This is a genomic window from Micromonospora sp. B9E7 (assembly GCF_039871815.1).
Lineage (GTDB): Bacteria > Actinomycetota > Actinomycetes > Mycobacteriales > Micromonosporaceae > Micromonospora.
In genome coordinates, this window is sequence record NZ_JBDPLX010000032.1 from 1 (window position 1) to 57452 (window position 57452).

Consider the following 57452-nt stretch of genomic DNA (forward strand, 5'->3'; position numbering starts at 1 on the left):
CCCGCACCCCGCACCCCGCACCCCGCACCCCGCACCCCGCACCCCGCACCAAAGATCCGCGCAAGTTCCCTGATGTTGCTGTCTCCGACACGCGGGAGGCAGCAACATCCCCGATGTTGCGCGGATCTTGCTCGCGGAACCCGCCGGCGCCGCAAGATCGCGCTCGATCCTGGATCGAGTGGCATCCGCGCGGCCGGAGGCCACTACTTCCATGTTCGAGCGTGATCATGCGACCGACGCGGCCGGGGCGGAGCCACCGACGCAGGGCGAGCCGCCGACGCAGGGCGAGCCACCGGAGCAGGGCGAGCCACCGACGCAGGGCGAGCCACCGACGCAGGGCGAGCCGCCGACGCAGGGCGAGCCGCCGGAGCCGCCGACGCAGGGCAGGGCGGGAAGGGGACGAGACGGGGCGGGGACGGGTCGGGCCCCGGAGCGAATGCTCCGGGGCCCGATGTCGCGGGGTCGGCCGTCAGGCGGCGGGGACCTCGGCGGTGGTGCGGATCCGGTCGAGCGTCGGCGCGGAGACCGGCGACTGGGCGGTCAGGTAGTCCACGAAGGCGTCCAGGTCGATCTGGCCGGTGACCTGGTTCGTCCCCCCGGTGAGGGCGCTGAACCCGTCGCCGCCGCCGGCCAGGAAGTTGTTCACCGTGACCCGGTACGTGGCGGTGGTGTCGACGGCGGTGCCGCCGATGGTGAGGCTGCCCCGGACCACGCGGGTGCCGGCGCACGGGTCGGCCGTGGGGGCGGTGGTGCCGTTCGGGTCGACCACGTAGCCCACCGTGGCCGACGGGTACAGCGTCCGGCCGGTGACGAACTGCTGCTCCAGCACGCAGTAGATCTGTGCGCCGGTCAGGTCCAGCGTCACGAGGTTGTTGGCGAACGGCTGCACCGTGAACGCCTCCTCGTAGGTGACCGGGCCCGCGTCGAGGTCGGCCCGGACCCCGCCCGGGTTCATGAACGCGGCGACCGCGCCCTCCTCGACGTCGGTGGCGGCGAGTTGCGCGTCGGCGATCAGGTTGCCCAACGGCGATTCGCCGAGACTCGTACCGAAGAGGGTCTCCTGGCTCCGGGTGATCGCCTCGCTGGTGACGCCGACCTGGCGGCCGGCGACCGGGCCGAGCACCGTCTTGTAGCGGTTGATCAGCGCGGTCTGCTTCGGGTCCTTGGTGACGTCCCGGGTGACCACGACGTTGTTCGCGGAGGCGGACAGGACGTCACCGCTACGACGGTCGATCTTGAGGTCGATGTCGGTGACGAGGCGACCGAACGAGCTGGCGCTGGTGACCAGTTTGTCGTTGATGTTGCAGTTGTACGCCTGGTGGGTGTGCCCGCTGACCACCACGTCGATCGACGGGTCCATCCGGTTGGCGATGTCCACGATGGGCCCGGTCATGCCGACGCAGTCGTTGATGCCGCCGGTCGTCGCCTGGGTGCCGCCCTCGTGCAGCAGGACGACGATCGCCTCGACGCCCTTGCGGCGCAGCTCACGGGCGTACCGGTTGGCGGTGTCGGCCTCGTCGGCGAAGCTGAGGCCGGCGACGCCCTCCTGGCTGACGATCTGCGGGGTGCCCTCCAGGGTCATCCCGATGAAACCGACCTTGACGCCCTGCACCTTGTGGATCGCGTAAGGGGCCATCAGGGGCTTGCCGGTCGCGGTCTTGAAGGCGTTCGCGGAGAGGTACTTGAAGCCGGCGCCCCGGTACGGGGTGCCGTCGGCGCAACCGTCGACCGGGTGGCAGCCACCGTTCTGGATCCGCAGCAACTCGGCCGCGCCCTCGTCGAACTCGTGGTTGCCGACGCTGGCGTAGTCCAGACCGGCCATGCTCAGCGCCTCGATGGTCGGCTCGTCGTGGAACGCGGCGGAGAGCAGCGGGGACGCGCCGATCAGGTCACCGGCGGCGACCGTGATGGTGTTCTTCTTCTTGGCGGCGGCGCGCAGCTCGGCCAGGTGGGTGGCCAGGTACTCGACGCCGCCCGCGGTCTGCCCGGCGATGGTGCCGCTGGACCCGCTCGGCGGTTCGAGGTTGCCGTGGAAGTCGTTGAGGGCCAGCAGGGTGACGTCGACCGGCTTCGGCCGCGCGTCGGCTTCCTCAGGGCTGGTGGCGACCGCGCCGAACGCGGCCACCGCGAGCGCGGTCAGACCGACAGCGGCCCGACGCATCCTGGTTATGGACATGGATCTCCTTGTGAGAATCGGCAGGTGCGGTGCCCGGCCTCTGGGTCGACCGGGCCGCCGACCCGACGCCGTCGGAAGGGTCGTGGTTGGCGGCGGTTGGGGATGGCCGCCCCGCATCGACAGCCTCTCATCCGGACGCCGACCGGGCGACCCAGGCAGCACGACGGAGCTGCGAGTCGGCCGGATTCGAGACCAGGCGGTCGCGCTGGTCCTGGTCGTCGCCATGACGGCGGTCACCGGCAGATCGACCGCCGGCTGGGCACGACGATCGCACCGCACCGGATGGCAGTCCGGGCACCTCCTTGGACGCCGCGCGGATGTCGCCGTTTGCCGCCGTCTGCCTGACAACGTCGGACCCGAGGTCTAGAAAGGACGTCAGGGTCGACACGGACGGAGACGGCATCGTGAGCGCAACGACACCGACGGTGGAGCAGGTGCGATCGGCGGACGGCACACCCATCGCGTTCGAACGGTCCGGGTCTGGGCCGTCGCTCGTCCTGGTCGGCGGCGCGTTCAACGACCGCAACACGACACGCGCGCTCGGGGCGGCGTTGGCACCGGACTTCACCGTGTTCGGCTACGACCGCCGGGGCCGTGGGCACAGTGGTGACACCGCTCCGTACGAGATCGGCCGGGAGATCGACGACCTGGCCGCGGTGATCGCGGCGGCCGGTGGTTCCGCAGCGCTCTACGGGATTTCCTCCGGCGCGATCCTGGCCGCCCTCGCGACCGCGCAGGGTCTGCCGGTGACCGGGTTGGTCCTGTTCGAGCCGCCGTTTCAGGTCGGCTCGCACGCGGGCGTCCGGAAGGACATCACCGCGCAGCTCATCGAGCTGATCGCCGCCGACGATCGGGATGGCGCGGTGGAGGTCTTCCTCACCGCGTCGGTGGGGTTGCCGGCCGAGGCGGTCGCCGGGATGCGGGCGCAACCGATGTGGGGCGCACTGACCGCGATCGCGCACACCCTGCCGTACGACGCGGTGATCACGGCGGGCGGGCGACTGCCCGCCGACCGCCTGGCGACGATCACCGCGCCGACCCTCGCGGTGGAAAGCACCGGGAGTCCACAGTGCCTGCGGGACGGCAGCCGGGCCGCGGCCGAGGCGGTTCCTGGCGGGCGGTCCGTCAGCCTCGACGGCGGCAACCACGAGGTGCCGCCGACGACGCTCGCCCCCGCGCTGCGTGAGTTCCTGCTCGGTTGACGGCCGGCGCGCCTGACCGCCGGGCCGGCTTGAGGGAACGCCCAGCGCTCGGGGCTGGCGTGACGAAGCGGCCCAGCGTCGGGGCCGGCCAGAGGGAGCGGGCCAGCGCCGGGGCCGGCGTGACAGAGCGGGCCGTCAGGGCTCGGCCAGGGCCTCGGTGACCAGGGCAGCGACGGCATCCGGCGGCCAGGCGTCCGCCACCCCGGGCCGGACTGCCAGATAGCCGGCGATTCGTTCGGCTGGCCAGCCGTGCGACTCGCGTAGGCCACGGGCGATCATGCCGAGGTAGGTCGGCGCGGGTGGCCGGCACCGCACACCGGACGCCCCCTCGGGTGCGGTGAAGGTGAGCATCGGGACGCCGCTGTGACTGCCCGGGCAGACCAGCGTCTCGTACCGTCCGGGGCCGAGCATCGCCCGCCCGTTGGCGATGGCGGCCTCGATGGCCGCACCGGTCGTCCGGGTCAGGTCGTCGGTCTCGCCCGCTGGGCGGTACATCTCCTGCGCCGCGATGTCGGTGAACTGCTCCAGGGTCACCAGGTAGGCGCGGGCGGCGGCTTCGCCCGGCAGGTGCGGGTCGTAGAAGGCCATTCCTCCGGTCCAGGCGCCGGACTCGCCGGCGAAGTAGACGCCTCCGGGCAGCGACACCGGCACCGACCGGCTCGGTGGGCGTCGGTCCCGGCACCCCGGGTACGTCCGCATTCCTCCGGGCGGGCAGCCGCCGCCGATGTACCAGCCCAGCCGGGCGGCGTGCATGTTCGAGCCGTACGCGACGTACCAGACCTGCACGACGGGTGCCCTCAGAAGCCGCAGGTCTGGCCAGCGGAGTGGCTCACCTGCACGGTGTGCGTCACGCAGCCGCCCGCCTCCACGACGTGCAGCAGGAAGGCGGTCGGCTCGTCGACCCAACCGATCTGCTCGTCGGCGCTCATGGTGAGCGTGCTCTGCTTCCAGGTGCTCGGTGCCACGGTGAGCACCGTGCCCGCGTACGCCGTGGTGACCGGGCGGTGCAGGTGCCCGGCGGCGACCCGGACGACGTGCCGGTGCCGGCCGACCACCTCGGCCAGCGCGTCACCGTCGGCGAGCCGGAGCGTGTCGGCCGCGGGGATACCGACCGCGACCGGCGGATGGTGCAGGCAGACGACGGCGGGCACCTCGGGTCGCCCGGCCAGCACCCCGTCGAGCCAGCCGAGCTGCTCCTCACCGAGCTGGCCGCCGCTGCTGCCGGGGACGAGTGAGTCGAGCACCACGACCGTCGCCGTGTCGTGGTCGACGTGGTAGTAGGCGGAGAATCCGCCGCCGAGCCAGGGGGTGCCCCCGAACGCGTCGAGCAGCGACTCCCGGTCGTCGTGGTTGCCGGGAACGAGGTGCACCGGCAACGGGAACCGGCCGATCAGCTCGCGCAGTGCCGCGTACTCGTCGGGTCGCCCGTGGTCGACCAGGTCGCCGGTGATCACCACGCAGTCCGGTCGGGGGCGCAGCGCGAGCACCCGACCGAGCGCGCGGTGCAGCCCTGCGGCCGGTGCGGCGGCGAGCAGGCCGGTGGTCAGGTGCGGGTCACTGAGCTGAGCGATGATCATGGATCGTCTCCTCGGCGCCGGGAGTCTCACGCTATCGCCGGGCACTGCGCCACGGGGCCCGGTGCCCACTGCCCACAGGCTGCGTCCACAGCCTGTGGATAGCACATATGTACGAATCGGGTCGCTTCGCGCAGTCGTGAGTACGCTTGATCGCGCGGCTCGGCGCCGGCCGGGCTCCTCCCCTACCTGGAACGACGGGTGCGAGTGGATCATCAGCGAGTCATCCGTGACGTCACCGTCCGCCTGCCGATGGCGTCGAGCACGCCGGAGGCCTGTCGGTGGACGGTCACCGCGCTGTCCCGCCACACCCCGGCGACCATCTCCGTGTTGCTCGCGGCACACGACCGTCTGCGCTGCGTCGCGGCGACCGGGGCCTGGCAGGTCTTCGCCACCGTGCCGGCGCGAACCGGCATCGTCGGCCGGGTGTACGCCACCGGCGCCCCCGCCGCCGTCCCGGACGTCACCGTCGATCCGGACTACCTTCCGGTACGCCCGGACGTGACAGCCGAGCTGTGCGTACCGGTGCTGGACCCGGCGGGTCGGGCGATCGGCGTCCTCGACCTGCAATGGAGTGCGCCGGTCGACCTGGAGCCGTGGCGGGAGACCGCGCAGCAGGTGGCCGACCGGCTCGGCGCGCGGATCGCCGCCCTCGGAGGTCCACCGGAGGAGAGCCGCAGCGAGAAACTACTCCGGCACGCGGCGGCACTCTCCGCCGCACCCACCGAGGCGGACGTGTTGAGCGTGGCGGCGTGCGCCGCGCGTGAGGTCTCCGCTCTCTCCACCGCGGTGCTGCTGATGGCGGGGCAGCTCGGCCCGACGCCGGCGACGCCGAGCGATCTGGAGATCCGCATTCGGGCCGAGTTGACCGAGTCGGGCCCGGCCGCGCTGGACCGGATGGTCGACCGGGCACACCGGTACGGAGCTGGGTACACGCTGGGCGAGGCGGGGCATCCCCCGACCGAGGACTATCGACCGCTGACCCGGGCCGGGGTGCGCACGCTGGTCGCCGTTCCGGTGGGGCCCCCGGAGGTCGGCGGGGTGCTGCTGGTCGCGGACGAACGCGCACTGCGCCCGGACCCGACCACGGTCAGCCTGATGGAACTGCTCGCCGGGCAGGCCTGGACGAGCCTGGACCGGCTGCGCACGCTGGCCCGACTGCGGGAACAGGCCAGCTCCGACCCGCTGACCGGGTTGCGGCACACCGGCCCGTTCGGGCAGCGGATCGCGGCGGCCACTCCGGGGCGTACGGCCCTGCTGGCGATCGACGTGGACGGCTTCAAGACCGTCAACGACACGTACGGCCACCAGGCCGGCGACCGGGTGCTGGTCGGGTTGGCCCGGGCGCTGGAGGGGGCGCTGCGCCACGGCGACGAGCTGTACCGGATCGGCGGCGACGAGTTCGTCGCGGTGATCGAGGTGAGCCGCCCCGAGGAGGCGGTCCGGATCGCTGAACGGTTGGCCGAGGCAGCCCGACGCATCGGCCGCACGATCAGTGTGGGCGTCGCGCTGCCCCGCCCCGGCGAAACCCCCGACCGCACCCTGCGAAGGGCCGACCAGGCCCTCTACGCGGTGAAGCGTCAAGGCCGAGACGGCGTACGCCTGTCCGCCGCCTAGCTGGTCTTCAGCTCCTTGGCGAGGAGTTCGGCGATCTGGGCCGTGTTGAGGGCCGCCCCCTTGCGGAGGTTGTCGCCGGTGACGAAGAAGTCGAGGGCGCGGGGGTCGTCCAGGGCGCGGCGGATCCGGCCGACCCAGGACGGGTCGGTGCCGACCGCGTCGATCGGCATCGGGAACTCTCCGGCCGCGGGATCGTCGACCAGGATCACTCCGGGTGCGTTGCGCAGCGCCTCGCGGGCGCCCTCGGCGTCCACCTCGCTGGCGAAGACGGCGTGCACGGCCACCGAGTGCGCGGTGACCACCGGCACCCGAACGCAGGTGGCGGACACCTTGAGGTCGGGCAGGCCGAGGATCTTCCGCGACTCGTTGCGGATCTTCATCTCCTCCGACGACCAGCCAGCGTCTGCCGGAGAGCCGGCCCAGGGCACCACGTTGAGCGCGAGCGGTGCCGGGAACGGGCCGAGGTCGTCGCCGACCGCCTGCCGGACGTCACCGGTGCGTGAGCCGAGTGCCCGATCACCGGCGACCTTGGTGAGCTGGTCGTGCAGGGTGTCGACGCCGGATTTGCCCGCCCCGGAAACCGCCTGGTAGGAGGCGAGCACCAACTCCCGTAGGCCGTACTCACGGTGCAGCGGCGCGACCGCGACGATCATCGCGAGGGTGGTGCAGTTGGCGTTGGCGATGATGCCCCGGGGCCGGTTGCGGACCTGCTCGGGGTTGATCTCCGGAACGACCAGCGGGACGTCCCGGTCCATCCGGAACGCGCCGGAGTTGTCGACCGCGATCGCGCCTCGGGAGACGGCGATCGGTGCCCACTCGGCGGAGACCTCGTCGGGCACGTCGAACATCGCCACGTCGACCCCGTCGAACGCCTCGGGGGTCAGCGCCTGGACGACCATCTCCTCGCCTCGGCAGCGCACCACGCGCCCGACCGAACGCTCGGAGGCGAGCAGTCGGATCTCACCCCAGACGTTGCGTCGTCCGGTGAGCAGCTCGCACATCACGGTGCCGACGGCACCTGTCGCTCCGACCACGGCGAGGGTGGGCAGCGCCGTCATCGGCGCTACCTACCCGTCCCCGCGTAGACCACGGCTTCGGTGTCGCCGCCCAGCTCGAACGCGTCGTGGATGGCGCGGACGGCGGCGTCGAGGTCGGTGTCCCGGCAGACCACGGAGACCCGGATCTCGGAGGTGGAGATCATCTCGATGTTGACGCCGGCCGCGCCGAGCGCGGCGAAGAAGCCGGCGGCGACACCGGGGTGCGAGCGCATGCCGGCACCGATCAGCGAGACCTTGCCGACGTGGTCGTCGTAGAGCAGGCCCTTGAACTTGACCGGCTCCTGGATCTTGCTGAGTGCCGCCATCGCGGTCGGGCCGTCGGCCTTGGGCAGGGTGAACGAGATGTCCGTCCGGCCGGTGCCCTCGGTGGAGACGTTCTGCACGATCATGTCGATGTTGATCTCGGCGCCGGCGACGGTGTCGAAGATCCGCGCGGCGGCGCCCGGCTCGTCGGGCACCCCGACGATCGTGATCTTGGCCTCGCTACGGTCGTGCGCGACCCCGGTGATCAGTGCCTGCTCCACGGAAAGGTCCTCCATCGATCCGGTGACCATCGTGCCGGTGTTGGTCGAGTATGACGAACGGACGTGGATCGGCAACCCCGCCCGCCGGGCGTATTCCACGCTACGCAGGTGCAGAACCTTCGCACCGCAGGCGGCCAGCTCCAGCGTCTCCTCGTAGGTGATGTGCTGGATGTGCCGGGCGTTGGGCACGATCCGGGGGTCTGCGGTGAAGATGCCGTCCACGTCGGTGTAGATCTCGCAGACGTCGGCGTGCAGGGCGGCGGCGAGCGCCACGGCGGTGGTGTCCGACCCGCCCCGGCCCAGGGTGGTGACGTCCTTGGTGTCCTGCGAAACGCCCTGGAAGCCGGCCACGATGACCACCGAACCCTCGTCGAGCGCGCCCTTGAGCCGCCCGGGGGTGACGTCGATGATCCGGGCGCGGCCGTGCACCGAGGTGGTGATGACGCCGGCCTGCGAGCCGGTGAACGAGCGTGCTTCGTACCCCAGGTTGTGGATCGCCATGGCGAGCAGCGCCATGGAGATCCGCTCGCCGGCGGTGAGCAGCATGTCCAGCTCGCGGCCCGGCGGCAGCGGGCTGACCTGGTTGGCCAGGTCGAGCAGCTCGTCGGTGGTGTCCCCCATCGCGGAGACCACCACCACCACGTCGTCGCCGGCCTTGCGGGCGGCGACGATGCGCTCGGCCACCCGCTTGATCCGCTCGGCGTTGGCGACGGACGACCCGCCGTACTTCTGCACCACGAGTGCCACGACGTGCACTCCCTCCCAGCGACCCTGAGCGTGCCGACGCCGCCGGAACCGGGGCCGGCGGCGCGTGTCAAACCCCTTGAGGGTATCCGGCGGGTAACGACGGCGGGTCAGGTGATCCCACCATCCGGCCCGCACGGTCGCCGCCGGACCGCTCCCACCAGGCCGGGAGGTACGCGGACACGAGCCCGTCCGACACGCCGGAGCGAGCCTGGTACGCGCCGGCACCCACCAACCCTTCGCAGCCACCAGAATGGGCCGGTGCCCGTCCTCATCCGCTCGGCCGGCCGTGTGCTCGGGCCGCTCGTGTTCGCCCTGCCGGCGCTCCTGGTCGCCTGCTCCAGCACGCAGCCACCGACCCCGACGCCCACCGATCCCGGGCCGGTCGCGGTGGACGCCGCACGGGACGAGCTGGCCGCCCTGGCCGCAGCCGCCCAGGACCGCCACCTGGTGGCGCAGTACGTGTACAGCCGGGCCGGCCAGCCGGACCGCACCATCGTGTTCACCAGCGCGAACGACGGCACCTGGCGGGTCGACGTGCCGGGGGGCGCGTTGGGCGGCAGCGTCGACGTCTCGATGGCCGCCACCGCCGACGGGCTGTTCCAGTGCGCTCTGCCGTCGGCCGTTCGACCGGAGCCGGCGACCTGCGTACGCGTCGGTGAGCGGGACGAGCCCCTTCCGCGCCGGCTGGACCCCCGGGTCCAGCACCCGCTGACCGACTGGTTGGACGTGCTCACCGACCGACGCGCGCCGTTGGCGGTGGCTCCGGCCGCCGCGCCCGAGGGCCTGACCGGCACCTGTTACTCGGTGGACTCCACCTCGGCGTCGCTCAACGCCCCGCTGGATGTGGGCATCTACTGCTATGACCGGGACGGCACGCCGACCGGCGTGCGGACCGGAGCTGGCACGCTGCGGCTGGCCGCGCCGCCCGGTCCACCCCCGGCCACCGTGCAGTTGGCCGGCCCGGTGACCGACGGCGATCCGCTCGGTACGGCGGCTCCGCCGACGCCGACTCCTGACCCGTCGGACAGCGCGAGCGCGGGAACGTCCTGATCTTCGTCCCGTTACGGGTGCCCTTGCCCACATTTGAGCGACCCCCACCCACCGAGCGAATCGCCCATACGGGACGATTGTCGCCATGGCCGAACTGACCCCACTGCTCGCCTACCGCTGGAGTCCCCTGGCGTTCGATCCCACCGAGGAGCTGAGCGCGGACGATTCTTCCTCTCTCCTGGAGGCGGCCCGTTGGGCACCGTCGTTGGGCAACCGCCAGCCCTGGCGGTTCACCCTCGGCCACCGCGACGACGAGACCTGGAAGCGGATCCTGGTCAACCTGCCCGAGCGTGAGCAGCGCTGGGCGCACCGCGCCGCCGCCCTGCTGCTCGCCGCGCACGTCGACTCCGACGCCGCGCCGGCCGACGGGATCGCCTACGACCTGGGTCAGGCCGTCGCCCACCTCACCGTGCAGGCCACCGCGCTCGGGCTGCACGTACGCCAGGTCCTCACCGTCGACCGCGCCGGACTCGCCGCGGACCTGCACCTTCCCGCCGACGTGCGGCCGTACGCGGTGCTCGCCGTCGGGCAGCTGGGCGACCCGCTCAGCCTCCCGGCCGACCTGATTGCCGAGGAGACCGGCCTACGTCGCCGCCGCCCCCTCGCCGACCTGCTGCTCGGCTGACCGGCCCTCGGACGACCCGCTCCGGCCCGCCGGGGCAGACCATGACGCCGGTCCCATAGTCCGGACCTGCCTTCCCACCGCCCCTGCCATCACGTAGGGTGACGTGGTCATGTGGCAGGCGCTTGTTCTCCTTAGCCGCCGCGACGAGGCCTGACCGGCCGGCACCTCGTCGCGGAGTTGCATCGCGCCGTCCAGCACATCCGATTTTCTTCTCGGCACCGCCGCGCACCGTTGCCCGGCATCTCGCCGACACCTTCCGATCTGCTGACGCCACATGTTCCAGGGAGCACTCTGAGATGGCTCAACCTGTCACCGACGCCGAAACCGATCCGTTCGCTCGGCAACGCCCGAGCCGGATGCCGTACCACCGCTACCAGCCCTACCGGGAGCAGTTCCGGGTCGAGCTGCCGGACCGCAGCTGGCCCACCCGCACTGTCGAGGCCGCCCCACGGTGGTGCGCGGTGGATCTCCGCGACGGCAACCAGGCACTGATCGACCCGATGTCGCCCGAGCGCAAGCGGCGGATGTTCCAGCTGCTCGTCCAGATGGGCTACAAGGAGATCGAGGTCGGCTTCCCGTCGGCCAGTCAGACCGACTTCGACTTCGTCCGGCAGCTCATCGAACAGGACATGATCCCGGACGACGTCACCATCCAGGTGCTCACCCAGTGCCGGGAGCACCTGATCGAGCGGACGTTCGAGTCGCTGCGCGGGGCCAAGCGGGCCATCGTGCACTTCTACAACTCGACCTCCACCCTCCAGCGCCGGGTGGTCTTCGGCCTGGACAAGGACGGCATCGCCGACATCGCCACCACCGGTGCGCGGCTCTGCCAGAAGTACGCGGAGATCCACACCCCGGACACCGACATCTTCTACGAGTACTCGCCGGAGTCGTACACGGGCACCGAGCTGGAGTACGCGCTGGAGGTCTGCTCCCGGGTCATCGACGTGATCGACCCGACGCCCGACCGCCCGCTGATCATCAACCTGCCGGCCACCGTCGAGATGGCCACGCCCAACGTGTACGCCGACTCGATCGAGTGGATGCACAGGCACCTGCCGCGTCGGGACAGCGTGGTGCTGAGCCTGCACCCGCACAACGACCGGGGCACCGGGGTCGCCGCCGCCGAGCTGGGCCTGCTCGCCGGTGCGGACCGCATCGAGGGCTGCCTGTTCGGCAACGGTGAGCGCACCGGCAACGTCGACCTGGTGACGCTGGGGCTCAACCTGTTCTCCCAGGGCATCGACCCGATGATCGACTTCTCGAACATCGACGAGATCCGCCGGGCTGTCGAATACTGCAACCAACTGCCGGTGCACGAGCGCCACCCGTACGCGGGCGACCTGGTCTACACCGCCTTCTCCGGCTCCCACCAGGACGCGATCAAGAAGGGCTTCGACGCCCTGGCCGCCGACGCGAAGGCTGCCGGCGTACCGGTGGACGAGCACACCTGGGCCGTTCCGTACCTGCCGATCGACCCGAAGGACCTGGGCCGCACCTACGAGGCGGTCATCCGGGTCAACTCGCAGTCCGGCAAGGGCGGCGTCGCGTACATCATGAAGAGCGAGCACCAACTGGACCTGCCCCGGCGGCTGCAGATCGAGTTCTCCGGGGTGGTGCAGCAGGTCACCGACCACGACGGCGGCGAGGTCGACCCGGGCGCCATGTGGGAGATCTTCGCGACGCACTACCTGCTCGACCACCAGCCCGACCCGGCGGTCCGGTTGGCCGGCTACACGATCGGCACGGCGGACGGCAAGGTCGAGATCGAGGCCCAGGTCGGCGTGGGCGCCGAGCAGCGCTCGCTCGCCGCGGTCGGCAACGGTCCGATCGACGCCTATGTCAACGCGCTGCACACGGTCGGCGTGGGTGTACGGGTGCTCGACTACCACGAGCACGCGCTCTCCTCCGGCGGGGACGCGCAGGCCGCCGCGTACGTCGAGTGCGAGGTCGACGGTCGGACGGTCTGGGGTGTCGGCACCGACGCCAACATCGTCACCGCCTCGATCAAGGCGGTCACCAGCGCCGTCAACCGCGCCCGCCGCTAGCTGCAAGGAAGGGCACCTTATTAACGCCCCGCGTTAATAAGGTGCCCTTCCTTACTTCGGGGGTGTCGCGGCGGGCATCGAGTGGCAGGGCTGAGACGGCGGGGCCGCCCGGGGCGGCCGGTGCACCAGCACGAGGGCCAGCACCGCGCCGGCCACGAGCAGGCCGGCGCACCACTCCATCGCGCCGCTGAACGCGTCGGTCAGTTCGCCCTTCTGCTCGTACCCGCCGCCGGAGAGGCCGACCAGCAGCGGCAGCGCCGCCACCGCGAGCAGGCCACCGGCCCGGGACGCGGCGTTGTTGAAGCCGCTGGCCACGCCGGAGAAGCGGTCCTGCACGGCGGCCAGCACCGACGCGGTCAGCGGTGCCACGACCAGGGTCAGCCCGATACCGAAGAGCAGCACCCCGGGCAGCACATCCGTCCAGTACGACGCGCCCGGTCCGACGCCGCGCAGCAGCAACAGGCCGACGGCGGCCACCACCGGGCCGATGGTCAACGGCAGCCGGGGGCCGATCCGCGCCGACAACGCTCCCGAGCGGGCCGACCCGACCAACAGCAGCAGGGTCATCGGCAGTAGTGCGATGCCGGTACGGAAGGCCGACCACCCGACCACGTTCTGCAGGTAGACGGCGAAGAAGAAGGTGAAGCCGGTGAGCGCCGCGTAGACGACCACGGTGAAGATGTTCAGCACCGAGAAGAGCCGGCTGGAGAACAGCCCGGTGGGGAGCATCGCGGCGTCGCCGCGCCGCCGTTCGAGCAGGATGAAGGCCACCGCCGACAGCACCCCGACCAGCGCCGCGATCAGCACCGGCGCCGAGTCGTAGCCGCGTGCCGGCACGTCGATCAGGGCGTACGTGACACCGGCGAGCGCGAGTGCCCCGAGCAGGGCTCCCGCGACGTCGAACCGGCGTCGGGTCCGCCCGGGGGCCGCGGTGCGGGATGCGCTCTCGTCCCGGCTCTCCGGCACCCAGCGCACCGTGGCCAGCACCACCAGGACGGCGAGCGGCAGGTTGAGGAAGAAGATCCAACGCCAGGAGAGCGCGTCGATCAGCCACCCCCCGATGAACGGGCCGAGCGCGGTCGACACCCCGGACAGCCCGGCCCACGCGCCGATCGCCCGGCCCCGGTCGTCCGGGTGGAAGCTCGCCTGGAGCACGGACAGCGATCCGGGCGTGAGCAGCGCGCCGCCGGCGCCCTGGAGAAACCGGGCTGCGATCAGCCAACCGGTGCCCTGGGCCAGCCCGCAGAGCACGGAGGCGACGGTGAACCAGACCACGCCGATCAGGAAGACGCGTCGTCGACCGAAGCGGTCCCCGAGCGCTCCGCCGAGCAGCACGAACGCCGCCAGCATCAGCAGGTAGCCGTTGATGGTCCACTGAAGATCGGACACATTCGCGCCGAGGTCCTGCCCGAGCTTCGGCAGCGCCACGTTGACGACAGTCGTGTCGAGGAAGACCATGCCAGAGGCGAGCACGGCGGCGAGCAGCGTGCCCCGGCCGGCGGCGGTGCCCATCCGGAGGGCAGACGCCGGTACGGGTGCGGTCATCCCACCAATGTGCCCTGCATCCTGTGGGAGACGCCACGAAATGCCAAAACCTCGCCCGGGTACTGTGCGCAATCGCCGGGAGACCGCAAGCTGGAGAGGTGTCGTCTGTGCGTACCACATCAGGACCGCGAGCGGCGGTGGCCGTGCTCGCCGCAGCGCTGGCGCTCGGCGTTGCCGGTTGCGTCCCGCAGGACGAGCCGGACGCTCAGCCGTCGAGCGACGGCGGCAACGCCGTGCAGCAACTCGGCCAGCTCACCGTGGCCACTGCCGGCTCGATGAAGGGCTACAGCAGAGACCACTTCCCGCACTGGCGCGACACCGGCAAGAACTGCGACGTGCGGGACAGCATTCTCCAGCGCGACGGTAAGGACGTGAAGCTCTCCGGCTGCAACGTGGTCGGCGGACGCTGGGAGAGCGTGTACGACGGCCGTAGCGCCGCCGATCCTTCCGACGTGGACATCGACCACATGGTGCCGTTGGCCAACGCCTGGCGCTCGGGCGCCGACGAGTGGGACGACCAGAAGCGCGGCGACTTCGCCAACGACACCACACGTCCGCAGCTCATCGCGGTTTCCGCGTCCTCCAACCGGGCAAAGGGTGACCAGGACCCGTCCCAGTGGAAGCCGGCGAACCGCGAGTACTGGTGCAAGTACGCCGAGAGTTGGGTGACGGTCAAGCACTACTGGCGGCTGACGGTGACCAGCGCCGAGAAGGCCGCCCTGACCGACATGTTGGAGGGCTGCACAGTGGGGAACGAGTCGTGACGGCCGCCGAGGAGAGCGGCCCGGCCGCCGCCGGGATGACCGCGGACGGCAGCGCCGAGACTCCCGCCGCCGTGCCGGGTGCCGGCATGGTGGCGGATTCCGACGGTGCGGCCGGCCCGCAGAGCCGTACCTCCGACATCGTGCCCGGTCCCGGCGGGGTGATGACCGACGAGGTCGGCGTCGTCACCGGCGACCTGACCCTGCGCACCGAGTACGCCGACGGCAAGATCACCCTGCGGGTGCAGTACAAGGACGCGGACGAGTGGTACGCGGTCACCGGCACGTCGGTGACGTTGGCCGACCCGGCGGGCCTGGACGCGGTGCACGGCGTCGCGGTGGGCCTGCTCAACCGCCCGGAGGGCTGAGCACCCCGACGCCGCCGGCACCGCGTCCAGTCTCAGACGTACGAGCCGGGCTCGGTGGGTGCGGAGACCACGGCCGGCGCTTCCCCCTCACCCTCGGGGCGGACGATCTGCGCGCTGACCCCGTGCGGGCGTAGCTCACCGCTGGCGATCTGCTCGGCCCAGTGGCAGGCCACCCGACTGACGCCGATCTCCCGCAACACGGGTCGCTCGTCCGCGCAGCGGGTGGGCTGCGCCCACGGGCAGCGCGTGTGGAAGCGGCAACCGGACGGCGGGTTGGCCGGCGACGGCAGGTCACCGGCGAGCAGGATCCGCTCCCGACGGTCCTCCACGTCCGGGTCCGGCACCGGCACCGCGGACATCAACGCCCGGGTGTACGGGTGCAGCGGCTCGGTGTAGAGCCGGTCGCTCGGCGCCTCCTCGACCAGCGCGCCCAGGTACATCACGCCGACGGTGTCGGAGATGTGTCGGACCACCGCGAGGTCGTGCGCGATCACCAGGTAGGTCAGCCCCAGGCTGTCCTGGAGTTCGTCGAGCAGGTTGACCACCTGGGCCTGGATCGAGACGTCGAGCGCCGAGACCGGCTCGTCGGCGACGATCAGCTCCGGCCCGAGCACCAGCGCGCGGGCGATGCCGATGCGTTGCCGCTGCCCGCCGGAGAACTCGTGCGGGTAGCGGGACAGCGCCCAACGGGGCAGCCCCACCGCGTCCAGGGTCTCCCCGATGAGCCGGCGACGGTCGGTGCGGTCGGCACCGATCCCGTGGGTCTGCATGCCCTCGGTCAGGATCGACTCGACGTTCTGCCGAGGGTCGAGGCTGGACATCGGGTCCTGGAAGATCATCTGCATCCGACGACGCATGCTGCGCAGCTTGCCGGGCGGCAGCGTGGTCAGCTCGACGCCGTCGAACTCGACCTCGCCTGCGGTCGGCGGGGTGAGCTGAAGCAACGCCCGGCCCAGCGTGGACTTACCGCAGCCGGACTCGCCGACCAGGCCGTACGTCTTGCCCCGAGGGATGCTGAGATCCACCCCGTCGACGGCCTTCACATGGCCGACCACCCGGTCGAACAGCACACCCCGCTTGATCGGGAAGTGCACCTTCAGGTCGCGTACCTCGACGAGGATGTCGTTGTCACTCACGCTGGTTCCTCCTCGCGCGGGGCGGGCACCGTGCCGGGCACCGGCTCCGGGTTGACGCACCGGTAGCTACGTCCGTCGTGTGCCTGCACCAACTCCGGGGGCTCACCCACGCACTCGTCGGTCCGCCGGGAGCAGCGCGGGGCGAAGGCACATCCCTCCGGCCAGGGCAGCAGGTCGCGGACCGAGCCGGGAATCGGGCTGAGCTTCTCGCCCCGCCCGGCGTCCAGGCGGGGCACCGAGCCGAGCAGACCCACGGTGTACGGGTGACGCGGCTGGCGGAACAGTGGACGGCGGCGGGCCGTCTCCACCACCCGGCCGCCGTAGAGCACGTTGACGGTGTCGCACATGCCGGCCACCACGCCCAGATCGTGCGTGATCATCAGCAGTGCGGTGCCGGAGTCCCGGACCAGTTCCTTGAGCAGCTCCAGGATCTGGGCCTGGATGGTGACGTCCAGCGCGGTGGTCGGCTCGTCGGCGATGAGCAGCCGAGGCTGGCAGGCCACCGCCATCGCGATGAGCGCACGCTGGCGCATCCCACCGGAGAGCTGGTGCGGGTACTCCTTCAGCCGCCGCTTCGGGTCGGGGATGCCGACCCGGTCCAGCAGCTCCGCCGCCTCCTTCGACGCGGCCGCACCCTTCATCCCCCGGTGCCGGGTCAGCACCTCGGTCACCTGCAGCCCGATGGGGATCACCGGGTTCAGCGACGACAGCGGGTCCTGGAAGATCATCGCGATGTCCCGACCACGGATGTCCCGCCGCGACCGGTCGTCGAGCTGGAGCAGGTCGGTGCCGTCGAACACGGCCTTGCCGCCGACCCGCAGGCCCGGCTGCTTCGGCAGCAGACCCATGATCGCGAGCGAGGTGACGCTCTTGCCACAGCCGGACTCGCCGACCAGGCCGACCACCTCACCGGCGTCGACCGAGAAGGACACCCCGTCGACGGCGTGCACGGCCCGCTGGCCGCGCCGGGCGAACGTGACGGAGAGATCATCAACTTCGAGCAGTGCCATTAGGGCCTACTTCCGCAGCTTCGGGTCGAGGGCCTCACGCATCGCCTCACCGAGCAGGGTGAAGCCGAGCGCGGTGATGATGATCGCGACGGCCGGGTAGATCGCCAGCGACGGCCGGATACCGAGGTACTGCTGCGCGTCGGCGAGCATGACGCCCCACTCCGGTACGGCGGTGTCCGGGTTGCCCAGGCCGAGGAACGACAGCGCCGCCGCCTCGATGATCGCGGTCGCCAGGGTCAGGGTGGCCTGCACGATCACCGGGGCGAGCGAGTTCGGCACCACGTGGGTCAGCGCGATCTTCGACTTCTTCACGCCGAGCGAGGTGGCCGCCAGCACGTAGTCGCTGTTGGCCTGGGAGATCATCGAGCCGCGCAGCAGCCGGGCGAACACCGGCACCGAGACCACGCCGACCGCGATCATCACAGTGGTCAGGCTGGCCCCGAGCAGGGCGGCGATGCTCACCGCCAGCAGCAGGCTCGGCATCGCCAGCAGCATGTCGATGAACCGCATCAGGGTGGTGTCGATCCACCGCCCCCACCGGCCACCGAGACCGGCCGCCGCACCCGAGATGCCACCGATCAGCGCACCGATGGCCAGACCGATCAGGGTGGAGACCACGCCGACCAGTAGGGTCTGACGGGCGCCCACGATCATCCGGCTGAACTCGTCCCGGCCCTGGTGGTCGTAACCGAACCAGTGTTCGCCGGTGGGGCCGGGGATGACACCCGGCTTGATCAGCCCCTCCCGGATGCCGATCGTGTCGGTCGGCGCGTACGGCACGAGGAACGGGCCGACCACCGCGACCAGCACGAAGAGCGCCAGGATGACCGCTCCGACGATCGCGGCCGGGTTGCCGCGCAGCCGGCGGAACGCCTCCTGCCACAGGCTGACGCCGCGCTCGTCGTCACGGGCGGCCAGCTCGGAGAGCCGGTCGATCTTTTCGCGCTTCTTACCCGGGCTGAGTGTCATCGCACCCTCACCCTCGGGTCGATGAAGCTGTAGGAGAGGTCGACCAGCAGGTTCACCAGCACGTACACCACCGCGATGATCAGAATGAAGCCCATCAGGACCGGATAGTCGCGCTGGCCGATGGCCTCGGCGACGAACGCTCCGATGCCACTGAAGGCGAAGACGGTCTCGGTCAGCACGGCGCCGGAGAGCAGGCCGCCCGCGAGCAGACCGATCGAGGTGGCCACCGGCAGCATCGCGTTGCGCAGCACGTGCCGGCGACGGACCGTCTGCTCGGTCAGGCCCTTCGCCTCGGCGGTGCGTACGAAGTCCTCGTTGAGCACCTCCAGCACACTCGCCCGGGTGATCCGGACGATGATCGCCAGCGGGATGCTGGCCAGCGCGATGCTGGGTAGCACCAGATGCCAGAGTGCGTCGGCGGCGGCGTCCCACTCACGGGTCATCAACCCGTCGAGGACGAAGAAGTTGGTGACCCGGGTCGCGCCGAGCGTCGGGTCCTGCCGGCCACTGGACGGGAACCAGTGCAGGTTCTCCGAGAAGATCGCCTTGAGCACGTAGCCCAGGAAGAAGACCGGGATGCAGATGCCGATCAGCGAGCCGCCCACGGACGCGTGGTCCAGGAAGCGGCCGCGACGACGGGCGGCCAGGTAGCCCAGCGGAATGCCGACACCGATCGCGATGATCATCGCGGTGATGGTCAGCTCGACGGTGCCGGGGAAGCGCTCGATGAACTCCGTGGTGACCGCCCGCTTGGTGGAGGTCGAGGTGCCCAGGTCGAGCCGGACCAGCCGCCGTACGAAACGGCCGTACTGCACCAGGATGGGCTCGTCGAGCCCCATGTTGCGGCGGATGGCAGCACGCATCTCGGGCGTGCCGCGCTCGCCGAGGATGGCGGTCTCGGGGCCGCCGGGGAGCCGGCGGAGCCAGATGAAGAGCAGGAGGGAGAGCCCGAACAGCGTGGGTATCAGCTGAAGCAGGCGCCTGACGATGAACCGGAACACGGCGGCCTCGAAGGGGTGCGGAGGGTTGCGGGCGGGCGCTGTGCGACAGCGCCCGCCCGCGTTCCTTGCTGCGTCAGATCAGGACTTACTTGAACTCGGCGGTCGCGTACCGCTCGTCGGTGAGCGGGCTCGCCTTGACGCCGGTCACGTCCTTGCCGAACACGATCGCCGGCGGCGAGTGCGAGATCGGCACGCCGGGCAGGAAGTCCATGACCGACTTGTTCAGGGCCTTGTACTTCTCGGTCCGGGCCGCGATGTCGGCGGTGCCGTCCGCGTCCTTGAACTGGTCGAACAGGGCCTGGTTGTTGAAGCCCCACTCGTCCTTCGGCCGGTCGAAGAAGGTGCCGATGAAGTTGTAGGCGTCGCCGTAGTCACCGGTCCAGCCCAGGAAGTGGATGTCGTGCTTGTTGCCCGAGGTGGTGGCGTTGAGGTAGTCCGGGCTCCACTTGAGCGGGATCGCCTCGACGGTGATGCCAACGGCCTTCAGGTCCGCCGACAGCAACTCGAAGATGTCCTTCGGGTTCGGCATGTACGGCCGGGTGACCTCGGTCGGGTAGTGGAACTTCAGCGTCAGGTTCGACGCGCCCGCCTCGGCCAGCAGGGCCTTCGCCTTGGCCGGGTCGTACGTGTACTTCGTGACGTCGCCGTTCCAACCCTCGACGGTGTCCGGCATGAAGTTGTCGGCGACCTTGGCACCCGGCGGCAGCTTGGAGGTGACCAGCTGCTGACGGTTCAGGGCGTACGCGATGGCCTGCCGGACCCGGATGTCGGCGAGCTTCGGGTTGCCCTTCTGGTTGATCGCCAGGTAGAGCACGTTGAACGCCGGGCGCGTGAGCATGTTGAAGCCCTCGCTCTTCAGCGGCTCGACGTCGGCCGGGCCAACCAGGTCGTAGCCCTGGATGTCACCGGAGCGCAACGCCTGCTTGCGGGCGTTCTCGTCCGAGATCGTCTTGAAGATGAGGTTCTTCAGCTTGGCCTTGGGGCCGGCGTAGTCCTCGTTGCGCTCCAGGGTCAGCGTCTTGTTGGCGACGTCCCAGGTCTTGAACTTGAACGGGCCGGTGCCGGTCGGGTGCGCCGTGGCGTACGCCGGGTACTTGATGTCCTCGGCGGTGCCGCCCACGTTGCTGGCGTCGAACTCCTGCAGCGCCTTCGGGCTGTGGATGGAGAACGAGGGGAGCATCAACGCGGCCGGGATCTTGCTGGAGACCCGCGTGAAGGACAGGTCCACAGTGGTGGCGTCCTTGGCGGCGCAGGACTTGAAGAGGCTCGGCGGCAGCTCCGCGTCCTCGTTCTTGGCGAAGCCGCCCATGACGTCCTGCCAGTACGCGGTCACGTCCGGGCTCTGCATGAGGCCCTTGGCGTTGTACCAGCGGTTGAAGTTGACGCAGACGGCCTCGGCGTTGAAGTCGGTGCCGTCGTGGAACTTCACGCCCGAGCGGAGCTTGAAGGTCCAGGTGGTGCCCGCGGCGTCCGGGGTCCAGGACTCGGCCAGACCGGGGGTGACCTTGGTGCCACCCTCCTCCGGACGGACCAGGGTCTCGAAGACCTGACGCGCCACGCGCAGCGACTCACCGTCGCTGGCGAAGCTCGGGTCGAGCACCTTCGGGTCTCCGGCGACGCCGAAGACGAGGGTGTCCTTCTTACTACCGCCGGATTTGTCGTCGCGGTTGCTCTCGGCGCAGCCTGCTACCGCGAGGGCCGCGACCGCGACGGCCGCGATCGCGACCTTCGGCCTGGGTGCACGCATGTGTGCTTCACCTCGTCCTTGGGGGTACGGACAACGTGGTGACAGGGGTCACCGATGGCGGTGACCATAGCTCTCGTTACGTCCACCCGGAAACCGTCAGGTGGACGGTTGGTATCGGATCGTGCCTCAAGCGCCGGTTGACATTCGATTCGTAGGCAAACGGCCCCTCAAACCGATCAATCTGCACCCACGATGCCAAACTGTTACGTCGAACAGCCCCGATGAGGGATCAAGTGTCAGATCAATTCCGGGCAGTGACGAAGCGATGGCCGACACCCCACACGGGGTGCCGGCCACCGGCTGTGCGTCAGGGATCAGACCGCGCGACGGCCCTCGAAGGCCCGACCGAGGGTGATCTCGTCGGCGTACTCCAGGTCGCCGCCGACCGGCAGCCCACTGGCCAACCGGGTCACCGAGATGCCCATCGGCTTCACCATCAGCGCCAGGTAGGTGGCGGTCGCCTCGCCCTCGGTGTTCGGGTCGGTGGCCAGGATCAACTCCCGCACCGCGCCACCGCCGAGCCGGATCAGCAGCTCCCGGATGCGCAGATTGTCCGGGCCGATCCCCTCCAACGGATTGATCGCGCCGCCCAGCACGTGGTAACGACCGCGGAACTCACCGGTCCGCTCGATGGCCACCACGTCCTTGGGCTCCTCCACCACGCACAGCACCTCGTCGGTGCGGCGCGGGTCGCGGCAGATCCGGCACTGCTCGGACTCGGCCACGTTGTAGCAGGTCGTGCAGAACCGCACCAGCTCCTTGACCTTGCGCAGCGCGCCGGCCAGCCGGTTGACGTCGGCCGGATCCGCCGACAGGACGTGGAACGCGATCCGCTGGGCGCTCTTCGGGCCCACGCCCGGCAACCGCCCCAGCTCGTCGATCAGGTCCTGGATGGCACCTTCGTACATCTGCCGGCTCAGAAACCGGGCAGGCCGAGGCCGCCCATGCCACCGGCGACCGGGCCCATCTTGCGCTCGGTCAGCTCCCGGGCCGCCTCGGCGGCGTTGTGCACGGCGGCGACGACCAGGTCCTCGAGCGTCTCCACGTCGTCCGCGTCGACGGCCTTCGGGTCGATCTTGATGGCCTTCAGCTCACCGGAGCCGGAGACGGTCGCCGTGACCAGCCCACCACCGGCGGTGCCGGTCAGCTCGGCCTCGGCCAGCTCAGCCTGGGCGGCGGCGATCTGCTGCTGCATCTTCTGCGCCTGCTTCAGCATCTGCTGCATGTTCGGCTGTCCACCTGGGCGCACGGATGGCTCCTTCTCGCACTCGTCTGCTCGGCCGCCGCCCAGCCTATCCGCTGGGACCGACCCCGCCCCGCGCGGTGCGTCCGCCCACGCCGGGCCTTCCGGGTACGGCTGGCACTACCTCGAACCGGCCATCTGCCCGTAGTGCGCCACGAACCACCCACCTGGTCTGCTCAAGGGTATGAATCTCAGCCGCACCTGCCGGGTCGGCGCGCTGTGCTGGGTCGCGGCCGCACCGATCTTCCTCGTCGCCAACCTGGTCACCGGCCTGCGGTGGCGCGAACCCCCCTACAGCTGGGCCACCCACAACATCAGCGACCTCGGCAACGCCCACTGCGGAATCTGGGACACCAGCCGACCCCGGTACGTGTGCTCGCCCTGGCACCCGCTGATGAACGCCGCGACAATCACCACCGCCGTGCTGCTCGCCGTCGGAATCCTGCTGACCTGGCGGGTTCTCGGTCGCGGCGGGGTGGTGCGCTCGGCCCAGACGCTCCTGCTGCTGGCTGCCGGCGGTTACGCCCTGGCCGCCCTCTACCCGGCCGACGTCGACGAGAGCCTGCACGTCCTCGGCGCATTCCTGATCATGGGCCTGGGCAACGTCGGTCTGCTCCTCGCCGGCTTCGCGCCGGGCATCACGACACTCGGCAGGTGGCGACGGCTCACCCTCACCGGCGGGATCATCGCCCTGGTCGGGACGGTGCTGTTCTTCGCCCAGCAGGGCGTCGGGATCGGCGTGGGCGGCATGGAACGCGTCGCGGTCCTGCCCTTCCCCCTGTGGGCCTGCTGCCTAGGCGTCCTACTAGCCGAAACCCCAACCCCCGCCCCCGCCCCCGCTCGCGTCGATCATGGAGTTGTGGTGCCCGAATAGGCCAGTAGCGGGCGACTTGTCACCCACCACAACTCCATGATCGGCGGGGTTACCGGGCGTCGACCTCGTCGATCTTTTCGGCGCCGAAGGTCTCGCGGAGCAGCCGTACCGCCTGCTCCTCACTGGACTCCCGGGCGGTCTTCTCGTCGATGACCTCGTCCAACGGCTCGTCGCCCGGATCGAAACCCTCGTAGACCGGGCTGGCCGCCGGGGCCGCCCCACCCGGCCGACCACCGCGCGCCGGGCCGTCGAAGTCCGGGTCGTAGGGCGGCTCGCCCGCCCATTCGGCGTCCGCGATGGGCCGGGCCGCCGCTCCGGTACGCGCACCGCGCCCCGCCGCCGCCGCGCGAGCCGCGGCGATGGCGCTGCTCACCGGTGCGCCACCGGCTGCCGCCGGCTGCCGGGCCGCTGGCGTCGGGTTGCCCCGCACGCCCGGCTTACCGCCACCGGCCGCCCCGCCGGGGCCACCCGGCCCGGAGCCGTTCGCGCCAGCGCCGTTGGTTCCGATGCCGTTCGCACCGGAGCCGTTCGCGCTGGTCGGCGTGGGTGCCGAGCCGGAACCGCCCGACTCGGAGTCGACGCCTGGATCGTTTCCGGCCGACGCGCCGCCGGGGCGCGCGGCCTCCGGCCAGTCCTCGTCGTCCTTCGCCTCGGGCACGGGGGCACCGCCGCCGGGGCGCGCCGGCTCCGGCCAGTCGTCCTCGTCGTCGGCCGCTGCGGCGGGTGGCGCTCCACCCTGCCGGCCCGCGCCGTGACCGCCGGAGCCGCCACGCGCACCGTGACCACCGGAGCCGTCACGCGTGGCCGTGCCTCCGGGCTGACCACCGGTCTGCGCGCCGGCAGCGGCGGCCGAGTTCGTCGGGGTGGGCGGCGCGCCGGTCGGGCCAGTGGCGACCGATGACGTCGGCGCGCTCGCCGGCCCGCCAGCCGCGTTCGGTGCGTTCGTCACGGCACCCGCAGCAGTCGCCGGTCGGGCAGCGGCCTCGCTGTGCGGCGCGGCATTCGGGCTGGGTGCGGCACTCGGATTCGACACGGCGCCCGGATTCGACACGGCACTCGGATTCGACACGGCGCCCGGATTCGACACGGCGCCCGGATTCGACGCGGCGGGCGAGCTGGGCGCGGCGGGCGGGGCGCTCGTCGGGCTGGCGGCGGTCGCGTTCGACGGGGCGGGTCGGGCCGGAGCGGCGGGCTGCGAGCGCTGCGGGCCGGACAGCGACACGCCACCGCGCTCACCGGCCACCTCGCACCGGATCTGCCAACGCCCGCCCAACTCCTCGTAGAGCGCGTCGGTCAGCACGGCCGAGTGGTCGGCCATCATCTTGGCCAGCACGGTGGACTTCACCGTCAGCACCAGCATGTCGCCGTCGAGTTCGCGGACCACCGCGTCGCGCATCAGGGCGGCGATCCGCTTGTTGGTCCGGTTGACCTTGCCGATCACGTCGGGCCAGACGCGGCGGACCGCGACCGCGTCCAGCGCGGCGGCCGGAGCACCTGGTCGGGGCGGCACGGGCGTAGCCGGGTCGGGAAGCACCGCCGACGGCGGCACCGTACGGCGCGGCGTCGACGAGCCACCAGCCGAACCAGGGTCAGCCGAACCGGGGGTAGCAGAGCCGCCGGGGGCACCCGGGGAGGCGTGTGCCGGCCCAGCGGTGGCCCCCGACGCGCCGGGCGACGCCGGGATCGGCGAATCGGCGGTCGGGATGCTCGACGCCGGAGCACCCGACGCCGGAGCACCCGAGATCGGGGCGCCCGGCATCGGAGCACCCGGCATCGGAGCACTCTGGGCAGCGGCGCTCCGGGTCGGGGACGTGGCCGGGTCGACATCCCACGGCGGTGCGGAGGTCGGGGCGTTGGCGGGTACGGGTTTGGCGGCAGCCGGAACCGGGGGGGCCGGCTGTGGGCGTACCCCTGGGTTGGTGGTCGGCGCGAAGCCGGCGGCGGCCGACGGCGCGTCGGTGCCGCTCAGGGTGAGCCGACGTTCCATCCGCTCCAGTCGCTGAAGCAGGCCGCCGGTGGAGTCGTCCACGCCGGGCAGCAGCATCCGGGCGCAGATCAGCTCAAGCAGCAGGCGGGGCGCGGTGGTGCCGCGCATCTCCACCAGGCCGTCGTGCACGATGTCGGCGCAGCGGGAGAGCGTGGCCGAGCCGAGCTGCGAGGCCTGGGCGGCCATCCGCTCGATCTGGTCGGCCGGGCCGTCGATGAGGCCCTTCGCGGCGGCGTCCGGCACCTGCTGGATCACGATCAGGTCGCGCAGCCGTTCCAGCAGGTCGGAGGCGAACCGGCGCATGTCGTGCCCGGCCTCGGCGACCCGGTCGACGGTGGCGTACGCGGCTGCGCCGTCACCGGCGGCCAGCGCGTCACACATCTCGTCGATCAGCGCGGAGTCGGTGACCCCGAGCAGCGCGACGGCCCGGGCGTAGCTGACCCCCTCCGGGCCGGCGCCGGCGATGAGCTGGTCGAGCACGGAGAGGCTGTCCCGCATGCTGCCGCCACCGGCGCGCACCACCAGCGGAAAGACCGCCGGCTCGACGGTGACCCTCTCCGCCTCGCAGAGCTGCTCCAGATAGGGGCGGACCACCTTGGGCGGAAACAGCCGGAACGGGTAGTGGTGGGTCCGCGACCGGATCGTGCCGAGGACCTTCTCCGGCTCGGTGGTGGCGAAGATGAACTTGACGTACTCCGGGGGCTCCTCGACCAGCTTGAGCAGGGCGTTGAAGCCCTGGGTCGAGACCATGTGCGCCTCGTCGATGATGTAAATCTTGAAGCGGCTGCTGGCCGGCGCGAAGAAGGCGCGCTCGCGCAGCTCGCGGGCGTCGTCCACGCCACCGTGGCTGGCCGCGTCGATCTCGATCACGTCGATGGAGCCGGCACCGTCGGTGGCCAGCGAGCGGCAGGACGCACACTTGCCGCACGGCTCCGGGGTGGGGCCCTGCTCACAGTTGAGCGAGCGGGCCATGATCCGGGCGCTGGTGGTCTTGCCACAGCCGCGCGGGCCGGAGAAGAGGTAGGCATGGTTGAGCCGCCCGCTGCGCAACGCCTGCGACAACGGCTCGGTCACGTGCTCCTGACCGATGACCTCTGCGAAGGTACGCGGCCGGTACTTGCGGTAGAGCGCCAGCGTCACTCGTCCCGCCTCCTCTCGACCGAGCCATTCTGCGCCGGTCGGGCGCGGGTGACCACCCACCACCCCGGACGCCCGGGTTGCCGCGGGTTGCGCCGCGTGGTTTCCGGGCCCGATCGACCCGGCCCCGGCTTGATCGACTCAGCCCGAGGGCTTGATCGACTCGGGTTTCTGGAAACCGCGGTGTCCGCGTGCCCGGGATGCCCCGACATCATGAAAGGCGAGTGGATCAACCGGCCCACAGACAAAAAGGCCTCCCGTGCACCCGGCAGAGCTCGCTTATCCTTGCTGCCTTCCGGCCCTGGGGAGGTTCACGAGATACCGCCGCACGGGAGGTGCCGCCAAGCCTACCCGACCGCCCGTCGATCTTCAGGGGGTGGTGGGGTGGCCCGCCCGACGCGGGCCTGTATCCTGGCTCGCGGAGGATTCGCCTAGAGGCCTAGGGCGCACGCTTGGAAAGCGTGTTGGGTTTACACCCTCACGAGTTCGAATCTCGTATCCTCCGCTCGCGTGAGCAGCACCAACGACAGGGCCGGCCCACTGGGACCGGCCCTGAGTCGTCTGCACGGTGCGTCAGCCCACCACCTGGACGTCCTCCGCGCCCTGCCCCGAGAACCACGCCGCGAGTCCGACGCCGTCGAGTGACCGTGTCGTCCCCTCGTCGACGAGGACCGGGCCGACCACGGCACCTTTCGCGCCGTCGAGTTGGCAGCCGAACATCCGCGCGCCGCTCAGCACCGTCGGCATGCTCGTGCTGCCCAGCGTGCACCAACGCAGGCTGGCCAACTCCAGGTCGGCACCGCGCAGGTCGGTCTCGTAGAGCGTGGCGGAATTGAGGACCGCGCGGCCGAGGTCCGCCCCGGCCAGCACGGCGTGGTCGAGTTGCGCCGCGAACAGGCGAGCCGAGGGGAAGAGCGCCTGACCGGCCGAGCAGCCGACAAGTGTCGCCTTGGCCAGATCGGCGGAGGAGAAGTCCGCGCCCTGCATCTCGGCGTTGGCCAGGTTGGCGTCGGCGAGGTTGGCCTCCTCGAACCGGACGCCGACCAGTCGGGAGTTGGCGAGATAGGCGCCGACCAGGTCGAGACGGCTGAGGTCCGCCCCGCGAAAATCGAGAAAATCACCCGACAGGTACGCCGTGTCGGGCGACGCAGCGAACCACTCCTCCAGTGCTGTCCGAGCGTCCGGGCTGTCCGGCCAGCGGATCACGTCGCCGCTGGTCCGTCGATATCTGCTCACCGCCCGTGCTGGTCGTCCGGTCCGTCCACGGCGGGGTCGGCGGCGCGCAGTTGCTGCCCGACGCGTTCGGCGATCGCCCGAGCAGCCGGCGAGTCGGTTCCCAGGGTGTCGCCGATGATCTCCTGCGCCCGGTCGGCCAACTGCCGCTTGGCCACCCCGATCGTGTTCATGATCGTCCTGGCGACCACATCGGGCGCGACCCGTTGGATCCGCTGACCCAGCTGCAGGTCGACCAACGCACCCGCCGAGTCGACAGTGACCTCCACCAGCCCGTTGCCGTCGGCAGCGGTCACCCGTAGCGCCTGGATCCGGTCACTCATCGCGTCGGTGGCGGTCGCCAACTGGTCGAGACGACCCTTCCACTCCGCGAGTCGGTCCATCGCGCCGTCCGGGTCCAGCAGCCCCGCCGTGTTGGGAACCTCGGCCATCATGTGTCCCCTCGGTCGCTCAAGGTGATCATGCTCAGCGGTGGGAGGTTAGCACCGGCCCGACCCGCCACGACAGTCCAGGTGAGACGCCAGGAGCGGGATGACCGGACGCCCTTTCAGCCGCTGGCCGCGTCGAACCCGCCCCGCATGCCGTTCGCCGCGCACCCAGGCCCCCCGGGTCGCCGGCTATCTGGACAACCAACTCCAGGGACAAGTCGCTAGCGACCCCGACGACATCGCGGCCATGATGGCGGCATGGGAGAACGTGCGCGGGGAGGCACTGTCCCACCGGCAGTCGGTCGATCTCATCACGGAGGTGGCGGAGTCATGGAGCTGAACGGCGCCCGATGGCGCAAGAGCAGCCGCAGCAGCGGCAACGGCGGCGCGTGTGTCGAGGTCGCCGACAACCTGCCCGGCGTCGTCGGCGTACGGGATTCCAAGGACCCGGCCGGCCCGGCGCTCACCTTCACGCCGACGGCCTGGCGCGCGTTCCTCACCCGGCTTGCCTTCCGGGCCTGACCAGGGCTGGGGCTGGGGCTGGGGCGACGCCCGTCGTACACATGTTCTATCCACAGGCTGTGGACAGCGGTTCGGCCCTCAGGAGCCGTCGCGGAGGTCGGCCAGGCGTTCGGGCCGGAAGCTGATGTCGTCGAAGGTCACGCCGCACCCCTCGCCGGTCGGCGACTGGCCCGCGAAGCCGATCCGGTCGTGTGCCGTCTCGCCGTCGAAACTGAACACGCGGATCAACTGCCAGGTCCTGCCGTCGAGCGAGGCGTGGTAGGCGTAGACGCGGCCGATTCGCGAGACCCGCAGCCACACCGACCGGTCGGCCACGACGAAGGAGTTCGCGTCGTCGGCAACGCCCCGGCAGATGACCGACACGATCATCGGCTCGGCCTCGGGTGAGAACTCGAAGCACAACTTGCCCCAGCACCGCTCGTCCCGCCAGATCAGGAGCACCCCGGCGTCGAAGGTCGCGGCGAAGGCCACGGTGACCCGGGCACTGAACTGGAAGTCCCCCTCCGGCGGCAGCTCACCGAGCAGCGTCGCCGCGTTGAGGACCGGCTGCGGGTCCGACGCGGCGTCCTGGCTCCCGCCGCTACTCGGGTCGATGAAGATGTCCGTGCGCGGCTGCGCCGACACCGTCACGGCACCGGCCGCCTCGTCCACCCGCCAGAGCCCTTCGGGCGACGGCACGAGCGGAGACGGCATACCGGGGACGATCAACTGGTCAGCCATGACCAGGACCGTACAACGGGTCCCGGCGGGAAACCTGCCGCCGCCGGGCGGGTACGGTCCGGGGATCGACGCCGGTCGGCCCGGAATCCGTCGTACACATGTTCTATCCACAGGCTGTGGATGGCGGAGGGATTCGATGACATACCAGCTCAGCGCGGTGGTCGCGGACGTCGAACTGCTCCGCGAGCAGACTGCCGAGCTGGATCACGCGGTCCTCGGCGAGCTGCGCCAGGATTTCGGGCTGCTGCCGGTCACCCCGCAGTTGGTGGTGGAGCTGACCGGGTCGCTGCCGGATTTCGCGACGGACGACCGCAGCGCCGAACACCCGTTCGGCCTGGTGTTGTCGCCGACGCTTGTCGAGTCGCTGACCCGCTGGTCAGAGGCGGGGCCGGTGGCGTACCTGGAGGCGGAGTTCGGCGGTGGCGCCGGCTACCAGTCGGCGGTGGTGTGGCTGGGTGGGGCGCTGTCCTGGGGGCCACACTTCGACGACGAGTTGGACACGTCGCGCGAACAGTGGCCGATCAACGGGGCGCTGACCCGCCTCGGTGTCGAGCCCGGCGACTGGATCGACCCGTTCGCCGAGCTGGGACTGCACCTGGAGCGCAACACCGAGGGTTGGCTGGCGCACGGGCGGCGTCGACTCAGCGCCGACTACTGGGACGAACTGGTCGAGCAGTGGGAGGAAGACCGCTGACCGCCCGAGTTGTCCCGGCCCGGACCGGCGCGCTGTGCACCGCGATGGCGGTCGACGACCATGACGAAGCCGCGTAACGCTTGCGCCCCTCCACAGCGCCTTCTCGTCGGCGGGCCAGGATCCTGATGTAGGCCCGGATCACCTCTCGGATTCACGAACGGGGAACGATGAGCCAAGCAGCACGCACGGGACGGCGCGCACGGATCTGGATGGCGGGAGCGGGCGTGTTCGCTCTCCTGGCCACCGGTGCGGGCACCGCCGTGGCGCGTACCGCGACGCCGGGCGACGACCGGGCCACCGGCGGCAACGTCGCGGAGGCGCAGTTGGTCGCCGACAGCAGCCGGTCGAAGGTCGACAGGACGTCCAAGTCTCCACGGCCGGGGAAGCCTCGTCCGACCCCTTCGCCGACGTCCAGCCCGACCGCCGGCCCAACGCCGACGCCGACGCCGACAACCACCACCTCGCCTCCGAGCACCGACGTGAACGTGCAGATCCCCATTGCGGGGTACACGACCGGCTTCCGTTTCGGCGACATCCTGGTGGACGAGGCTCGCGGCCGGGTCTACATCACCGGCGGCAAGGGCACCGACGGCCTGATCGTCACCGACCTGAGCGGTAGCCCGCTGCGCACTCTCCCGGCTATCGCACCGGGTGCCGCCGGGATGGCGCTGAGCCCCGACGGCAGCAAGCTCTACATCGCCGCCGGCGATCAGGACTGGCTCAGGATCGTCGACCTGGACACCTGGGAGCTGGACGGCCAGTTCACCGGAAAGACCGACGGGACCATGACCTGCCCGAAGGACCTGGCCTTCGCAGCCGGCCAGCTCTGGGTCTCCTGGGGGTGCGAGAACGAGCCGACGGCGGGCATCGGCCGGGTCGACCTCGCGACCGGCAAGTTCGACGTGTACGGCGTCGAAGCCATCGACGAGCGGATCAGCTCCGCGATGCTGCTGGCCACCTCGCCCACCCAACCCGACATGGTGATCGCGGGCGCAACGGGCACCAGCCCTGCCCTGCTGGTCCGCTTCGAGGCCACCGCGACGGGGCTCGTCCAGAGGGCGATCAGCCGGACCGACGGTGGCTCGGTCAAGCAGTTGGCGATCACCCCGGACGGCACCGAGGTGATCGTCCCCTCGGGCGCGCCGTACTACCACCCGGTGCTGCGTACGTCCGACCTCGTCGAGGTGCACCGGTATCCGACGGTGCCGTACCCGAACGCCGTGGCGATCCGGCCCGACGGCCTCGTCGTCGCCGGCACCAACTCGTCGTACGACAAGGACGTCTGGGTCTTCGAGCCGGGCGGCACCACGCCGGTGGCCACGTTCGAGTTCGGGCACCTGCCGAACCAGGAGACGTGGGCGCACAACGTGGTCCACGGAGCGCTGGCCGTGGCCGGCAACAAGATCTACGCGGTCACCGACCAGTTGGCCGAGCCGGAAATGGTGACCTTGCGAATCCGTACCCTGCCCTGACACCTGGAGACGCCCGGGCGATCCGCACCGATCGTCCGGGCATCCCGCCCGACGGAACGCAGGCCGCTCAGAAATACGGGGACCGGCAGCAACCTCAACGCCCTCGCTCCGTTGGGGACTGGGGGATTCCATGAAATTGCGACAATTTGCGTTTATTGCCACGCTGATGACGGCTGCCTCGATCGCAGGCAGCGGCGTACCGCCAACCGGGTCGATCCCGGACGGCCGGCCCGCCGGCAGCGTGGAGATCATCGACCTGAACGGCCTGCGCAACATCGAGTTCGGCGACACCGAGGACGAGCTGACCCGACGCGGCATCCTGCGTACCAGCCTGGATTCCTGTGGGCCGATGCTCGTCGGCCACGACACGGTAAGCCCGGTCTTCATGGAGGACAGACTGGTGCTGCTCTGGGTCGGGGATCCAATGCGGACACCGGAAGGCATCACCGCAGGCACACCCGTCGACCAGGTCTGGGCGCGCTACCCGCTGGTGACCCGGCTCGACGCTCCTCAGGGGACGCACCGCCTCGACGGGCTGCTCGCCCGCAGCGGCGACCGCGCGTACCTGTTCCTGCACGACGGACGCACGGTCCGAAAAACCATCGCCGGGTACGCGGACTGGGCCCGCCGCCTCTTCGACGAGGGCGCCGGCCCCTGCTGACCAGCCCGAGCCGACCAGCCCGACGTGCGGCCGGCCGGCATCCGCGCGCCGGACGCGGCGGCGAACTCGGTGAGCGCGATCTCCGCACCCGGTGATGCGGGCGATCGAGGAGCGGGGCGCGGGACTGGACGTGGTGTTCGCCAACGCCGGCGGCGGCAAATTCCGTCCGCTCGACTCGATCACGTTCGAGCACGTCGCCAACACGTTCGACACCAACATCTGCAGTGGATGGGCAGACCGCAGAAGCACGCGCGCCGGTCCGTCATCTTGTGAGTTCGGACGAGTCCGTCCGAGTACAGCTGGTCTCGGACGGACTCACGGAGGTCCTCCCGCTACTGACCGTAGGCTTTCGCGGTCCAGCCGAGCGAGCCGAGGGAGCCACCCTTGATGTCCGTGCCGACTCCGTCCGTCTTCAGGGCGTCGAAGTGCACGGAGGCCGAGCCGGCGGCGGTGATCCCGAGCAGCGGCCGGCCGTTGGGGTGCGCGTCACAGTAGCCCGTGCTGAGGCTGGTGAAGGGTCCCCAGCCGCCCGCCCGCAGTACCTTCGAGGTGATCGTCGTCGGGGTGGCCCGGTTGACTCGCCACTCCTTGAGCTCCCCGTTGGCCTTGGTGCCGATCAGCACGTCCACGGCGGCGCTGCCCGTTCCGCCGCTGCGCTCGTAGGTCAGTGTGTTGACCGTGTCCCAGCCGGTGGTGGTCAGCCGCACCGGCGCGGAGAGCGTGAACACGTCGTCCACGTAGGTCTCCGTGTAGCGGTAGAGCGAAGTGCCCGCCACGCGGTAGAGGTACGGCGACGCCGATGCGAGGATGCGGGTATCGGCGAACCCGTTCTTGAGGCGGCTGGCGGTGATCGCCGTGACTCTCCAGGTGCCGTCGACCAACTCGCCCTGGCGGCTCACCTTGTAGAGCCAGCCGTCGGTCGGATGGGCGGCGTACTCGGTGCTGCGGAAGCTGGTGTCGTCACCAGAGGCACCGATCTGCTGATGCGCCGACGGCACCCAGCCAAGATTGTCGTTGGCGTAGGCCTTGGTGCTGGTCGTCCTGTCGGAGTACACGTAGCTGAGACGCTGCCCATCGGAACGGTACGCCGCGGTGGAGACACTACAGTCCGCTGGAACGTCACTGAGCGCCGCAGCCGCCGGCCCGGCGGGCACGACGACTCCAGCCACGGCGAGACCGGTCGCGACAACGCTCAGCGCCGTCGCGGCGGCCACGATGGATTTACGCATGAGGCAAGATCCTCCAGTAGTACGACTGTGGGGCGAGGGTCGCCGCGCGCGGGGTGTGGATAAACGGTCCCGCTTGGGCGTCGTGCGTTGCCGCGCATACAGGGCGCACGGGGGTGCTCCCCGATGGGCCGGTCTGGACAGCAGAACGGTACGGTGTGGCCCGTACAACCGCCGTACAACTGGCGTATAGACCACCCACTCGCCCCCGTCATCCGAGTGCGGGGCACCTGGTGACAGCGCCGACATTACGTCGACCGGCTCGACCGTCGGCACAAGGTTCGAGCGCCGTTCCCGATGCGGTTGGTGGGAAGTTACCTCTGGCGGCTTGATCGTCCAGCAAGGTTTCCGGCATCGCCGAGACACCGGCCGGGCAGCCGCCACGCGAGGGACTGGCCGAAGCAGCCGGTGGCTACCTTGGGGATGCGGCTCGTCCTTGACGCCCTTGTACACCGCTCGCTTCGCTGACACCGTTGAGACGTTGCGCGACGAGCAGAACAAGCGACAGCAGCAGCTCGACCAGCCCGCAGAGATTAAGCGCGAAGAGTGACGGGGCGCTCGCTCGACGCAGCGCAGGCACCAGGGGTCGACAGCGACTGAGACCAGGCAGAGAAACGCCCGGTCGATCCTCGCGGATCGACCGGGCGTTTTCGCACTACAGAGCGGTGGCGGAGGGATTTGAACCCTCGGAGGGCGTTAACCCTCACACGCTTTCGAGGCGTGCTCCTTAGGCCGCTCGGACACGCCACCGCCGACGAGGGTACAGGACCGCTGGTTCGGACGCCGAACCGGTATCACCCCGGCCGGCCTGGCAGGATCTTTGCCATGAGTACGCACATCGGCGCGAAGCCGGGCGAGATCGCCGAGCGGGTCCTGATGCCGGGCGACCCCCTGCGGGCCAAGTGGATCGCGGAGACCTACCTCGAGGGCGCCACCTGCTACTCGACGGTTCGGGGCATGCTGGGTTTCACCGGCCGCTGGAACGGCGTCGAGGTTTCCGTCCAGGGCTCCGGCATGGGCATGCCGTCGGCCTCCATCTACGCGCACGAGCTGATCAACGAGTACGGCGTGAAGACGCTGATCCGGGTCGGCTCCTGCGGCGCCCTCAGCACTGACCTGCAACTGCGGGACGTGGTGGCCGCGATCGGGTCGTCCACCGACTCGAACATGAACCGGATGCGCTTCGACGGGCTGATCGACTACGCCCCGGTGGCCGACTTCGGGCTGCTGCGTACGTCGGTCGAGGTGGCCGAGCGGCGCGGCATCAACATGCACGTCGGGCCGATCCTGGCGGCGGACGCCTTCTACACCGACCGGCCGGACCTCTACGACACCCTCGCCGACTACGGCGTGCTGGCGGTGGAGATGGAGTCGGCGGCGCTCTACACGATCGCCGCACGGTTCAAGGCCCGCGCGTTGACCGTGCTGACCGTCAGCGACCACATCAAGACCGGCGAGAAGACCACCTCGGAGGAGCGCGAGCAGACCTTCAGCCAGATGGTCGAGATCGCCCTCGACACGATCATCGCCTGATCCGTTCCGGCGGGCGGTGTCACTGCCGAGAGCGGTATGACTCAGAGGTATGAATATGCCTCTGAGTCATACCGCTCTTCCGCATCACGCCGGGCCCGGGGCCGCCACGCCAGCCCCACCGGCCACTCCAGCCCGGGCCGCCACGCCAGTCAGACCGCGGCCAGCGCCTCGGTCGGCGCGAGTCGGGCGGCGCGCACCGCCGGGTAGAGGCCCGCGAGGCCGCCGATGACCAGGGTCGCGCCCACACCGCCGAGCATCGCCCAGGCCGGCACCACGGTCGGCCAGCCCTGGGACAGGGCGTAGCCCGAGGTGACCAGGATCCCCAGCAACACCCCACCGATCCCACCGAGCGCGGAGAGCAGCAGCGACTCGGCGAGGAACTGGGAGCGCACCTGACCCCGGGTGGCTCCGAGTGACCGGCGCAGGCCGATCTCAGCCCGCCGTTCCAGCACCGAGATCACCATCGTGTTCGCCACGCCGACCCCGCCGACCAACAGTGCGACCGCGCCGAGGCCCAGCAGCAGGCCGGTGAACGCGTCGTCGGTCGCCTCGGCGGCGGCCAGCGCGTCCGAGGGCCGGGACACCTCGACCTCGTTCGGCGCCTCCGGGTTGGTGGTCGCGCCGAGCACCGACCGGACCGCCTCGACCTGCGACTCCTGTGCCCGCGTGTAGACGGTGGTCGGGTGGCCGTCGAAGCCCAGGTAGTCGGTCGCCGCCGGCCACCCGATCAACGCCGACGTGTCCAGCTCCGGGGCGAGTGGTGCGACGGCGAGGGTTCCGACGACCGTGAACGGCCGTCCGCCCAACCACACCTGCACCTGCGGGTCGGCTGCGGTGATCCCGAGTCGCTGCGCCGCGGTGGCGCCGAGCACGACCGCCGGATAGCGGGCGGTCGCCTCGTTGAGCCAGGTGCCGGTGGCCACCTCCGCCCCGACGGTGCCGAGCAGGTCCAGCCGGGCCGCCCGGGTGGCGATGCCACCGGTCTCCGCCGCCGGGATCCGATCCGAGCGGTAGACCTTGGCGTCGGCGACCTGCCCGGTCGCGGACACCTCGGTCACCGGGCCGATCCGCCGGATCATCCCCACCGACTCCGAGGGCAGTTGGGCGTCCGCGCCGAACAGGGTGTTGCCCGGCTCGACGGTGAGCAGGTTGGTGCCGAGCGCGTCGAGCGCCCGGTCCAGCTCGGCCCGGGACGACGAGGAGATGCCGACGACCGCGATCATCGCGGCGATGCCGATCGCGATGCCCAACGCGGAGAGGAACGCCCGCAGCGGACGGGTCCGCAGCCCGACCCCGCCAACGCGCAGGACGTCCGCCGGTCCCAACCGGGCCGGGACGAGCCGGGCCGGACTGAGCCGGGCCGGGGTCGGCGCCGCCATCAGCCGACCCCGCCCGACGCGAGGGCCGAGTCGTGCCGCACCGCGCCGTCGCGCATCCGCACCTGCCGGGGCAGGCCGTCCGCGATCTCCCGATCGTGCGTGATGACCACGACCGTGGTGCCGGCCCGGTGCAGGTCGCGCAGCAGCTCCAACACCCCCGCGCCGGAGCTGGAGTCGAGGTTGCCGGTCGGCTCGTCGGCGAGCAGCACCGCCGGCTCGCCGACCACCGCACGGGCCACGGCCACCCGCTGCCGTTCACCGCCGGACAGCTCGTGCGGCCGGTGCCCCAACCGGTGACCCAGGCCAACCCGGACCAACGCGGCCTCCGCGCGCTCGCGCCGCCTCCCCCGGGGTACGCCGGAGTAGAGCAACCCGTCCGCCACGTTGTCCACGATCGGAACGCCGGGGGCCAGGTGGAACTGCTGGAAGACGAAGCCGATCCGGGTGGCCCGCAGCGCCGACAGCTCCCGGTCGGTCAGCTTCGCCACGTCGTACCCGTCGATGAGCACGCTGCCCGACGACGGCCGGTCCAGCGTGCCGATCAGGTGCAGCATGGTCGACTTTCCCGACCCGGACGGCCCCACGATCCCGACCAGCTCGCCGTAACCGATCCGAAGCGACACGTCGTCCAGTGCGACGACCTCGCCGGCGTACCTCTTGCTGACCCGGTCGAGCACGATCACCTCGCCGGTCACGTCGGCACCACCACCGTCGTGCCCTCGGTGATGCCGGTGCCGGTGACCTCGACCCGGCCGTCGGCGAACAGCCCGGTGGTCACCGCGAGGACACGACTCGCGCCGCCCTCGGTGATCTGGACGCCGTAGCCGCCCTCGGCGAGTGCCAACAGCGCCGCCACCGGCACGGTGAGTACGTCCCGGCGTTCCGAGACGGTGAACGTGACGTCCGCGCTGGCCTGGTCGAACCCGGTGAGAGCCTTCGGGTCGGTCACCGCGACGGTTACCTCGATCTTCGTCTCGGCGTCGCCGGACTGCCCGTTGGCGCCGGCCGCGCCGGCCTGGATGATCGTCTCGACCGTGCTGATGGTGCCGTCCACCGCCCGGCCGTCCGGCAGCTTCACGGCAACCTTCGCGTCGCGCTTGGCCAGCCGCTGGTCGTCCACGTCCAGCTCGACGGTGACGACGCGGTCGGTGCCGGTGTAGGTGAGCACCGCCTGGCCAGGCTGCGTGAGATCACCGACGGCGGCCTGGTGGCTCTCCACCCGGACCTCCCGGTCGGCGTACACGATCCGCCCCTGCTCGACCCGGCCGGTCTCGGCCAGGCCGAGATCCTCCTGCCAGTCCCGGACGGCGTCGGCGGTGTTGCCGGTGTACTCGTCGTCGACCGTGAAACCGGTGTAGCCCAGCGCCTCCAGGTTCCGCTCGAACTGCGCGACGTCGGCACCCTCCATCCCGGGAGCGAGAGTCCGGTACGCGGGCAGACCGCCGTAGAGGAGCACCACCTCCTCGTTGTCGACGAGGTAGAGCGGCTTGCCCCGCTGCACCGTCGACCCGGTCGCCGCCAGCGCGGTGACAGTGCCGCTGAGCTTCGCCGTGGCGGTACGCGTCGTGCCGTACCCCAGCTCGCCGTCGGCGGTCTCCGAGTCGGCGAGGGTCTGCCGGGTGACAGTGGCGGTGGCCGGCGGCGCGCTCCCAGCCCGGGCACGGTCGCCGCCGGCACCACCCCCGAATCCCACCGCGGCGACCACGCCCACGGCGGCGACCAGCAGGACGATGCCCCCGGTGACGGCGGCGCGCAACCGCGAGCGTCGGATGGTGCCGCTCACCGGCCACCGCCGAACTGCGGCGCGTGCTGCCGGCACTTCTCCAGCGCGGCCTTCATGGCCGGATCGCCGATGTTGATCGCGTTGTCTCCCGCCCCGATCCGAACCCGCCCGTCGGCGTCCGGGTCCGGGAAGTCCGGCACCCCGTTCTCCCGCATGCACTTGGCCAGCGTGCGCATCTGCTCCGCCTGCTCCGGGTTGAGCTGCGGCCCCTGCCCACCGTTGGGCAGCTTGTCCCGGCACTTCTCCATGGCAGCCTGGACCTTCTGCTGATCCACATCCGCCCCGAACCGGAAGCCTGGTCGGCCGCCCGCCTCCGGATCGGGCATGTCCACCCCGTTCTCGCGCATGCATCGGGCGAAGGCGAGTTGCCGGTCCGAGTCACTGACCGGCGCGCTGCTCGCCGTGGCGCCGGTCTTCGCCCCACCGGCGGTCGCGACCCCGCCGCCGTCGTCGCCTCCCGCGCCGCACCCGGGCAGCGCGAGGGCGAGCAGGACGGGGACCGCCAGCATTTTTCGTCGCATGGTGTCCGCTTCCGCTCAGGTCCGGCGCGATTGGCCGAACGTGCCATCAGTGCACGGCAGCGGTCGTATCTCCGGCGTAACCGTGAGCGGTTACGCCGCCGTTACCGCACTCCGAGGACCATGGAGGGGTGAGAGTGCTGGTGGTCGAGGACGAGAACGTGCTGGCGGACGCCATCGCCGAGTGGCTGCGTCGGGAGTCGTTCGCGGTCGACGTGGCGTACGACGGGGACGCCGCGTTGGAACGGCTCGGCGTCAACGAGTACGCCGTGGTGGTCCTGGACCGGGACCTGCCGGTGGTGCACGGCGACGACGTGTGCCGGGCGATCGTGGACGCGGGCGGGGAGACCCGGGTGCTGATGCTGACCGCGTCGGCGGCGGTACGGGAGCGGGTGGCGGGGTTGGCGCTCGGCGCCGACGACTACCTGACGAAACCGTTCGCCCTGGTGGAGCTGTCGGCCCGGGTGCACGCGCTGACCCGCCGGTCCCGCCCGGCGGCGCCTCCGACGCTGCGTCGCGCCGGCATCCAGCTCGACGCGGCCCGACACGAGGTACGCCGGGACGACCGGCACGTGGCGCTGTCGCGCAAGGAGTTCGCGGTGCTGGCCGAGTTGCTGCGCGCGGACGGCGCCGTGGTCTCCGCGGAGGACCTGCTGGAACGCGCCTGGGACGAGCACATCGACCCGTTCACCAACGTCGTCCGGGTGACCGTCATGAAGCTGCGCCGCAAACTCGGTGACCCACCGGTCATCGAGACGGTGCCCGGAGCGGGGTACCAGATCCGATGAAACGGTTGACCATCCGCGCCCGGCTCACCCTCATCTACGGCGGGCTCTTCCTGCTGGCCGGCATCGTCCTGCTCGCCGTCACGTACGTGCTGGTGGATCAGCGGATGCCGCAGCCGTTCGGGGTGAGCCTGCGCGACCTCCCGAAGACCTCCCCCACGACGCCCAGCGGGCAGAACGTCGACAACCTGCGCGCCCTGTTGCAGGAGGTGCAGGACGAGGCGAAGCGCAACGCGTTGGAGTCGCTGCTCACCCAGGGCGGTATCGCGTTGATCGTGGTGTCGACGGTGGCGATCGCCTTCGGCTGGCTGCTCGCCGGTCGGGCGTTGCAGCCACTGCACCAGATCACCGGGACGGCCCGGCGGATCGCCGGTGCGGACACCGCCGGCCGGGGCCTGCACGAGCGGATCGCGCTCACCGGCCCGCCCGACGAGGTACGCGAACTCGCCGACACGTTCGACGAGATGCTGGAACGGTTGGACCGCTCCTTCGACGGGCAGCGGCGGTTCGTGGCGAACGCCTCGCACGAGCTGCGTACCCCGCTGGCGCTCAACCGGGCCCTGGTGGAGCTGGCGGTCAGTCGGCCCGAGGCGTCGGCGGAGACGCGCCGGTTGGGTGAGTCGTTGCTGGCGATCAACGAGCGGCACGAGCGGCTGATCGACGGCCTGCTGACCCTGGCCGACTCGGAGAACGAGCTGACTGAGCGTACGCCTGTCGACCTGGCCGAGGTCTGCGCGTACGTCATCGATCAGGTGGGGAAGCAGGCACCCGACGTCCCGGTGCGCCGCTCGCTGGCACCGGCCCCGGTCAGCGGTGACCCGGTGCTCGTGGAACGGCTCACCGTCAACCTGGTGGAGAACGCGGTGCGGCACAACCTGCCCGCCGACGGTTGGGTCGAGGTGCGCACCGGCCTGATCGACGGCCAGGCCACCCTGACGGTGACCAACACCGGTCCGGCGATCGCCGGCTACGACGTCGAGACGATGTTCCAGCCGTTCCGTCGGCTGTCGCGGGAGCGGGTCGCCGGCGCGCGGGGCTTCGGGTTGGGGCTGTCCATCGTCCGCGCGGTGGCCCGGGCCCACGGCGGCACCGCCGAGGCGCAGCCCCGGCCGGCCGGCGGCCTGATCGTCACGGTCACCCTTCCGCCGGCCTGACCGACGGCAGAACCTCAGCGGAAGAAGGCGCGCAGCACGGCGGAGGTCTCGGCCTCCAGCACACCGCCGTAGACCTCGGGCCGGTGGTTGAGTCGACGGTCGCGCAGGACGTCCCAGAGTGAGCCGGCTGCGCCGGTCTTCGGCTCCCACGCACCGAAGACGACGGTGGAGACCCGGGCAAGCACCAGCGCACCCGCGCACATGGTGCACGGTTCGAGGGTTACCACCAGGGTGCAGCCGTCCAGCCGCCACCGGCCGGTCCGCTCGGCAGCCCGGCGTAGGGCCAGCACCTCGGCGTGGGCGGTGGGGTCGCCGGTCAGCTCCCGCTCGTTGCGCCCGACGGCCAGCTCGGTGCCGTCCGGCCCGTAGAGCACCGCTCCGACCGGCACGTCGTCCACGTCGGTGGTGCCTGCGGGGCCCGTGACAGCGACCTCCAGCGCGCGGCGCATCCACAGCTCGTGCCGCTGCCGTCGCCCGACCTCACCCAGGTCGGCCAGGCCCTCGTGGGCGCCGGGACCGGCCCGCCCCACCGCACCGGGGGTGGGCTGCCCCGGCCGGATCGACTCCAGCGAAGGATCGGTGGCGTCGGCCGGCTCAGACCTCACGCAGCTCCTCGACCTCGTCCGCACAGCCGAGCACCTGGCAGATCTCGGCGGTGACGTCCGCCGGCATCATCCCCTCGTGCGTGCACAGGGTCAGCAGCCGCTGCGCGGAGATGCCCAGATTGGCCAGCAGGTCGGCGTCACCGACGGGGTCGGCCTCCGGGTCGACGACGGGCTGCTCGCTCTCCTCGTCACCGCTGGCAGCCGGGCGCGGCTCCTCGTCGCCGTCGAGCCCGGTGACCGAGGTCTTCAGGTCACCGACCAGCAGCGCACCGAGCTGGGACTCCTCGGCGTACGCGGAATCCGAACCGAACACCCGCAGGTCCTCGCCCTCGTCGAGACGCAGGACCACCAGATACGCGTCATCTGCCTCGACGAAGAGCAGCGACACGTCGGCCTCCTGGTCGACGTCCCGCAGCCGGTCGGCGACCTCGTCGATGTCGGTGGCGCCACGCAGACTGACCTCGGCGGCGGTCCAGCCACTGTCGTCACGCACCACGGCCGCAGCGAAGTACGACACGGTCCCCCCAATAGCCCCTCGGCACAGCGCCGACTCGTTACGCGTGCACGTTAGCCGGTCAGGTCGGCAGGCGACCGGTCAACGCCCCGAAGGCCGGTCATTCCTGTCAAAGTCGGTCAGCCGGCTACCCGACGGCGGGTGGCGATGAGCTGGCGCAGACGCTCGGTGCGCTGCCGCTGCGGTCGGCTGCGCTGACGGACCGCACGGGCACCCGCCAACTCCGCCAACAATTGGAGGCGACGGCGGCTGCGATCGGGGTCCTGTCGCGGGGTGGTCCAGGCCATGCTGCCGAGCGTGCCGAGTCTCGGCGGCCACGTCAAGACGGCGTTCGCTACGCAGCCAACCGGGCACACCGTGCAGTCGTCGACGCCGTTACGGAGCCGTTTCGGGATGCTCACGGGAGCAGCCGGAGCCGGTCACCACAGCGGCCAGTCACCGCTGGTGGCCCAGCGGACCGCCAGCACGGCGGCGGCGATGCTCCAGCCCCCCGCGGTGACGATGGCGACTCCGGTGGCAACCCCTCGGTCGCCGTAGCGGACCAGCACCAGGGCGGTCAGCCACGCCAGCAGACCGGCCACCACCGTCCACCACGCGTAGCTGGCCACGTCGGTGCCGAGCAGGCCGAACAGCAGCATCCAGCCTGCTGCCGCGGCCCCGCCGGCGGCGACACCGCCACCGGTGACCGGGTGCGGCTCGCGGTAGGTGGGGCGGTGCGGGGGCCCGGCGGGAAAGAGACCCGAGGGGGTACGCGCCACCGGACGGACGACGGCACCGGGATCCGAGCCAGGTTCGGGTCGGGCGATGGTCACCGTCGCTGCCCTCCCTCACGCGCGTCGCTCGTGCCCACGGTACCGGCTCTGCCAGGATGACCGGATGCGCTCGCCGACGATCGACCGCCGCGCGCGTCCGGCGTACCCGATCCTGCTGCTGCTCGCCCCGGTGCTGGTCGCCGGCTGCGCGACCACCCGGCCGGGGGCGCCGGCCGACGGCGCCGCGCCGACGCCGCCGGCGGTCTGGGGGACCGCCGAGCAGCCGGGGGTGCCGTCGCCGACGGCCACCTCCCCGGCCCCGGCCTCGACACCGTCGTCAGCCGGACCGTCGGCGACGGCACCGCGCGCCGGGCTGCGGCACGTCTTCCCGGTACGCGCCAACAACGTCGACTACCACCCGACGCACGGGGCGTACCCGGCCACGGACCTCTTCGCCGACTGCGGTGAGCCGTTCGTCGCGGTGACCGACGGGACGGTGCTGGAGGTGAGTCGGGTCGACCGGTACACGAAGCGTGGGCCGCAGGGCCCGGAGAACGGCGGCCTGTCGGTCTCCCTGCTCGGCGACGACGGGGTGCGCTACTACGGCTCGCATCTGAGCGTCGTGACCAGCGGCGTCGATGCCGGGGTGCGGGTCCGTGCCGGGCAGCAGCTCGGCAAGGTGGGGCGCACCGGCAACGCCAACAACGTGTGCCATGTGCACTTCGGCATCTCGCCGCCGTGTACCGGCAAGGACGGCTGGTGGATCCGGCGCGGGGTGCTCTGGCCGGCGCGTTACCTGGATTCCTGGCGGCGCGGCGGTAATCGGGAACCGGCCGCCGAGGTCACTGCGTGGCAGCGCGAACACGGCTGCCCGAAGGCTCCCTGACATGGCCGGCGCGAGAGATCCCATCGCCGACCTGCGCCGGATCGCGTTCCTGTTGGAGCGGGCGAACGAGGCCACGTACCGGGTCCGCGCGTTCCGGTCGGCGGCGAAGGCGTTGGCCGGTCTGCCGGCAGCCGAGGTGGCCGCACGGGCTGGCAACGGCACGCTCACCGAGTTGGCCGGTGTCGGTGACGTGACGGCCCGGTGCGTGGCGGAGTCGCTGGCCGGCGAGGAGCCGGTCTACCTGCGCCGGTTGGTGGCGACCGAGGGCAGCGACCTGGACGCCGAGGCGACGGCGCTCCGCGCCGCCCTACGCGGCGACTGCCACACCCACTCGGACTGGTCCGACGGCGGCTCGCCGATCGAGGAGATGGCGCTGGCCGCGGTGGAGTTGGGCCACGAGTACCTGGTGTTGACCGACCACTCGCCCCGGCTGACGGTGGCCCGGGGCCTGACCGCGGAACGGCTACGCCGGCAACTCGACCACGTGGCGCAGGTCAACGCGGCGCTGCCCGAGGGGTTCCGCATCCTCACCGGCATCGAGGTGGACATCCTCGCCGACGGCTCACTGGACCAGGACGACGAGCTGCTGGCCCGGCTGGACGTGGTGGTCGGTTCGGTGCACAGCGGCCTGAAGGACGAGCGGTCGAAGATGACCCGGCGGATGCTGACCGCCGTCGCCAACCCCCACCTGGACATCCTCGGGCACGTCACCGGCCGGATGGTGTCGTCCCGCCCGGCCGGCGTCACCGGTCCCGGTGACCGTGGGCACCGCGCCCGGACCCGGGCGGAGAGCGACTTCGACGCGGAAGCGGTCTTCGCCGCCTGTGCGGAACACGACACCGCCGTCGAGATCAACTCCCGGCCGGAACGGCAGGACCCGCCGAAGCGGCTGATCCGCCGCGCGCTGGAGGCCGGCTGCCGGTTCGCCATCAACACCGACGCGCACGCACCCGGCCAGCTCGACTGGCAACGGTTCGGCTGCGAGCGGGCCGCCCTCTGCGGCGTCCCCGCCGACCGGGTCGTCAACACCTGGTCGGCGGAGCAGCTCGTGGCCTGGACCCACAACCGCGCCTGACCCGGTCGATCAACGTACCGGCTCGGCGGCGGGGGCGGCGGGAGCGCCGACGCCGACCACCGGGCTGGTCCGGCGGCGGCCGAGAACGCCCTGTGAGACCGCGACCCCGAGCAGCACGATCAGCGCGCCGACCGGTTGGTGCCAGTTGAGTCGTTCGCCGAGCGCCACGGCACCGATCAGCACCGCGAAGATCGGGATCAGGTACGTGACCGTGGAGGCGGTGCTCGCGCCGGCCACCCGGATGTTGCGCATGTTGATCACGAAGGCGAGCCCGGTGCCGAGTGCGCCGAGGGTCAACACGCTGGCCACCACGCCGGGCGACAACTCGGTGGGCAGCGGCGGCAGGCCCGCGACGAACGGGGTGACGATGGCCAGTTGCCCGGCGGCCAGCAGCAGTTGCGCGGCGGAGAGCGACAGGCCGGAGTGTGCGCTGCCGGCGACGAACCGTTTCTGGTACGGGATCGCGACCCCGTAGCAGGCGGCCGCGCCGAAGCACATCAGTTGCCCGGTGAAGTGCGCTCCGCCGATGCCCTCCCAGACCCCGAGCACCACCAGCACGCCGAGGAAGCCCAGCCCGAGCCCGACCGCACGGCGAACGGTCAGCCGCTCGGTGCGGAAGACGAGCACCGCCAGCGGCAGCACGATCAGCGGCGTGGTGGCGTTCCAGATGCCGGCCAGCATCGACTCGACCCGCTGCTCGCCGTAGCCGAAGAGGGTGAACGGCACGGCCACACCGAACGCGGCGACGACAGCCAGGTGCACCCAGACCCGGGGCTCGCGGGGAAGCCGGTCGCGCAGCACGGCGAGGACGACCAGCAGGGTCAACGCGCCGGCGACGACCCGGTAGAGAGTGAGCTGGACCGGGTGCAGCTCGGCCACACCGATCTTGATGAAGAGGAAGCTGGAGCCCCAGATCGCGGCGAGAGCGAGGAAGCCCGGCAGCCAGGCGCTCAGCGGCGCCTTGTCAGGAGTGGTATCGGTGTTCACCCCTGACACTCTGCCCTACCGGTCCGACAGAATCGCACCCGTTTTCGGACGTCGCGGCCTGCGATGCCCGCAGCCTGGACACGGCAAACGGCGTCGACACGGGAGCAGGGTGGTCACGTAGGGTCGCAGCGTGGGACGAATCGATGAAATCGCCAACCGATACGTAGCCGAGTGGGCGCCCCTGAGCCCTACCGGCGCGACCTTCGTCGGCATCGCCGGCCATGACGACAAGCTCGACGACCTTTCGCCCGAGGGCTACCGAGCGCGCGCGGACCTCACCCGCCGGACGCTCGCCGAGTTGGAGGTGACCGAGCCGGCGACCGAGTTGGAACGCACCGCCAAGGAGGCCATGCAGGAACGGCTCGGCCTGGACCTGGCCCGCTACGACGCCGGTGAGGTGACCAGCGAGGTCAGCGTCATCACCAGCGGGCTGCACGAGATCCGCATGGTGTTCGACCTGATGCCGACCGAGACCAGCGACGAACAGGCCAACATCGCCGCCCGGCTCAACGGTTTCGCCGGAGCGCTGGAGGGCTACAAGACCACGTTGCGCGAGGCGCTCGCCGCTGGCGAGGTCAGCTCGAAGGTGCAGTTGGTCGAGGTTGCCAAGCAGTGCGACATCTGGGTCGACCCGACCGGGGACAACTTCTTCCACGGGCTGGTCGAGCGGCTGGGCGCAGACGGCACGCTCGGCGCGGACCTGCGCCGGGGCGCGGCGGCGGCGACCGCGGCGACCGCCGAGTTCGGCCAGTTCCTGCGTAACGAGGTGGCCCCGCACGGGCGGGACAAGCAGGCGGCCGGCCGGGAGCGCTACGAGCTGGCCTCGCAGTACTTCCTCGGTGCCAAGGTCGACCTGGACGAGACGTACGCCTGGGGCTTCGCCGAACTGGCCCGCCTGGAGGCGGAGATGCGGGTCGTCGCCGGGCGCATCGCCGGCTCCGGTGCCAGCGTCGACGAGGCCGTGGCCAAACTGGACGCCGACCCGGACCGGACCATCCGCGGCAAGGAGGCGTTCCGGGACTGGATGCAGGAGTTGGCCGACAAGGCCATCGCCGAGCTGCACGGCACCCACTTCGACATTCCGGAGCAGGTCCGCCGCATCGAGTGCTGCCTCGCCCCGACCAGCGACGGCGCCATCTACTACACCGGCCCGAGTGAGGACTTCTCCCGCCCGGGCCGGATGTGGTGGGCGGTGCCGCAGGGCATCAGCGACTTCTCCACCTGGCGGGAGGTGACCACGGTCTACCACGAGGGCGTACCGGGTCACCATCTCCAGGTGGCGCAGACCGCCGTCCGGGCCGACCTGCTCAACCGCTGGCAGCGGTTGCTCTGCTGGGTCTCCGGGCACGGCGAGGGCTGGGCGCTCTACTCGGAGCGGCTGATGGACGAGTTGGGTTACCTGGAGGACCCGGGCGACAAGCTGGGCATGCTCGACGGCCAGGCGATGCGCGCGGCGCGGGTGATCGTGGACATCGGCATGCACCTGGAGCTGGAGATCCCGAAGGACAACCCGTTCGGTTTCCACCCGGGTGAGCGGTGGACGCCCGAGCTGGGCTGGGAGTTCATGCGGGCGCACTGCCGGGTGCCGGACGAGAACCTGCGCTTCGAGCTGAACCGCTACCTGGGCTGGCCGGGGCAGGCGCCGTCGTACAAGGTGGGTGAGCGGATCTGGCTGCAGGCCCGCGAGGACGCCAAGGCCCGCAAGGGGGCGGACTTCGACCTGCGGGAGTTCCACCGGCAGGCGTTGGACCTGGGCGCACTGGGTCTCGACCCGCTGCGCCGGGCGCTGGCCCGGCTCTGATCGGGCTGCGGCTGCGCACGCCGGGGGTACGAAGAGCCGCCGCCGTGCGCAGCCGCGCGTTCAGCCGAGGCTGAGCGCCAACGCCGGCCGGGCGGTCAGCGTGTTGCTGGTGACGTACGCCAGGTCGATGACCGGGTCGGTGAACGTGATCGGAATGGGCGAGGCGATCGGGAGGCCCTCCGGGAGCGGCAGATCCGGGGTCAGTGTGATCTTGATGCCGAGCAACCGGCCGACGAACCGGGTGGCGTAGAAGGCGACGTCCCCGCTGACGGTCAGCCGGTCGGTCGCGTACCGCTGGTTGCGCCCGGCGGGGCCGTCGGCGAGGAGCAGGAAGTCGTCGGTCACCGCCTCCCGCATGCTGAACTTCAGCACCTTGAGGTCGCCCTCCACCGTGTGCAGGTCGATGATTCCGTCGAACCGCAGCCCGGTCATCCGCACCGACGACCCGGTGAGCTTGGACGGTGTCTGCGCCACTGTCGGCAGGCTCGGGTCGGCGGCGATGCGCGGCAGCGGCTTTCCCGGCTGCACCGTGCCCGGCTTCTCGGGTGTCGCCGGCGGGCCAGGTCTGCCCGGGGGCGACGACGGGCAGTCGACCGGCCCGGGAGGCGTCGTCGGTGTGCCGCTCGGCGATCCGGTCGGGCTCACCGACGGCATCGGGGTTGCCTGACGGCGTCCGCCGGGGAGCAGGTCACCGATGCCGTCCAGGATGTCGCTGATGACGTTGCCACGTCGGGTCGGGGTCGGCGTCGGGGTCGGGGTCGCGCGGCCGGGTGACGGCGTGACGGTCCGGGACGGGGTCGGGCAGGCGGTCTTGGTGGGCCGGTTCGGTGCGGCCTGCACCGCTCCGGGCTGGGCGGCCAGGCCGGCAGCGGCGAGGCCGAGCACCACGAGGGCGATGCCGAAGGCCCTCGGACCGGGCCGCGGGACGGACGGCTGCTCCCGGGTCGACACGTCGTCCGCCTCGGGCTCGGGCGGCGCCGGGTGGTTCGACGCGTCGTCGTGGTCGGACGCGGCCGGTTGGACCGGCGTCCAGGCGAAGGCGAGCGCGCTGCCGACGATGCCGAGCAGCAGACCGACGAAGAAGCCGCCGAGGTTCAGCCCGATCAGCGAGTAGACCGCGGTCACCGCAGCGACGACGGAGTAGAACAGCCGCTGCGCCGGGGTGAACCAGAGCAGCAGGCCGCAGGTCACCAGGATGACCGGGATCAACAGCGAGAGCAGACCACTGGCCCCACTGCGGAAGCTCAGACCGTTGAGGGTCATCCGGGTGGAGGCGAACATCTCCAGCCCGGCCAGGGCGGTGAGCAGGCCACCCCAGAACGGTCGGCTGTGCTGCCAGCGGCGGAAGAGCCGCCACGCCTGAGCCGGACCACCGGGCCGGGCGTGGGACGGGTTCGCGCTTGTCACGTACTCCTCCTGGCCGAGCGGGACGGGGACACGGGCCGGGCCCGCGGTGACGAGCACCGCGAGCCCCGACTCATCTCAGAAGCACTCCTTGCCCTTGGCGTCGTCGCCCACGTTGACCTTCAGTCGAAGGCCGACCAGGCTGAACGTGGCCGCCGTGGTGTAGCGGGACACCTGTTGCAGGTTGGTGATGGTGACGTGGTCGGAGTTCTGGCCGAACGACCCGGCCTGCGCCGTCGGGTTCAGGTCGGTGGCGTCCCGGCCGATCTTGATGTTCGTGAAGGTCGCGTTGCCGCCCAGGGAGTCCATCGCGATCAGCAGGTCCTTGGCGCGGGCGGGCTCCTTGCCCTCGCCCGCGTTGATGGTGAGCACCACCGGCAGGCCCGGCAGGTCGGCGCGGACGGACTGGCAGAGGCTGTACAGCTCGGCGCTGCTGATCTCGGACAGCGCGATCGGGTGGACCTGACCGGCCTTCCCGTCCTTGCCCTTCTCCCGGACGATGCCGCCGTACTGCCTGAAGCCGTCGCCCTCCAGGCGATCGGCGCCGATCTTGAACGTCTGGCCGGAGACCGTGATGTCGGACGCGATCGCACCGGTCGACATTCCGAACAGGATGGCGCCGGCGGCGGCCGTGGCGGGCACCATCATGGCGGCGAACCGCCACCACCGGGTACGACCCTGACTCTTCAAGCGATCCTGCACGGTTCCTCCTCGGCTGGATGCGTGCGGGTGGCCGGTCCCGAAGTGGCGGCCCACCGGGCCCGTCATCTGTTACCGACTGGTAACGATCGCGCTTGATGGTGCACCCGCTGCGGCGCAGCTCACAACCCCCCGATTACTGCTCGGTAACAGGATCATGGCCCAGCGGCAGCGCGATGTCACCCTGAGTGGAGACAGCCGTCGATGGAGGCGGGCAAAATATCCTGATTCCGGTCGAGACCAGAGGTTGTCAACACGAAGCGTGACACCGCATTGACCAATTACAATAAGGTAACGAATGTAAAGCACGTGCCGGTCCCACCCGTCGCACGCAGGCCGTTCGGGTCGGGGGACCCATCCGAACATCCGGATCACCGAGGAGCCGGTCGATCCCGAGTGATGCTCAAATGCCCTACTGTTTCGGCGTGAATCTGAACGACGTACGGCGCGACTGGACCAAGCTCGGCAGCGAGGACCCGCTCTGGGCCGTGCTCGTCCAGCCCGGCAAGCGCGGCGGGCGGTGGGACGCCGAGGAGTTCCTCGCCACCGGCCGCACCGATGTCGAGGAGACGACCGGGCAGCTTCGCCGCCTGGGCCTACCCACCCGCTGGGAGCGGGTGCTGGATTTCGGATGCGGTGCCGGGCGGCTGTCGCAGGCGCTGGCTCCGCACGCTGACGAGGTCGTCGGCGTGGACATCGCTCCACCCATGCTGGAGACCGCCCGACAACTCGACCGGAGCGCCGGCAACATCACGTTCGTCCTCAACGACGCGCCGGACCTGAGTCAGTTCCCCGACGGTCACTTCGACCTGGTCTACAGCGCCCTGGTGCTGCAACACCTGCCCCGCCCCGCCATCGACCGCTATCTGGCCGAGTTCCTGCGCGTCCTGCGACCCGGTGGCATCGCCGTCGTGGGGTTGCCGACCGAGTTGGCGCGTACGGCCAAGGGCCTCGTCTGGCGGGTGGCACCCTTCCGGCTGATCAGCTGGGCACAGCGTCACCTGCTCAACTATCCGGCGCCGATGAAGATGACCGCCGTGCCGCACGCCGACATGGTTCGGCTGATGGCGGCTTACGGCGGGGAGATCGTCGGGCAGTGGCCCGACCTGCCGTACACCGAAGACTGGATCTGCACCCGCTACGCCGTACGCCGCGCCTGAGGCGTACGGCGGAGACGAGCGGGCCGGCCGACCCGAGGGTCGACCGGCCCGGTCAGGTCGGCGGTGAGGTGGTGGGGGTGTGTTACGGCTCGCTGCGCTCCGCAGCGTGGCGTCCGCCGGCCGGTTCCGTGGAATCCTCGACCGGCTCCGAGGACCTCTGCGACGGCACGTCGGCCGTCGGTCGGTCGTCGGTCTCCACCAGCGCCGCCTCGGGCTTGCGGCGAGCCGCACGGACGACGAGGTACACACCGAACAGCACCAGGGCGAGGCCGAGAAGACCGAGGACGATCGGCACCACTGTGGTCAGCAGGTTGATCTGACCACGCGCGTCCTTGGCAGCCTTGGCCTGCTGCTTCTGGGTGTCCTCGGTGAAGGCGAGGTCAGCGTCGATGATCTTGATCTTGTCCGCGCCGGCGGGGTCGCGGAGGGTCTGCAACTGCTTCTCCTGGCCCTTGACGATCACGCCACTGTCGGGCTCCACCCACAGGGTGCGGGTGTTGGCGTAGTAGCGGCCAGCGTTGACGACCTGCTCGGTCGAACCCAGCAGGCTGCCCGGGACCTTGATCTCGCTGATCTGGACCGGCTCGACCGTCATCTCGAACTTGTAGACGGTCAACCCCTGCAGCTTCTCCGTGCTCACGTACTTCGCGGGGTACGCCTTCCGGGCCGTGTTGTCGAAGTACTGGTAGGTCTTCTTCTCCGTCCCGAACGGGAAGGTGTACGTCAGGCCCTCGTGCTTGAAGGGCGCGCCGTTGATGTCCTCGGCACAGCAGGCGACGGCCATCGCCGTACGCCGGTCGAGGGCCACCCGGTCCGTACTGAGCGTGATCTCCTTCTTGGCATCGTCGATCACCCGGACACCGACGTTGAAGACCGCCCGGTCAGCGTTTCCGTCCTTGACATCGCCCCGGACGGCTCGGTGGGCGGTCAGGTTGACCCCGCTCCGCTCCGACAGCGTGCCGAAATCGAGGACGGTCGCGTTCTGGGCCGTCGAGATCGTCACCGAACTCTGGTCCAGGGGCACCTTGACGAGAGCGGGCGCGACGACCAGCGGCGTCGCCACGGCCCCGACGATCAGGAACGTGCCCGCCGCCACCAAGATGGCACCCGACGTAGCTCGCATGTAACTCCTCCCCTTGTATTGGTCGACTAGTCGGCTGACAGTACATGACGAGACCGATTTCGGATATGGTCCGACGCGGCCTCCCGAGCCGCACCGACCACGGCCGGATGCGGCCGTCCGGCTGCCACAACAAATGGGATGTCGAGGACCTGTGAGCCGACCTGTAAAAGAAGCTCCGAACAGCGGAGCGATCCGTCCGTCCGAGCCGAATAGTGGCCGTACGGATGGCTGGTTACCGGCCCTGGAAGGCCTTCGGGCCGTGGCGGTGTTCGGGGTGCTCCTTCATCACGTCTCATTCCTCAGTGGACTCACCCACTCGTACGGAAGAGCTGGTGGAGTGCTGGCCAGACTGGATGTCGGCATGGCGATCTTCTTCGCGCTGTCGGGCTTCCTCCTCTACCGGCCATTCGCGCGCGCAGCAATTCGAGCCCAGCCGCAACCGCCAGTACGCACATACCTCTGGCATCGCGCACTGCGCATTCTGCCCGGCTACTGGGCAATGGCGGTTGTCGCACTGACCTGGCTCAACATCGATTACCTCAGGTCACTCTGGGACTGGGCAATACCCCTCCTTCTCGTACACATATATGAACCATTGCGGCTGCCGGTCGGTATGGAACAGACCTGGAGCCTTGCCACCGAGTCGGTCTTCTACCTGGCGCTGCCGGTGATCGCGGCGCTCGGCCGGCGGATGGGGGGTAGGACCCCGCTGGCGCGGGCCCGACGCCAGTTGGCTCTCGGCATCGCGCTCGTCCTGGTCGGCCTCGTGTGGAACGTGTTCGCGCACGGGCCCGACTCGCCTCTACCGCAGATGTCGTGGCTCTGGCTGCCCGCCTTCCTGGACTGGTTCGGGATCGGGATCATGTTGGCCGTTCTCGCTTCCTGGCCTCCCAGCACCACTTCCTCTCCGTTCCTCCCGCATCTGGGATCGGACGGGTCCGACCCCGGCGAGGAGGACCTGTGGTCCGGCACGCCGCGCGGGCTGCGCGTCCTCACGTTCGCTCCCGGGACGTCGTGGCTGATCGCCGGTGCGCTGCTCTGGATCGCCAGCACGCCGATCGCCGGTCCCCGTGGCCTCGAACCAGCCACTCCGGTCGAGTCGGTCACCGAACACGTGATGTTCCTGCTCATCACGTGGTGCGTGATCGCGCCGCTCGTCGGCCGGGGATCCGGCGGGGTGCCGCGCGCGCTGCTGCTCCAGCCGCTCGTCAGGTTCCTCGGTCGGATCTCCTACGGCATCTTCCTCTGGCACATCCTGGCCATCGAGGCGTGCTTCCGACTGCTCGGATTCACCCGGATGCACAGCTCGTTCTGGGCGCTGCTGACGGTGACCCTGGCCCTGACCATCCCGGTCGCGGCCGCCAGTTACTACCTCATCGAGCTGCCGACGCAGCACCTGCGGAGATTCCTGAAGAGGCGGGCCGACGACCGCCGGGCCCGGGCTTCCTCCACCGTCCCGGTCGAGGCTCCGGCGCTGCAGGCCACGGCGACGGGCCCAACCGAGCACCCGGCCCTCACGACGCGACTCGTACCTGCCGCGGACCCGTCGGGACCGCAGCACGAGGGCGGCGACAGCCGCAAGGAGCAGGGCCGTCGGAAGCATGGCGAGTAGCTCCGCCACCGGTTCCGAGCCGACGCGCCACAACCACCACCGCTCGGAACCGTAGATGGCGAGACCCACGGCGGCCGGCACCCAGATCCACCCCGGCGTGGGCATCCGACGCCGGTGCAACAGCACGACCACGAGCGCGCAACCGAACCCGAGCAGACCGCCCAGCAGTGCCGGTACGCCGATCGCGAGCAGCGGCGCGGTCGCCAGGGTGGCCGGCACCACCGGGTACGACGGCCGATGGCGGCGCGCGGGCAGCAGGGCCGCGACGATCAACAGCAGCAGCAGACCGCCGGCGACCCGCAGGATGATGTCGTACTGCCGGCCCGGTGTGAAGACGAGGTCGACCCGGCCGGCGGCACCGGCCGGCACGAGCCAGGCCTGTTTCCACCCGTCGACCCGGGTCGGTTCGAGCCGGACGCCGTCGAGCGTGGCCCGCCAGCCGGGATTGGCGTTCTCCGGCACGACCAGGTAGCTGCTGCCCCCGGGCCCGACCTGGACCGACCGGCGCTGGTCGGTCCAGGAGAGCACGGTCAACGCCTGACGGGACGGCTCGTCGACCATCCGCGCCGCTGTCGCACCGCTGAGGATCACGCTGTCGACGACGAACCGGTCCGCCGGGGCGGAGATCTCGTTCCGGCCGGCCCGCAGCGTGATCTGGTCGGCGTCCACCTTCGGCTTGGCCCTGGTCTTGGTCTTGGCCGTCGGCTCGACCGTGCACGCGCGGTATCGCAGTGGCCGCAGGTCCCGGAGATCGCGCAGGGTGCCGGACAGGCTCGTCGGCACCGACGTGCCGTTGACGACGACCGTCGGTCCGGCGCCACAGGGCAACGTCACGGTCCGATCGACGCCTCGGGGCTGGTTGGCCTCCGCCACCCCCTCCACATCGATGCCACTGAGACCCACCGGCAGGGGCTGCGGCTCGAAGAACACTGTCGACCGACTGCTGCGCGGCACCGTCGAGGTCACCGCGATGAAGAGCTTGCTCGTGCGCAGGGCCGGGAAGCGGGCCACTCCGTCCACGCCGACGGCCACCTCCCGGATGCCGTCGTCGCCGGTGATCCGCAGCGTCCTCGGCGGTGCCGCGACCAGGCTCGCCGCGAACCGCAACCGCACCCAGCTGACCTTCCGGGCCTTGGCCCAGCGCAGTTCCACGGTCGGCTGCGCATCGTCCGGATCCGCCAACCAGCCCGTACCGTCGTCCCCGTCCCCCAACGCCCGTGACGAGGCGACCGGGTCCGCGAACCAGGCGCTCGACGTGGTGAAGGTCTGGCCGCCCACCATCTCGTCGTAGACGGCGAGCGCGGTGGTCGGCACCGGGCGGGCCAGGCCGGTGAGGCTGGCGGTGGATGCGCTCGGCAGATCGAAGCGACGGGGTGCCAGGCCGGTCTCCTCACCCTGGCGGATCAGGTCGGGTGCGCAGAGGTAGTGGTCGTCGGCGACGGCGCAGGCCGGCCGGTCGACGGCCTTCCGGGCCAGCGCGACGACCTCCGGCGCGGCGCTGGCGTCGGGCAGTGCCGGCAGCCGCAGGTAACGCCCGGGACTCACCCCCGGCACCCGCAGGTCCCGGATGCCCGCGCGCCGGCCCGGCACGTCGACGCCGGAGACGCCGTCGATGGTCACGCGGAGCCAGGTGGTACGCCCCGACGGAATCGCCAACCGCAGTGGGGCTCGCCCGGCGTCGGTCACCGAGTGCACGGAGGTGCCGCTGGCCGTGCTGACCTCGACCCGGGTCACCGCTGCGCCGATCACCTCGTCGTCGACCACCTGTAGGTCCACGAACCCGACCTGGATCGCTTCCGGGAACCGGACCTCCAGCCACTGGCCCACCGGTTTGCGGGCACCGTCGGTCAACCAGGCCGTACCACTGTCGCCGTCCACTGCCGCGAACGGCCCGGCGGACGGGTCACGCAGCGCGGCGGGGCCGGCGACGTCGGCCGCGCTGGAGGAGGCCCGCACGTCGGTGACCCCGGTATATCCGGCCGAGGTGAGCGACGTGTCCCAGGCGGGGTCGAGGATGTCGTGGACCGCGCGCACCTGTCGTGGGTGGTCGTTCGCGGTGAACGTCCGTGAGGTGTTGCCGCGGAGAAGCCCGAAGTCGACCTCCCGACGGCGAAGGCTGTCGGCGAGCACCGTGCCTGCTCCCGTGGTCACCGGGCCGTCGCCGTTGAGGATCACCGGTCGGTTGCCGAGCACACCGGCATCGCTGAGATCCAGCAGTGTCTCCGGTGCGCCGACCAGGTCGAGTGGTTGCGCCGCGTCCGCCAGGGTGACCCGGGGGGTCGGCCGGTCCACCTGGTAGATCTCCACCGCCGGGTACGTCTTGCGCAGCCCGTAGTCCCATGCCCCGCCGAGATCCGGCGGCAGTCCCACACCTGGCCCGAACTCGGCGACCCTGGACAGCCCGGGTGCGCTGTCCAGGGTCCGGTGCACCAGGAGTGGCCAGGCGATGGCGCCGACGGGTTGGCGCAGGTCGTTGCGGACGAGCAGGTAGCGCACGCCGAGTCGGGCGAGCACGTCGGCCAGGCCCGGAGAGACCGCGCCCGAGGCGAGTCGCTCGTCGATGGCGGAGAGCAGCCGGGCGTTGCCGGCGGAGCCGGCCGGCACCAGTGAACGCACCGCCCACGGCGAGTCCAGCAGGGGCTGGACCGGCTCGTCCAACGAGCGGCCCCAGTCGTACTCGGCGAAGTTCGAACCGGGGACGAGCAGCGTCGTTCCCGGGCCGGCGTTGCGGTCGAGCCACCCGGTCGCCTGCCGCCAGTGCTCGGGCAGGGCTGGGAAGCCGCCGCCCGCCGTGAGGCCCGCGCTGCCCGCGCCGGCGGTGACCGCGACGAGGGCTGCGGCGGTGACCCCCAGCGCCACCCGCCGGGGCGCCATTCCCGTGGGTCGGGAGAACCGACGGATGACGGCGATGAGACCAACGGTGTCCAGCATGTGCGCGGTGGCCAGAGCCAGCGGCAGCCGGATGACGACGTCGAACTTGTGCAGGTTGCGGAGCGCGCCCAGCGGGCCGTCGAGGGCCTCCCGCACGGACGCGGCGAACGGGGCTCCGCCGTTCGACAGGTTTCCGGCGGTCAACGTCAACAGCCCGACCAGCGCCGCGACCAGCAGGAACCGCCGCTCGGGAAGATCCCGACGGGCCAGGCCGGCCAGCCCGATGCAGGCGACCAGACCGGTGAGCAGGGCCATCCACGGCACGGTGGCCAGGGCCCACCCCGAGGGCCACCAGGGCACGCCGTCGACGGCCAGGTGACCCACCCAGTGGGTGGCACCGCGAACAGCCTCCGGGAGGGTGGTCACCCCGGTCGTCACCGCGGCGCTCTCGGTGAACGGCAGGAACGGGAAGCCGTACCGCTGCAGAAGCAGCAACGGCGCGAGCCACCAGAAGGTGGCGGCCACCATCGCCACCGTCCAACACACCAGCAGGCGGAATCGCCGCTTCCCGGGCGCGCGCGTCACGACGTAGAGGAAGGCGGGCAGTACGGCGCACGCGGCGGCCGCCCCGTTCGCCCCGCCCATGCAGACCACCGCCAGGCCGCTGAGCGCTGCCGCCCGTCGCAGCGAGCCGCCCGCAGCTCCCTTGACCAGCGGCAACAGCACCCATGGGGCGACGCAGTACGGCAGCAACTCCAGCGAGACCGTGCCGACCAGGGTCAGCGCCCGGGGTGAGAGGGCGAACACCGCGCCGGCGACCAGGCGGGACGCCGGACCACCGAGGTCGAGGGCGCGGGCCAGGCGCACCACACCGGTGAGGGCGACGCAGAGCAGCGTCGCCATCCAGAGCCGCTGGACGAGCCACGCCGGGAACCCGATCGCCTCACCGAGGAGGAAGAACGGTCCCATCGGGAAGAAGTAGCCGACGGCCTGGTTCTGCAGGGTTCCGAACTGCCAGTCGGCGATCCACAGGTGGGTGGCCCGGGCGAGGAACCCGCCCGGGTCCAGGGCCATGTCCAGTTTCGTCTCGGGCACGATGAGACCCGGGCTCTGGGTGACGCACAGGCCGATCAGCGCGAGGCAGACCAGCAGCTCACGCAGGCGCCACACCGCCAGGGACACCGTCGCGGACGGTACCCCGGGAGCACGACGGGCGGTCGACCACGCGGTCAGCACTGCCGTACCGGAACTCCGGTGAGGAGTTCGTCCCGGCCTGCCCTCAGCTCGGTCACGGCGTCCTCGGCGACGCCCACGTCGAGGAGCACCTGCCGGATCGCCGCCGGATCGGCGCCCGGCACCAGGATCCACAGACTCCGCTGGTCGCGCGCGACGTGCCGGGTGTGGGGCAGCAGCGGTGCCACCCGGGCGAGAAGGTCGTCCGGCTCAGGAGTCCGGA

The 57452-nt window shown here is 71.0% G+C and carries 50 protein-coding genes, 2 tRNA genes, 1 other RNA gene and 2 pseudogenes (1 of these 55 running past the window's edge); 21 read left to right on the top strand and 34 right to left on the bottom strand.

What is annotated here, in order from left to right; genetic code table 11:
* Positions 1–469: 469 nt before the first annotated feature.
* Positions 470–2176: a bifunctional metallophosphatase/5'-nucleotidase gene (locus ABGB10_RS31635; RefSeq protein WP_347664647.1), complete on the bottom strand. Its 1707-nt coding sequence runs from the start codon at positions 2174–2176 to the stop codon at positions 470–472.
* A 404-nt stretch (positions 2177–2580) separates the two neighbouring features.
* On the opposite strand from ABGB10_RS31635, the gene ABGB10_RS31640 reads away from it, so the two are divergent.
* Entirely contained in the window at positions 2581–3378 is a 798-nt protein-coding gene (locus ABGB10_RS31640; protein WP_347664648.1) for an alpha/beta fold hydrolase, read from the top strand.
* A gap of 135 nt (positions 3379–3513) precedes the next feature.
* Here ABGB10_RS31640 and ABGB10_RS31645 read toward each other — a convergent pair whose 3' ends face one another.
* Both ABGB10_RS31645 and ABGB10_RS31650 read right to left on the bottom strand, forming a co-directional pair.
* Positions 3514–4164 carry a histone deacetylase gene (locus tag ABGB10_RS31645; protein ID WP_347664649.1) on the bottom strand — a complete coding sequence of 217 codons (651 nt, stop codon included), beginning with the start codon at positions 4162–4164 and terminating at the stop codon, positions 3514–3516.
* An 11-nt stretch (positions 4165–4175) separates the two neighbouring features.
* The gene (locus tag ABGB10_RS31650; RefSeq protein ID WP_347664650.1) at positions 4176–4955 is read right to left on the bottom strand and encodes a phosphodiesterase; all 780 of its coding nucleotides are present in this window, start codon (positions 4953–4955) and stop codon (positions 4176–4178) included.
* Positions 4956–5159: 204 nt separating this feature from the next.
* On the opposite strand from ABGB10_RS31650, the gene ABGB10_RS31655 reads away from it, so the two are divergent.
* Positions 5160–6569, top strand: coding sequence for a sensor domain-containing diguanylate cyclase (locus ABGB10_RS31655; RefSeq protein WP_347664651.1), 1410 nt, complete (start codon positions 5160–5162; stop codon positions 6567–6569).
* Here ABGB10_RS31655 and ABGB10_RS31660 read toward each other — a convergent pair.
* Both ABGB10_RS31660 and ABGB10_RS31665 read right to left on the bottom strand, forming a co-directional pair.
* On the bottom strand, positions 6566–7627 hold the full coding sequence (locus tag ABGB10_RS31660; RefSeq protein ID WP_347664652.1) for an aspartate-semialdehyde dehydrogenase: 1062 nt from the start codon (positions 7625–7627) through the stop codon (positions 6566–6568). The two genes, ABGB10_RS31655 and ABGB10_RS31660, sit on opposite strands and share 4 nt — an antisense overlap.
* Before the next feature lie 5 nt (positions 7628–7632).
* The gene (locus ABGB10_RS31665) at positions 7633–8898 is read right to left on the bottom strand and encodes an aspartate kinase (RefSeq protein WP_088987236.1); all 1266 of its coding nucleotides are present in this window, start codon (positions 8896–8898) and stop codon (positions 7633–7635) included.
* A gap of 258 nt (positions 8899–9156) precedes the next feature.
* Between ABGB10_RS31665 and ABGB10_RS31670 the strand changes: the two genes are divergently transcribed.
* From ABGB10_RS31670 to leuA, 3 genes are all read left to right on the top strand, one after another.
* Positions 9157–9948 (top strand): hypothetical protein, encoded by a 792-nt coding sequence (locus tag ABGB10_RS31670; RefSeq protein WP_347664653.1) that lies wholly within the window; start codon positions 9157–9159, stop codon positions 9946–9948.
* A gap of 85 nt (positions 9949–10033) precedes the next feature.
* A complete protein-coding gene (locus tag ABGB10_RS31675) occupies positions 10034–10573 on the top strand; it encodes a nitroreductase family protein (RefSeq protein WP_347664654.1) in 540 nt (179 codons plus the stop codon).
* A gap of 296 nt (positions 10574–10869) precedes the next feature.
* A complete protein-coding gene (leuA, locus tag ABGB10_RS31680; RefSeq protein ID WP_347664655.1) occupies positions 10870–12621 on the top strand; it encodes a 2-isopropylmalate synthase in 1752 nt (583 codons plus the stop codon).
* Positions 12622–12672: 51 nt separating this feature from the next.
* On the opposite strand, the gene ABGB10_RS31685 is transcribed toward leuA, so the two are convergent.
* Positions 12673–14166, bottom strand: coding sequence for an MFS transporter (locus tag ABGB10_RS31685; RefSeq protein WP_347664656.1), 1494 nt, complete (start codon positions 14164–14166; stop codon positions 12673–12675).
* A 107-nt stretch (positions 14167–14273) separates the two neighbouring features.
* Between ABGB10_RS31685 and ABGB10_RS31690 the strand changes: the two genes are divergently transcribed.
* Together ABGB10_RS31690 and ABGB10_RS31695 are read left to right on the top strand one after the other, a co-directional pair.
* The gene (locus tag ABGB10_RS31690; protein ID WP_347664657.1) at positions 14274–14930 is read left to right on the top strand and encodes an HNH endonuclease family protein; all 657 of its coding nucleotides are present in this window, start codon (positions 14274–14276) and stop codon (positions 14928–14930) included.
* Positions 14927–15295: a hypothetical protein gene (locus ABGB10_RS31695; protein WP_347664658.1), complete on the top strand. Its 369-nt coding sequence runs from the start codon at positions 14927–14929 to the stop codon at positions 15293–15295. The genes ABGB10_RS31690 and ABGB10_RS31695 overlap by 4 nt, the downstream gene beginning before the upstream one ends.
* 32 nt (positions 15296–15327) lie before the next feature.
* Here the strand turns inward: ABGB10_RS31695 and ABGB10_RS31700 are convergent, their stop codons facing one another.
* The 7 genes from ABGB10_RS31700 to ABGB10_RS31730 form a co-directional block, all read right to left on the bottom strand.
* On the bottom strand, positions 15328–16431 hold the full coding sequence (locus ABGB10_RS31700) for an oligopeptide/dipeptide ABC transporter ATP-binding protein (RefSeq protein ID WP_347664659.1): 1104 nt from the start codon (positions 16429–16431) through the stop codon (positions 15328–15330).
* Positions 16428–17441, bottom strand: coding sequence for an ABC transporter ATP-binding protein (locus tag ABGB10_RS31705; RefSeq protein ID WP_347664660.1), 1014 nt, complete (start codon positions 17439–17441; stop codon positions 16428–16430). The genes ABGB10_RS31700 and ABGB10_RS31705 overlap by 4 nt, the downstream gene beginning before the upstream one ends.
* Before the next feature lie 6 nt (positions 17442–17447).
* The gene (locus tag ABGB10_RS31710; protein WP_347664661.1) at positions 17448–18410 is read right to left on the bottom strand and encodes an ABC transporter permease; all 963 of its coding nucleotides are present in this window, start codon (positions 18408–18410) and stop codon (positions 17448–17450) included.
* Complete coding sequence (locus ABGB10_RS31715) at positions 18407–19411, bottom strand: ABC transporter permease (RefSeq protein ID WP_347664662.1); 1005 nt, start codon at positions 19409–19411, stop codon at positions 18407–18409. Before ABGB10_RS31715 ends, ABGB10_RS31710 begins: the two co-directional genes overlap by 4 nt.
* An 85-nt stretch (positions 19412–19496) precedes the next feature.
* Positions 19497–21158, bottom strand: a complete 1662-nt coding sequence (locus tag ABGB10_RS31720) for an ABC transporter substrate-binding protein (protein WP_347664663.1) — start codon at positions 21156–21158, stop codon at positions 19497–19499.
* Positions 21159–21472: 314 nt separating this feature from the next.
* The gene (gene recR, locus ABGB10_RS31725) at positions 21473–22066 is read right to left on the bottom strand and encodes a recombination mediator RecR (RefSeq protein WP_145778528.1); all 594 of its coding nucleotides are present in this window, start codon (positions 22064–22066) and stop codon (positions 21473–21475) included.
* 8 nt (positions 22067–22074) lie between these two features.
* Complete coding sequence (locus ABGB10_RS31730; protein ID WP_030489880.1) at positions 22075–22383, bottom strand: YbaB/EbfC family nucleoid-associated protein; 309 nt, start codon at positions 22381–22383, stop codon at positions 22075–22077.
* A 202-nt stretch (positions 22384–22585) separates the two neighbouring features.
* Between ABGB10_RS31730 and ABGB10_RS31735 the strand changes: the two genes are divergently transcribed.
* Complete coding sequence (locus tag ABGB10_RS31735; RefSeq protein WP_347664664.1) at positions 22586–23275, top strand: DUF998 domain-containing protein; 690 nt, start codon at positions 22586–22588, stop codon at positions 23273–23275.
* 49 nt (positions 23276–23324) lie between these two features.
* Here ABGB10_RS31735 and ABGB10_RS31740 read toward each other — a convergent pair whose 3' ends face one another.
* Together ABGB10_RS31740 and ffs are read right to left on the bottom strand one after the other, a co-directional pair.
* A complete protein-coding gene (locus ABGB10_RS31740; protein WP_347664665.1) occupies positions 23325–26402 on the bottom strand; it encodes a DNA polymerase III subunit gamma and tau in 3078 nt (1025 codons plus the stop codon).
* A gap of 245 nt (positions 26403–26647) precedes the next feature.
* Positions 26648–26737, bottom strand: an RNA gene (ffs, locus tag ABGB10_RS31745) — signal recognition particle sRNA small type.
* Between the two features lie 82 nt (positions 26738–26819).
* On the opposite strand from ffs, the gene ABGB10_RS31750 reads away from it, so the two are divergent.
* Positions 26820–26904 (top strand) — tRNA-Ser (locus tag ABGB10_RS31750).
* Positions 26905–26972: 68 nt separating this feature from the next.
* On the opposite strand, the gene ABGB10_RS31755 is transcribed toward ABGB10_RS31750, so the two are convergent.
* Entirely contained in the window at positions 26973–27635 is a 663-nt protein-coding gene (locus tag ABGB10_RS31755) for a pentapeptide repeat-containing protein (protein WP_347664666.1), read from the bottom strand.
* Positions 27632–28063, bottom strand: a complete 432-nt coding sequence (locus tag ABGB10_RS31760; protein ID WP_347664667.1) for a YbaB/EbfC family nucleoid-associated protein — start codon at positions 28061–28063, stop codon at positions 27632–27634. The genes ABGB10_RS31755 and ABGB10_RS31760 overlap by 4 nt, the downstream gene beginning before the upstream one ends.
* Before the next feature lie 175 nt (positions 28064–28238).
* Here ABGB10_RS31760 and ABGB10_RS31765 point away from each other — a divergent pair.
* Both ABGB10_RS31765 and ABGB10_RS31770 read left to right on the top strand, forming a co-directional pair.
* Positions 28239–28400: pseudogene (locus tag ABGB10_RS31765) on the top strand (Scr1 family TA system antitoxin-like transcriptional regulator); the annotation flags it as partial.
* Positions 28391–28582: a DUF397 domain-containing protein gene (locus tag ABGB10_RS31770; protein WP_347664668.1), complete on the top strand. Its 192-nt coding sequence runs from the start codon at positions 28391–28393 to the stop codon at positions 28580–28582. The pseudogene ABGB10_RS31765 and the gene ABGB10_RS31770, both read left to right, overlap by 10 nt.
* Positions 28583–28660: 78 nt before the next feature.
* Here ABGB10_RS31770 and ABGB10_RS31775 read toward each other — a convergent pair whose 3' ends face one another.
* Complete coding sequence (locus ABGB10_RS31775; RefSeq protein WP_347664669.1) at positions 28661–29302, bottom strand: DUF1349 domain-containing protein; 642 nt, start codon at positions 29300–29302, stop codon at positions 28661–28663.
* A 136-nt stretch (positions 29303–29438) separates the two neighbouring features.
* On the opposite strand from ABGB10_RS31775, the gene ABGB10_RS31780 reads away from it, so the two are divergent.
* From ABGB10_RS31780 to ABGB10_RS31790, 3 genes are all read left to right on the top strand, one after another.
* Positions 29439–29996, top strand: coding sequence for a hypothetical protein (locus ABGB10_RS31780; RefSeq protein ID WP_347664670.1), 558 nt, complete (start codon positions 29439–29441; stop codon positions 29994–29996).
* A 224-nt stretch (positions 29997–30220) separates the two neighbouring features.
* The gene (locus tag ABGB10_RS31785) at positions 30221–31468 is read left to right on the top strand and encodes a hypothetical protein (RefSeq protein WP_347664671.1); all 1248 of its coding nucleotides are present in this window, start codon (positions 30221–30223) and stop codon (positions 31466–31468) included.
* Between the two features lie 166 nt (positions 31469–31634).
* Positions 31635–32129, top strand: coding sequence for a hypothetical protein (locus tag ABGB10_RS31790; RefSeq protein ID WP_347664672.1), 495 nt, complete (start codon positions 31635–31637; stop codon positions 32127–32129).
* A gap of 332 nt (positions 32130–32461) precedes the next feature.
* Here ABGB10_RS31790 and ABGB10_RS31795 read toward each other — a convergent pair whose 3' ends face one another.
* Positions 32462–33358 (bottom strand): hypothetical protein, encoded by an 897-nt coding sequence (locus ABGB10_RS31795; protein WP_347664673.1) that lies wholly within the window; start codon positions 33356–33358, stop codon positions 32462–32464.
* Between the two features lie 660 nt (positions 33359–34018).
* A tRNA-Ser gene (locus ABGB10_RS31800) sits at positions 34019–34105 on the bottom strand.
* A 75-nt stretch (positions 34106–34180) separates the two neighbouring features.
* Here ABGB10_RS31800 and deoD point away from each other — a divergent pair.
* Positions 34181–34888, top strand: a complete 708-nt coding sequence (gene deoD, locus ABGB10_RS31805; RefSeq protein ID WP_110563627.1) for a purine-nucleoside phosphorylase — start codon at positions 34181–34183, stop codon at positions 34886–34888.
* Between the two features lie 149 nt (positions 34889–35037).
* On the opposite strand, the gene ABGB10_RS31810 is transcribed toward deoD, so the two are convergent.
* Genes ABGB10_RS31810 through ABGB10_RS31825 form a run of 4 tightly spaced genes read right to left on the bottom strand, consistent with a single transcriptional unit; the run spans position 35038 to position 38559 of the window.
* Positions 35038–36267, bottom strand: a complete 1230-nt coding sequence (locus ABGB10_RS31810) for an ABC transporter permease (protein ID WP_347664674.1) — start codon at positions 36265–36267, stop codon at positions 35038–35040.
* Complete coding sequence (locus ABGB10_RS31815) at positions 36267–36950, bottom strand: ABC transporter ATP-binding protein (protein ID WP_347664694.1); 684 nt, start codon at positions 36948–36950, stop codon at positions 36267–36269. Before ABGB10_RS31815 ends, ABGB10_RS31810 begins: the two co-directional genes overlap by 1 nt.
* Before the next feature lie 8 nt (positions 36951–36958).
* Entirely contained in the window at positions 36959–38050 is a 1092-nt protein-coding gene (locus ABGB10_RS31820; RefSeq protein ID WP_347664675.1) for a peptidoglycan-binding domain-containing protein, read from the bottom strand.
* Complete coding sequence (locus tag ABGB10_RS31825; protein WP_347664676.1) at positions 38047–38559, bottom strand: hypothetical protein; 513 nt, start codon at positions 38557–38559, stop codon at positions 38047–38049. The genes ABGB10_RS31820 and ABGB10_RS31825 overlap by 4 nt, the downstream gene beginning before the upstream one ends.
* A gap of 140 nt (positions 38560–38699) precedes the next feature.
* Here ABGB10_RS31825 and ABGB10_RS31830 point away from each other — a divergent pair, with 140 nt between their 5' ends.
* Positions 38700–39356 (top strand): response regulator transcription factor, encoded by a 657-nt coding sequence (locus tag ABGB10_RS31830; protein ID WP_347664677.1) that lies wholly within the window; start codon positions 38700–38702, stop codon positions 39354–39356.
* Positions 39353–40507, top strand: coding sequence for an ATP-binding protein (locus ABGB10_RS31835; protein ID WP_347664678.1), 1155 nt, complete (start codon positions 39353–39355; stop codon positions 40505–40507). The genes ABGB10_RS31830 and ABGB10_RS31835 overlap by 4 nt, the downstream gene beginning before the upstream one ends.
* A 14-nt stretch (positions 40508–40521) precedes the next feature.
* On the opposite strand, the gene ABGB10_RS31840 is transcribed toward ABGB10_RS31835, so the two are convergent.
* The 4 genes from ABGB10_RS31840 to ABGB10_RS31855 all read right to left on the bottom strand — a co-directional run bounded on the left by ABGB10_RS31840 (position 40522) and on the right by ABGB10_RS31855 (position 42432).
* Entirely contained in the window at positions 40522–41067 is a 546-nt protein-coding gene (locus ABGB10_RS31840) for a nucleoside deaminase (protein ID WP_347664695.1), read from the bottom strand.
* Positions 41068–41101: 34 nt separating this feature from the next.
* The gene (locus tag ABGB10_RS31845; RefSeq protein ID WP_347664679.1) at positions 41102–41629 is read right to left on the bottom strand and encodes a tRNA adenosine deaminase-associated protein; all 528 of its coding nucleotides are present in this window, start codon (positions 41627–41629) and stop codon (positions 41102–41104) included.
* A 116-nt stretch (positions 41630–41745) separates the two neighbouring features.
* The gene (locus tag ABGB10_RS31850) at positions 41746–41913 is read right to left on the bottom strand and encodes a hypothetical protein (RefSeq protein ID WP_167454701.1); all 168 of its coding nucleotides are present in this window, start codon (positions 41911–41913) and stop codon (positions 41746–41748) included.
* Between the two features lie 132 nt (positions 41914–42045).
* Positions 42046–42432 carry a hypothetical protein gene (locus ABGB10_RS31855; protein WP_347664696.1) on the bottom strand — a complete coding sequence of 129 codons (387 nt, stop codon included), beginning with the start codon at positions 42430–42432 and terminating at the stop codon, positions 42046–42048.
* A 70-nt stretch (positions 42433–42502) separates the two neighbouring features.
* On the opposite strand from ABGB10_RS31855, the gene ABGB10_RS31860 reads away from it, so the two are divergent.
* Both ABGB10_RS31860 and ABGB10_RS31865 read left to right on the top strand, forming a co-directional pair.
* Positions 42503–43264 (top strand): peptidoglycan DD-metalloendopeptidase family protein, encoded by a 762-nt coding sequence (locus tag ABGB10_RS31860; RefSeq protein WP_347664680.1) that lies wholly within the window; start codon positions 42503–42505, stop codon positions 43262–43264.
* Position 43265: 1 nt separating this feature from the next.
* On the top strand, positions 43266–44339 hold the full coding sequence (locus tag ABGB10_RS31865; RefSeq protein WP_347664681.1) for a PHP domain-containing protein: 1074 nt from the start codon (positions 43266–43268) through the stop codon (positions 44337–44339).
* Here the strand turns inward: ABGB10_RS31865 and ABGB10_RS31870 are convergent.
* A pseudogene (locus tag ABGB10_RS31870) lies at positions 44222–45326 on the bottom strand (DMT family transporter); the annotation flags it as partial. The gene ABGB10_RS31865 and the pseudogene ABGB10_RS31870 overlap by 118 nt on opposite strands.
* Positions 45327–45456: 130 nt before the next feature.
* On the opposite strand from ABGB10_RS31870, the gene ABGB10_RS31875 reads away from it, so the two are divergent.
* On the top strand, positions 45457–47127 hold the full coding sequence (locus tag ABGB10_RS31875) for a DUF885 domain-containing protein (protein ID WP_347664682.1): 1671 nt from the start codon (positions 45457–45459) through the stop codon (positions 47125–47127).
* Positions 47128–47187: 60 nt separating this feature from the next.
* On the opposite strand, the gene ABGB10_RS31880 is transcribed toward ABGB10_RS31875, so the two are convergent.
* Complete coding sequence (locus ABGB10_RS31880) at positions 47188–48534, bottom strand: DUF6114 domain-containing protein (protein WP_347664683.1); 1347 nt, start codon at positions 48532–48534, stop codon at positions 47188–47190.
* Between the two features lie 75 nt (positions 48535–48609).
* Positions 48610–49233, bottom strand: coding sequence for a DUF6230 family protein (locus tag ABGB10_RS31885; protein ID WP_347664684.1), 624 nt, complete (start codon positions 49231–49233; stop codon positions 48610–48612).
* Positions 49234–49655: 422 nt separating this feature from the next.
* Between ABGB10_RS31885 and ABGB10_RS31890 the strand changes: the two genes are divergently transcribed.
* Entirely contained in the window at positions 49656–50390 is a 735-nt protein-coding gene (locus ABGB10_RS31890) for a class I SAM-dependent methyltransferase (protein WP_347664685.1), read from the top strand.
* Between the two features lie 82 nt (positions 50391–50472).
* On the opposite strand, the gene ABGB10_RS31895 is transcribed toward ABGB10_RS31890, so the two are convergent.
* The 3 genes from ABGB10_RS31895 to ABGB10_RS31905 all read right to left on the bottom strand — a co-directional run.
* The gene (locus tag ABGB10_RS31895) at positions 50473–51513 is read right to left on the bottom strand and encodes a DUF3068 domain-containing protein (RefSeq protein ID WP_347664686.1); all 1041 of its coding nucleotides are present in this window, start codon (positions 51511–51513) and stop codon (positions 50473–50475) included.
* 802 nt (positions 51514–52315) lie between these two features.
* The gene (locus ABGB10_RS31900) at positions 52316–57178 is read right to left on the bottom strand and encodes an alpha-(1->3)-arabinofuranosyltransferase family protein (protein WP_347664687.1); all 4863 of its coding nucleotides are present in this window, start codon (positions 57176–57178) and stop codon (positions 52316–52318) included.
* 47 nt (positions 57179–57225) lie between these two features.
* Positions 57226–57452 carry the 3' portion of a glycosyltransferase family 4 protein gene (locus ABGB10_RS31905; protein WP_347664688.1) on the bottom strand. It continues 1216 nt past the right edge of the window, so only the last 227 of its 1443 coding nucleotides appear in the window; its start codon lies off the right edge, out of view — the gene reads right to left on this strand; the stop codon is at positions 57226–57228.

Excerpts from the sequence above, each read along its gene's own strand:
- ABGB10_RS31635 (WP_347664647.1), bottom strand. The coding sequence starts at position 2,176 with ATGTCCATAACCAGGATGCGTCGGGCCGCTGTCGGTCTGACCGCGCTC.
- ABGB10_RS31650 (WP_347664650.1), bottom strand. The coding sequence starts at position 4,955 with ATGATCATCGCTCAGCTCAGTGACCCGCACCTGACCACCGGCCTGCTC.
- ABGB10_RS31660 (WP_347664652.1), bottom strand. The coding sequence starts at position 7,627 with ATGACGGCGCTGCCCACCCTCGCCGTGGTCGGAGCGACAGGTGCCGTC.
- ABGB10_RS31675 (WP_347664654.1), top strand. The coding sequence starts at position 10,034 with ATGGCCGAACTGACCCCACTGCTCGCCTACCGCTGGAGTCCCCTGGCG.
- leuA (WP_347664655.1), top strand. The coding sequence starts at position 10,870 with ATGGCTCAACCTGTCACCGACGCCGAAACCGATCCGTTCGCTCGGCAA.
- ABGB10_RS31685 (WP_347664656.1), bottom strand. The coding sequence starts at position 14,166 with ATGACCGCACCCGTACCGGCGTCTGCCCTCCGGATGGGCACCGCCGCC.
- ABGB10_RS31705 (WP_347664660.1), bottom strand. The coding sequence starts at position 17,441 with ATGGCACTGCTCGAAGTTGATGATCTCTCCGTCACGTTCGCCCGGCGC.
- ABGB10_RS31710 (WP_347664661.1), bottom strand. The coding sequence starts at position 18,410 with ATGACACTCAGCCCGGGTAAGAAGCGCGAAAAGATCGACCGGCTCTCC.
- ABGB10_RS31720 (WP_347664663.1), bottom strand. The coding sequence starts at position 21,158 with ATGCGTGCACCCAGGCCGAAGGTCGCGATCGCGGCCGTCGCGGTCGCG.
- recR (WP_145778528.1), bottom strand. The coding sequence starts at position 22,066 with ATGTACGAAGGTGCCATCCAGGACCTGATCGACGAGCTGGGGCGGTTG.
- ABGB10_RS31730 (WP_030489880.1), bottom strand. The coding sequence starts at position 22,383 with ATGCAGCAGATGCTGAAGCAGGCGCAGAAGATGCAGCAGCAGATCGCC.
- ABGB10_RS31735 (WP_347664664.1), top strand. The coding sequence starts at position 22,586 with ATGAATCTCAGCCGCACCTGCCGGGTCGGCGCGCTGTGCTGGGTCGCG.
- ABGB10_RS31760 (WP_347664667.1), bottom strand. The coding sequence starts at position 28,063 with ATGGCCGAGGTTCCCAACACGGCGGGGCTGCTGGACCCGGACGGCGCG.
- ABGB10_RS31770 (WP_347664668.1), top strand. The coding sequence starts at position 28,391 with ATGGAGCTGAACGGCGCCCGATGGCGCAAGAGCAGCCGCAGCAGCGGC.
- ABGB10_RS31775 (WP_347664669.1), bottom strand. The coding sequence starts at position 29,302 with ATGGCTGACCAGTTGATCGTCCCCGGTATGCCGTCTCCGCTCGTGCCG.
- ABGB10_RS31780 (WP_347664670.1), top strand. The coding sequence starts at position 29,439 with ATGACATACCAGCTCAGCGCGGTGGTCGCGGACGTCGAACTGCTCCGC.
- ABGB10_RS31790 (WP_347664672.1), top strand. The coding sequence starts at position 31,635 with ATGACGGCTGCCTCGATCGCAGGCAGCGGCGTACCGCCAACCGGGTCG.
- ABGB10_RS31795 (WP_347664673.1), bottom strand. The coding sequence starts at position 33,358 with ATGCGTAAATCCATCGTGGCCGCCGCGACGGCGCTGAGCGTTGTCGCG.
- deoD (WP_110563627.1), top strand. The coding sequence starts at position 34,181 with ATGAGTACGCACATCGGCGCGAAGCCGGGCGAGATCGCCGAGCGGGTC.
- ABGB10_RS31810 (WP_347664674.1), bottom strand. The coding sequence starts at position 36,267 with ATGGCGGCGCCGACCCCGGCCCGGCTCAGTCCGGCCCGGCTCGTCCCG.
- ABGB10_RS31825 (WP_347664676.1), bottom strand. The coding sequence starts at position 38,559 with ATGCTGGCGGTCCCCGTCCTGCTCGCCCTCGCGCTGCCCGGGTGCGGC.
- ABGB10_RS31835 (WP_347664678.1), top strand. The coding sequence starts at position 39,353 with ATGAAACGGTTGACCATCCGCGCCCGGCTCACCCTCATCTACGGCGGG.
- ABGB10_RS31850 (WP_167454701.1), bottom strand. The coding sequence starts at position 41,913 with ATGGCCTGGACCACCCCGCGACAGGACCCCGATCGCAGCCGCCGTCGC.
- ABGB10_RS31860 (WP_347664680.1), top strand. The coding sequence starts at position 42,503 with ATGCGCTCGCCGACGATCGACCGCCGCGCGCGTCCGGCGTACCCGATC.
- ABGB10_RS31865 (WP_347664681.1), top strand. The coding sequence starts at position 43,266 with ATGGCCGGCGCGAGAGATCCCATCGCCGACCTGCGCCGGATCGCGTTC.
- ABGB10_RS31895 (WP_347664686.1), bottom strand. The coding sequence starts at position 51,513 with ATGCGAGCTACGTCGGGTGCCATCTTGGTGGCGGCGGGCACGTTCCTG.